This is a genomic window from Saccharopolyspora flava, from assembly GCF_900116135.1.
Taxonomy (GTDB): Bacteria; Actinomycetota; Actinomycetes; order Mycobacteriales; family Pseudonocardiaceae; genus Saccharopolyspora; species Saccharopolyspora flava.
The window spans coordinates 112,350-158,395 of record NZ_FOZX01000012.1 but is presented as its reverse complement, the minus strand read 5'-3'; the positions used below and the strand labels follow the sequence as shown (position 1 = coordinate 158,395).

Annotated in this window: 42 protein-coding genes and 2 rRNA genes; 21 read left to right on the top strand and 23 right to left on the bottom strand. The window is 70.1% G+C overall.

Annotated elements, in window-relative coordinates:
• Positions 1-87, top strand: a 23S ribosomal RNA gene (locus tag BM424_RS25840); the annotation flags it as partial.
• A gap of 127 nt (positions 88-214) precedes the next feature.
• A 5S ribosomal RNA gene (rrf, locus tag BM424_RS25835) occupies positions 215-331 on the top strand.
• 111 nt (positions 332-442) lie between these two features.
• Here rrf and BM424_RS25830 read toward each other — a convergent pair.
• A complete protein-coding gene (locus BM424_RS25830) occupies positions 443-1,204 on the bottom strand; it encodes a TrmH family RNA methyltransferase (protein WP_093423152.1) in 762 nt (253 codons plus the stop codon).
• 81 nt (positions 1,205-1,285) lie between these two features.
• Between BM424_RS25830 and BM424_RS25825 the strand changes: the two genes are divergently transcribed.
• Both BM424_RS25825 and BM424_RS25820 read left to right on the top strand, forming a co-directional pair.
• A complete protein-coding gene (locus BM424_RS25825; RefSeq protein WP_093423150.1) occupies positions 1,286-2,722 on the top strand; it encodes a WS/DGAT/MGAT family O-acyltransferase in 1,437 nt (478 codons plus the stop codon).
• Entirely contained in the window at positions 2,719-3,216 is a 498-nt protein-coding gene (locus BM424_RS25820) for a DUF6912 family protein (RefSeq protein ID WP_093423148.1), read from the top strand. The genes BM424_RS25825 and BM424_RS25820 overlap by 4 nt, the downstream gene beginning before the upstream one ends.
• A gap of 4 nt (positions 3,217-3,220) precedes the next feature.
• Here the strand turns inward: BM424_RS25820 and BM424_RS25815 are convergent, their stop codons facing one another.
• From BM424_RS25815 to aroA, 3 genes are all read right to left on the bottom strand, one after another.
• Positions 3,221-4,078 (bottom strand): SCO4651 family lipoprotein, encoded by an 858-nt coding sequence (locus tag BM424_RS25815; RefSeq protein WP_093423146.1) that lies wholly within the window; start codon positions 4,076-4,078, stop codon positions 3,221-3,223.
• Between the two features lie 123 nt (positions 4,079-4,201).
• On the bottom strand, positions 4,202-5,209 hold the full coding sequence (gene rsgA / locus BM424_RS25810) for a ribosome small subunit-dependent GTPase A (protein ID WP_093423143.1): 1,008 nt from the start codon (positions 5,207-5,209) through the stop codon (positions 4,202-4,204).
• A gap of 16 nt (positions 5,210-5,225) precedes the next feature.
• The gene (gene aroA, locus BM424_RS25805; protein WP_093423140.1) at positions 5,226-6,494 is read right to left on the bottom strand and encodes a 3-phosphoshikimate 1-carboxyvinyltransferase; all 1,269 of its coding nucleotides are present in this window, start codon (positions 6,492-6,494) and stop codon (positions 5,226-5,228) included.
• A 128-nt stretch (positions 6,495-6,622) separates the two neighbouring features.
• On the opposite strand from aroA, the gene BM424_RS25800 reads away from it, so the two are divergent.
• Genes BM424_RS25800 through BM424_RS25790 form a run of 3 tightly spaced genes read left to right on the top strand, consistent with a single transcriptional unit; the run spans position 6,623 to position 8,735 of the window.
• Positions 6,623-7,378 (top strand): SOS response-associated peptidase, encoded by a 756-nt coding sequence (locus BM424_RS25800; RefSeq protein WP_093423209.1) that lies wholly within the window; start codon positions 6,623-6,625, stop codon positions 7,376-7,378.
• A gap of 32 nt (positions 7,379-7,410) precedes the next feature.
• On the top strand, positions 7,411-8,127 hold the full coding sequence (locus BM424_RS25795) for an SOS response-associated peptidase (protein WP_093423137.1): 717 nt from the start codon (positions 7,411-7,413) through the stop codon (positions 8,125-8,127).
• On the top strand, positions 8,124-8,735 hold the full coding sequence (locus BM424_RS25790; protein WP_093423135.1) for an alpha/beta hydrolase family protein: 612 nt from the start codon (positions 8,124-8,126) through the stop codon (positions 8,733-8,735). The genes BM424_RS25795 and BM424_RS25790 overlap by 4 nt, the downstream gene beginning before the upstream one ends.
• Positions 8,736-9,018: 283 nt before the next feature.
• Here the strand turns inward: BM424_RS25790 and ybaK are convergent, their stop codons facing one another.
• Positions 9,019-9,495 carry a Cys-tRNA(Pro) deacylase gene (gene ybaK / locus BM424_RS25785; protein WP_093423132.1) on the bottom strand — a complete coding sequence of 159 codons (477 nt, stop codon included), beginning with the start codon at positions 9,493-9,495 and terminating at the stop codon, positions 9,019-9,021.
• Positions 9,496-9,834: 339 nt separating this feature from the next.
• On the opposite strand from ybaK, the gene BM424_RS25780 reads away from it, so the two are divergent.
• Complete coding sequence (locus BM424_RS25780; RefSeq protein WP_281248804.1) at positions 9,835-10,431, top strand: sigma-70 family RNA polymerase sigma factor; 597 nt, start codon at positions 9,835-9,837, stop codon at positions 10,429-10,431.
• Positions 10,428-10,760, top strand: a complete 333-nt coding sequence (rsrA, locus tag BM424_RS25775) for a mycothiol system anti-sigma-R factor (RefSeq protein WP_093423127.1) — start codon at positions 10,428-10,430, stop codon at positions 10,758-10,760. Before BM424_RS25780 ends, rsrA begins: the two co-directional genes overlap by 4 nt.
• On the opposite strand, the gene BM424_RS25770 is transcribed toward rsrA, so the two are convergent.
• The 3 genes from BM424_RS25770 to BM424_RS25760 all read right to left on the bottom strand — a co-directional run bounded on the left by BM424_RS25770 (position 10,761) and on the right by BM424_RS25760 (position 12,634).
• A complete protein-coding gene (locus BM424_RS25770) occupies positions 10,761-11,396 on the bottom strand; it encodes a response regulator (RefSeq protein WP_093423206.1) in 636 nt (211 codons plus the stop codon).
• 59 nt (positions 11,397-11,455) lie between these two features.
• On the bottom strand, positions 11,456-11,944 hold the full coding sequence (locus BM424_RS25765) for a DoxX family protein (protein WP_093423124.1): 489 nt from the start codon (positions 11,942-11,944) through the stop codon (positions 11,456-11,458).
• Between the two features lie 75 nt (positions 11,945-12,019).
• Complete coding sequence (locus BM424_RS25760; protein WP_093423122.1) at positions 12,020-12,634, bottom strand: macro domain-containing protein; 615 nt, start codon at positions 12,632-12,634, stop codon at positions 12,020-12,022.
• Positions 12,635-12,808: 174 nt separating this feature from the next.
• Here BM424_RS25760 and pheA point away from each other — a divergent pair, with 174 nt between their 5' ends.
• Together pheA and BM424_RS25750 are read left to right on the top strand one after the other, a co-directional pair.
• Positions 12,809-13,732, top strand: a complete 924-nt coding sequence (pheA, locus tag BM424_RS25755) for a prephenate dehydratase (RefSeq protein ID WP_093423119.1) — start codon at positions 12,809-12,811, stop codon at positions 13,730-13,732.
• On the top strand, positions 13,729-14,379 hold the full coding sequence (locus BM424_RS25750; RefSeq protein ID WP_245776127.1) for a histidine phosphatase family protein: 651 nt from the start codon (positions 13,729-13,731) through the stop codon (positions 14,377-14,379). Before pheA ends, BM424_RS25750 begins: the two co-directional genes overlap by 4 nt.
• A 15-nt stretch (positions 14,380-14,394) precedes the next feature.
• Here BM424_RS25750 and BM424_RS25745 read toward each other — a convergent pair whose 3' ends face one another.
• The gene (locus BM424_RS25745) at positions 14,395-14,745 is read right to left on the bottom strand and encodes a metallopeptidase family protein (RefSeq protein ID WP_093423117.1); all 351 of its coding nucleotides are present in this window, start codon (positions 14,743-14,745) and stop codon (positions 14,395-14,397) included.
• 1 nt (position 14,746) lies between these two features.
• Positions 14,747-15,748 carry a septum formation family protein gene (locus BM424_RS25740; RefSeq protein ID WP_093423114.1) on the bottom strand — a complete coding sequence of 334 codons (1,002 nt, stop codon included), beginning with the start codon at positions 15,746-15,748 and terminating at the stop codon, positions 14,747-14,749.
• Between the two features lie 145 nt (positions 15,749-15,893).
• Between BM424_RS25740 and BM424_RS25735 the strand changes: the two genes are divergently transcribed.
• The 3 genes from BM424_RS25735 to serS all read left to right on the top strand — a co-directional run bounded on the left by BM424_RS25735 (position 15,894) and on the right by serS (position 19,072).
• A complete protein-coding gene (locus tag BM424_RS25735) occupies positions 15,894-16,544 on the top strand; it encodes a hypothetical protein (RefSeq protein WP_245776126.1) in 651 nt (216 codons plus the stop codon).
• Positions 16,545-16,548: 4 nt separating this feature from the next.
• Positions 16,549-17,712 carry a glutathionylspermidine synthase family protein gene (locus BM424_RS25730; protein WP_093423109.1) on the top strand — a complete coding sequence of 388 codons (1,164 nt, stop codon included), beginning with the start codon at positions 16,549-16,551 and terminating at the stop codon, positions 17,710-17,712.
• A gap of 97 nt (positions 17,713-17,809) precedes the next feature.
• The gene (gene serS / locus BM424_RS25725) at positions 17,810-19,072 is read left to right on the top strand and encodes a serine--tRNA ligase (protein ID WP_093423106.1); all 1,263 of its coding nucleotides are present in this window, start codon (positions 17,810-17,812) and stop codon (positions 19,070-19,072) included.
• Between the two features lie 240 nt (positions 19,073-19,312).
• On the opposite strand, the gene BM424_RS25720 is transcribed toward serS, so the two are convergent.
• The gene (locus tag BM424_RS25720) at positions 19,313-19,942 is read right to left on the bottom strand and encodes an endonuclease (protein ID WP_093423200.1); all 630 of its coding nucleotides are present in this window, start codon (positions 19,940-19,942) and stop codon (positions 19,313-19,315) included.
• Positions 19,943-19,995: 53 nt separating this feature from the next.
• On the bottom strand, positions 19,996-20,868 hold the full coding sequence (locus BM424_RS25715; RefSeq protein ID WP_093423104.1) for an LLM class flavin-dependent oxidoreductase: 873 nt from the start codon (positions 20,866-20,868) through the stop codon (positions 19,996-19,998).
• A gap of 118 nt (positions 20,869-20,986) precedes the next feature.
• Between BM424_RS25715 and BM424_RS25710 the strand changes: the two genes are divergently transcribed.
• Complete coding sequence (locus BM424_RS25710) at positions 20,987-21,799, top strand: HAD family hydrolase (protein WP_093423197.1); 813 nt, start codon at positions 20,987-20,989, stop codon at positions 21,797-21,799.
• Between the two features lie 77 nt (positions 21,800-21,876).
• On the opposite strand, the gene BM424_RS25705 is transcribed toward BM424_RS25710, so the two are convergent.
• Positions 21,877-22,965 (bottom strand): peptidoglycan recognition protein family protein, encoded by a 1,089-nt coding sequence (locus BM424_RS25705; RefSeq protein ID WP_175548266.1) that lies wholly within the window; start codon positions 22,963-22,965, stop codon positions 21,877-21,879.
• Positions 22,966-23,098: 133 nt separating this feature from the next.
• Positions 23,099-24,340, bottom strand: a complete 1,242-nt coding sequence (locus tag BM424_RS25700; RefSeq protein WP_093423099.1) for a glycosyltransferase 87 family protein — start codon at positions 24,338-24,340, stop codon at positions 23,099-23,101.
• A gap of 309 nt (positions 24,341-24,649) precedes the next feature.
• Between BM424_RS25700 and glf the strand changes: the two genes are divergently transcribed.
• From glf to BM424_RS25675, 5 genes are all read left to right on the top strand, one after another.
• Positions 24,650-25,840 (top strand): UDP-galactopyranose mutase, encoded by a 1,191-nt coding sequence (glf, locus tag BM424_RS25695; RefSeq protein ID WP_093423096.1) that lies wholly within the window; start codon positions 24,650-24,652, stop codon positions 25,838-25,840.
• A 1-nt stretch (position 25,841) separates the two neighbouring features.
• Positions 25,842-27,797, top strand: a complete 1,956-nt coding sequence (locus BM424_RS25690; protein WP_093423093.1) for a glycosyltransferase — start codon at positions 25,842-25,844, stop codon at positions 27,795-27,797.
• Positions 27,798-27,819: 22 nt separating this feature from the next.
• The gene (locus tag BM424_RS25685) at positions 27,820-28,392 is read left to right on the top strand and encodes a phosphatase PAP2 family protein (RefSeq protein WP_425442069.1); all 573 of its coding nucleotides are present in this window, start codon (positions 27,820-27,822) and stop codon (positions 28,390-28,392) included.
• The gene (locus tag BM424_RS25680; RefSeq protein ID WP_093423091.1) at positions 28,385-29,464 is read left to right on the top strand and encodes a decaprenyl-phosphate phosphoribosyltransferase; all 1,080 of its coding nucleotides are present in this window, start codon (positions 28,385-28,387) and stop codon (positions 29,462-29,464) included. The genes BM424_RS25685 and BM424_RS25680 overlap by 8 nt, the downstream gene beginning before the upstream one ends.
• Before the next feature lie 145 nt (positions 29,465-29,609).
• The gene (locus tag BM424_RS25675; RefSeq protein ID WP_093423088.1) at positions 29,610-31,175 is read left to right on the top strand and encodes an alkaline phosphatase D family protein; all 1,566 of its coding nucleotides are present in this window, start codon (positions 29,610-29,612) and stop codon (positions 31,173-31,175) included.
• Positions 31,176-32,204: 1,029 nt separating this feature from the next.
• On the opposite strand, the gene BM424_RS25670 is transcribed toward BM424_RS25675, so the two are convergent.
• The 9 genes from BM424_RS25670 to BM424_RS25630 all read right to left on the bottom strand — a co-directional run bounded on the left by BM424_RS25670 (position 32,205) and on the right by BM424_RS25630 (position 45,031).
• Positions 32,205-33,482, bottom strand: a complete 1,278-nt coding sequence (locus BM424_RS25670; RefSeq protein WP_093423085.1) for an NAD(P)/FAD-dependent oxidoreductase — start codon at positions 33,480-33,482, stop codon at positions 32,205-32,207.
• On the bottom strand, positions 33,479-33,877 hold the full coding sequence (locus tag BM424_RS25665) for a GtrA family protein (protein ID WP_093423083.1): 399 nt from the start codon (positions 33,875-33,877) through the stop codon (positions 33,479-33,481). The genes BM424_RS25670 and BM424_RS25665 overlap by 4 nt, the downstream gene beginning before the upstream one ends.
• Entirely contained in the window at positions 33,864-34,874 is a 1,011-nt protein-coding gene (locus BM424_RS25660; protein WP_093423080.1) for a glycosyltransferase, read from the bottom strand. Before BM424_RS25660 ends, BM424_RS25665 begins: the two co-directional genes overlap by 14 nt.
• Positions 34,875-34,876: 2 nt before the next feature.
• Complete coding sequence (locus BM424_RS25655) at positions 34,877-37,957, bottom strand: arabinosyltransferase domain-containing protein (RefSeq protein ID WP_093423191.1); 3,081 nt, start codon at positions 37,955-37,957, stop codon at positions 34,877-34,879.
• Between the two features lie 105 nt (positions 37,958-38,062).
• Complete coding sequence (locus tag BM424_RS25650; protein WP_093423078.1) at positions 38,063-41,251, bottom strand: arabinosyltransferase domain-containing protein; 3,189 nt, start codon at positions 41,249-41,251, stop codon at positions 38,063-38,065.
• Positions 41,252-41,363: 112 nt separating this feature from the next.
• Positions 41,364-42,188: a class I SAM-dependent methyltransferase gene (locus BM424_RS25645; protein ID WP_093423075.1), complete on the bottom strand. Its 825-nt coding sequence runs from the start codon at positions 42,186-42,188 to the stop codon at positions 41,364-41,366.
• Positions 42,189-42,600: 412 nt separating this feature from the next.
• Positions 42,601-43,362: a decaprenylphospho-beta-D-erythro-pentofuranosid-2-ulose 2-reductase gene (gene dprE2 / locus BM424_RS25640; RefSeq protein ID WP_093423073.1), complete on the bottom strand. Its 762-nt coding sequence runs from the start codon at positions 43,360-43,362 to the stop codon at positions 42,601-42,603.
• Positions 43,359-44,711 (bottom strand): decaprenylphosphoryl-beta-D-ribose oxidase, encoded by a 1,353-nt coding sequence (gene dprE1 / locus BM424_RS25635; RefSeq protein ID WP_093423070.1) that lies wholly within the window; start codon positions 44,709-44,711, stop codon positions 43,359-43,361. Before dprE1 ends, dprE2 begins: the two co-directional genes overlap by 4 nt.
• An 8-nt stretch (positions 44,712-44,719) precedes the next feature.
• Positions 44,720-45,031 (bottom strand): hypothetical protein, encoded by a 312-nt coding sequence (locus tag BM424_RS25630; RefSeq protein ID WP_093423067.1) that lies wholly within the window; start codon positions 45,029-45,031, stop codon positions 44,720-44,722.
• Between the two features lie 181 nt (positions 45,032-45,212).
• Between BM424_RS25630 and BM424_RS25625 the strand changes: the two genes are divergently transcribed.
• Positions 45,213-45,638 (top strand): GtrA family protein, encoded by a 426-nt coding sequence (locus BM424_RS25625; protein ID WP_342742652.1) that lies wholly within the window; start codon positions 45,213-45,215, stop codon positions 45,636-45,638.
• Positions 45,639-46,046: the final 408 nt, after the last annotated feature.

Here is a 46,046-nt window from a genome sequence, read left to right as displayed (position 1 = left end):
CGGTAGATGACCGGGTTGACAGGCCGGATGTGGAAGCGCAGTAATGTGTGGAGCTGACCGGTGCTGATAGGCCGAGGACTTGCTCACGAAGGTGTTACGCACCCACTATACGATGTCTGAGACAACAACCTATGGGTTGTTGATTCCAGAATATTGTGTGTCAACGCAGTTGGCGCCCTTTGGTTTTTCCCGCGGGTTCGTGGGAACGAGGGTTGTCGGTGGCGATGGCGGGGAGGGTCCGCCCGGTCCCATTCCGAACCCGGTAGCTAAGCTCCCCAGCGCTGATGGTACTGCACTCGCTAGGGTGTGGGAGAGTAAGACACCGCCGACACATTCCTTGAGACGGGGCCGGTAGAAGGCAACTTCTACCGGCCCTGCTTTTTGCGTTTTCAGGGAGAAGAAAAGGCCCGGGCCGACGGAGGTCGACCCGGGCACGTCGGGATCAGGCCAGGCTGCGGCGGCGCAGTTCGAAGCAGAGCACGGCGGCGGCGCTGGCGACGTTGAGGGATTCGACGTCCCCGGCCATCGGGATCGACAGCGGCTGCGCGATGCGCTCCTCCACCTCGGTGGACAGGCCGGCGGTCTCGCTGCCGAGGACGAACACGGCGCGGTCCCCGAACTCGGTGTCGTAGAGGCTGTGCTCGGCGTCGGCGTCGAGGGCGTACAGCGGATACCCGGCCTCGGTGAGGAGTTCGGCGGCCTCGGCGGCGGTGCGGCTGCGCAGCACGGGTGCGTGGAAGGCGACTCCGGCGGAGGCCTTGATGACCAGCGGGTCCAGTCCGGCGACGCCGCGGTGCGGGACGACGATCCCGTCGATGCCCGCGGCGGTCGCGGTGCGCAGGATCATGCCGACGTTGGCGGGCGTGGTCAGCCCGTCGAGCAGCAGGACGGTGCGCGGGGCGGTGGCCGGGTCGGCGAGGGCGTCGACGAGCGGACGCATCCGGCGGGCGACGACGTCGGCGACGACTCCCTGGTCGTGCCTGCCGTTGCCGGCGAGGACCTTCACCCGGTGGGCGCTGGCGCGCTGCACCTTCACCGCGCGGTCGGCGGCCGCCTCCTCGATCTCCGAGATGGCCCCACCGCGGAGCCCTTCGGCGACGATCACCTTGTCGACCCGCAGGTCGTAGTCGGCCAACGCCTCCAGCACGGGCTTGCGGCCGTAGACGGTGACGAATCGGTCCTTCGGGGAAACTTCGCTGGTCACACCAGCAAGTGTCACATGCCCGGGTCAGGGCTCGGCGGGTGAACCCCTCGGGCCGGGCGTCATGTGTGCCAGGATCTCGGCATGCCCGATCGTCTCTCCGCCGTCGACGCCTCGTTCCTCTACGTGGAGGACTACACGACGCCGATGCACGTCGGTGGTGTCGCCGTGTTCCGGCGGCCGCGAAGCGATTTCGACTACGAGCACCTGCTGTCGATGATCGACCGCAGGCTCGGTCTGGTGCCGCGCTACCGGCAGCGGGTGATGGAGGTGCCGGGCAGCCTCGCGCGGCCGGTGTGGGTTGACGACCAGGACTTCGACCTCACTTACCACGTGCGCCGGTCGGCGCTGCCGAAACCGGGCAACGACGATCAGCTGCACGACCTGGTGGCGCGGCTGATGTCGCGCAAGCTCGACCACACCCGCCCGCTGTGGGAGCTGTACCTGGTGGAGGGCCTGTCGCGGAACCGGCTCGCGATCATCACCAAGACCCACCAGGCGATGATCGACGGGATCGGTGCGATCGACATCGGCCAGGTCATCTTCGACGTGCGGCGGAATCGCGAGATCGAGGACCCGGACGCGCTGTGGATGCCGCGGCCGGCTCCGACGGTCACGCAGCTGCTGGTGGAGGCCGCCACCGACGCGGTGCAGCGGCCCGGCGAGGTCGTGGAGAACGTGCGGGCGGCGATGGTCGACGCCTCGGCGACGGTGCAGAAGGTGAGCCGCGCGCTCGGGGGCGTGGCCTCCGCGGTGCGGGCGGCGGTGGTGCCCGCACCCAGCGGTCCGCTGAACGCGCCGACGTCGACGCAGCGCCGGTTCGCGGTGGCCAAGGCGAAGCTGGACGATCTCCGCGCGGTGCGGCGGGCGCACGGCAGCACCGTCAATGACGTGGTGCTCGCGGTGGTCGCGGGCGCGTTGCGGAACTGGTTGCTCTCGCGCGGCGAGGTGGTCACACCGTCGACGACGCTGCGGGCGATGGTGCCGGTGTCGGTGCGGTCCGACGACGCCGAGGCGGACGCGGCCTACCAGGACACGGCGAGCCTGCCGGTCGGTTCGGCGGGCAACAAGGTGTCGGCCTACCTGGTGGATCTGCCGGTCGGCGAGGGCAATCCGACGATGCGGTTGCACCAGGTCAGCCACGCCATGCGGGCGCACTCCGAGTCGGGGCAGTCGGTGGCGGCGGACGCCCTGGTGAAGGTCAGCGGTTTCGCGCCGCCGACGTTGCACGCGCTGGGTGCCCGGGTCGCCAACCAGTTCTCGGATCGGTTGTTCAACGTGCTGGTCACCAACGTGCCGGGCCCGCAGGTGCCGCTGTACGCGGCGGGGGCGAGGATGATGGAGATGTTCCCGGTGGTGCCGCTGGCCAAGAACCAGTCGCTGTCGGTCGGGGTGACCTCGTACAACGGCGCGCTGTACTTCGGCCTGAACGCGGATCGGGACGCGATGCCCGACGTCGGCGTGCTGGCGGCGATGATCGGTGAAGCAGTAGACGAGATGATCGGGACGGTCGACGCATGAGGATTTACCTGCCCGCCACGCTGCCGATGCTGCAGCAGCTGGTGGCGGACAAGCAGCTGCAGCCGCTCGGTGGGACGGCTTTCGCGTTGACTCCGGCGCTGCGCGAGTCCTACGCCACCGGCGACACCGAGGAGTTGGAGTACGCGGCGATGCGGGAGGCCGCTCGCGCGTCGCTGCGGCTCCTGGCCGCCGACGAGGACGGCAAGATCGAGCAGCGCCGCGTGGTGATCTCCGCGGACGTGGACGACGTGACGTTGCGGCCGGACCTGGACCACGCGGTGGTGAAGGTGTCCGGGCCGGTGAGCTGGAAGCAGCTCGCCGCGGTGCACGTGGACACCGGTGAGGCGGAGGACGCGGTGCGGGCGGCGGTCGAGGTCATCGACGCCGCCGACCTGGGCGACCCGGACGCGGAGTTCGCGCTCGGCGAGGCCGAGGACCACGAGCTCGCCTGGTACGCCCCGCAGGAGGTGCCGTTCCTGCTGGAGCTGATGTAGCAGCTCAGCGGGGCGGTTGCGCCATCGGCGGGAGACCGTCGAGGACGCCGACCTGCTCGGCCGGGGGCAGCGGGATGTCGACCGGGCTGCCCCAGTCGCGGTAGGTGGAGGTCAGCGAGACCTCGCCGGCCTGCGCGACCTTGGTGGTGGCGGCGAACTTGGCGGGCAGCCCCTGGTCGTCGAGCCAGAGCTGGAAGCCGAGTTCCCGCTCGCCGTCGTCGGCGGCCTGCTGGAAGCGCTCGCGCTGCTGCTCGTCGGGCGCGATCTCGGCGGCCTGGTCGGTGCGGATGCGCAGGTCGTAGCGGGTGGTGGGGCGGCCGTCGACGGTGTCGGGGGCGGTGCCCTGGATGCGGGTGGCCGCTTCGACGCCGCTGAACGTGGCGCGCGGGTCGACGGATTCGTGCAGCTGGTCCAGGGCCGGGCTGAGCAGCTTGGACCCGAAGTCCGAGCCGTCCTGGGAGATCTTCAGCCACCGCTTGTTCGCGTCCGGCCGGGCCAGCGGGGTGTTCAGGTAGCCGGTGCTGTTCACGATGGACACCGCGAGCTCGTCGGTGCGCGTGTTGCGGGTCTTGCCGTCGAGCGCGAGGTCGGCCTGCGGGCCGCGGTAGCGGACGACTCCGTCGGCGTGCAGCTGCCCGACGATGCCGAGGCTGCCGGTCATGGTGGCGTGCGCGCTACCGGTGCTGTTGATCTTGCCGATGGTGTCGGCGAGCAGCGGCTCGGCGGCCGGGCGCGGATCGGGGCGCGCGGCGGCGCGGGGCACGGCCGCGTGCGGCTGGGGCTCGCTGGTGCAGGCGCCGAGTGCGGCGGTCAGGGCGAGACCGGCGGACAACACCGCAGTCCTGGTGCGGGCTCGGGGCATCGGGACGCGCTCCTCCGGCGGGTGGCGGGACGGCTCGGATTTCGCTGGCCAACGCTAGCAACGAAGCGGGAAACCCACCGGGGACGCGCGTCCCCGTTCGGGGGAAGCGCCGAGATCACCGGATCAGGACTCGTCCAGGCCCGCGCGGGAGCGCAGGAGCCGGCGCAGCGAGGTGAGCTGCTCGGTGCTGCCGCCTTCGTCGGCCGCGTAGGTGTCGAGGTAGCAGTCCGGGTCGTCGGTTCCGCCGAGGTGTCCGCAGTTCGGCGGGCACTCCTCGGCGGCCTCGGCGAATCCCTCGAACGGGGCGATCACGTCGTCGGCGGTGACGTGGGCGAGCCCGAACGAGCGGATGCCGGGCGTGTCGACGACCCAGCCGCCGCCGGGCAGCGCGAGGGCGACGGCCGAGGTGGAGGTGTGCCGGCCCTTCCCGACGCCGCTGACCTCCCCGGTCGCGCGTTCGGCGTCCGGGACGAGCTGGTTGACCAGGGTGGACTTGCCGACGCCGGAGTGGCCGACGAGCGCGGAGACCCGGCCGGACAGCAGCTCCCGCAGCTCGTCGGGCTGCTCGCCGAGGCGGGTGATGGTGATCGGCATGTCCAGCGAGGAGTAGCTGGCGATCCACTCGCCGGGGTCGGCGAGGTCGGCCTTGGTCAGGCACAGCACCGGTGAGAGGCCGCCCGCGTAGGCGGCGACCAGGCAGCGGTCGATGAAGCCGGGGCGCGGTGGCGGGTCGGCGAGGGCGGTGACGATGATCAGCCGTTCGGCGTTGGCGACGACGACCCGCTCGTAGGGGTCGGTGTCGTCGGCGGTGCGGCGCAGCACGCTGGAGCGGTCGGCGACGCGGACGATGCGCGCGAGCGTGTCGGGCTTGCCGGAGATGTCGCCGACCACGCCCACCAGGTCGCCGACGACGACGGGAGTGCGGCCGAGCTCGCGGGCGCGCATGGCGGTGACGACGCGGTCCGGGTCGCCGTCGAGGGCGACGGTCCAGCGGCCGCGGTCGACGGCGATGACCATCGCCTCGGCGGCGTCGGCGTGCTTGGGGCGCTGCTTGCTGCGCGGCCTGCTGCCGCGTCCGGGCCGCACCCGCACGTCGGATTCGTCGAGGTTGCGCCACCCGCGCTTGCTCATCTGCCGGCTCCCGGGGTCACGCGGTCTCCTCCAGCATCGCGGCCCACATCCCGGGGAAGTCGGGGATGGTCTTGCCGGTGGTGGCGATGTCCTCGACGACGACGCCCGGGACCTTGAGGCCGAGGATGGCGCCCGCGGTGGCCATCCGGTGGTCGGCGTAGGAGTGCCACTCGGCGCCGGACATCGGCGCGGGGTCGATGATCAGGCCGTCCTCGGTCTGGCCGACCTGCGTGCCGAGCTTGTTGAGCTCGGTCTCCAGGGCGGCGAGCCGGTCGGTCTCGTGCCCGCGCAGGTGGGCGATGCCGCGCAGCCGCGACCGCCCGGAGGCCAGGGCGGCGAGGGCGGCGACGGTGGGGGTGAGTTCGCCGACGGCGCGCAGGTCGATGTCGACGGGTTCGAGCTCGTCGGGTCCGGTGACGGTCAGGCCGTCGTCGTCGAGGCGGACATCGGCGCCCATCCGGGCGAGGATGTCGCGGATCGCGTCGCCGGGCTGGGTGGTGCGGGCGGGCCAGCCGGGGACGGTGACCGTGCCGCCGGTGACCGCGGCCGCGGCCAGGAACGGGGTGGCGTTCGACAGGTCGGGTTCGACGTCGCAGTTCAGCGCGCGGATCGGGCCGGGTTCGACGCGCCAGGCGTTGCGCTGCGAGCGCTCGGCGGCGACGCCGGCGTCGCGCAGCATCTCGACGGTCATGTCGATGTGCGGCAGCGACGGCACGGGCGGTCCGGAGTGGCGGACGGTCACGCCCTGCTCGAAGCGCGGCGCGGACAGCAGCAGTCCGGAGACGAACTGGGAGGACGCCGAGGCGTCGATGGTGACGACGCCGCCGGTCAGCGCACCGGTGCCGTGGACCTCGAACGGCAGGGCGCTGCCGGTGATGTCGGCGCCGAGGTCGCGCAGCGCGTCGAGGACGGTGCCCAGCGGTCGCTTGCGGGCTTGCGGGTCGCCGTCGAAGGCGATCCGGCCGACGGCGAGCGCGGCCACCGGCGGCACGAAGCGCATCACGGTGCCGGCCAGCCCGCAGTCGACCTCGGCGGGTCCGCGCAGGTCAGCGGGGGTGACCTGCCAGGAACCGTCCGGTCCGTCGGTGATCGTGGCGCCCAGCGAGCGCAGTGCGGCGGCCATCAGCTCGGTGTCCCGGCTGCGCAGCGGGGCGCGAAGCGTCGACGGTCCGTCGGCGAGCGCGGCGAGCACCAGCGCCCGGTTGGTGATCGATTTCGAACCGGGCAGCGGGACCGTCGCGCGCACGGTGCCGGTGGCGACGGGAGCGGGCCAGAGCTGGGTCATGGGCCAATGATCCCGCACTCCACCCGGTGGTTTCAGCGCCGGGGCGGTCGGGACGCTCGCCCGGGGCGAAGCGGACTGCGAGGATGAAGTGGACTCGCACCTCGTCTCGCGGGAGGGTGGAGAAGCGGATGTGCGGCAGATACGCCTCCAGCAAGGATCCGGGCAAGCTCGCGGCGGAGTTCGCGGCCCTGGACGCCACCGGTGGTGCGGCGCCGGGCGCCGACTTCAACGTCGCCCCGACCAAGCGGGTGCTGACGGTGGTGCAGCGGCATCCGCAGGACGAGACGGGGCAGGCCGATCTGGAGCGCACCGAGCGCTCAATCCGGGTGATGCGCTGGGGGCTGGTGCCGTTCTGGGCGAAGGACAAGTCCATCGGCAGCCGGATGATCAACGCCAAGTCGGAGACGGTGACCGGCAAGCCCGCGTTCCGCAGCTCGATCAAGCGCTACCGCTGCCTGGTCCCGGCCGACGGCTGGTACGAGTGGAAGCGCGAGGGCGGGCGCAAGCAGCCGTTCTTCATGACGCCGCCGGACGGGTCGAGCCTGGCGATGGCCGGGATCTACTCGACGTGGCGGGAGAACGACGAGGCCGAGCCGCTGGTGACCTGCTCGGTGCTGACCGCGGCGGCGGTCGGGCAGCTGACCGAGGTGCACGACCGGATGCCGCTGCTGCTGGAGCCCTCGGCGTGGGAGCACTGGCTGGACCCGGATCAGCCGGACGTGTCGGACCTGCTGGCGCCGCCGTCGCTGGAGGTGGCCGAGTCGCTGGAGGTCAGGCCGGTGTCAACGGCGGTGAACAACGTCCGCAACAACGGTGCGGAACTGCTCGATCGCGTGTCTCTCGACGCCTCCGGGGAGGCGGTAGGTTTGGACCCTCGTACGTAGGCAGTGGTTCTCCGAGTCGAGGTGAGAGCGGGATGTGTGGTCGGTACGCCGTGCGGCAGGACCCGGCGGCGTTGGCCGAGGAGTTCGACGCGGTGGATCGCACCGGGGGTGCGACCGGTGCGGACTTCAACATCACGCCGACCAAGACCGTGCCGATCGTGGTGCAGCGGGGTGCCGAGCGCAGCGTCCGGCCGGTCCGCTGGGGTTTGGTGCCGACCTGGGCGAAGGAGGCCGACGGCGGCCCGCCGATGATCAACGCCCGGGCGGAGACGATCACCAGCAAGCCCGCCTACGCCGAGTCGGCGCGGCGTCGCCGCTGCCTGATGCCGGCGACCGGCTGGTACGAGTGGAAGCCCGGTGATCAGCGCCGCCAGCCGTACCTGTGCCGCCGCCGGGACGGCCGGAGCATGGCGATGGCCGCGGTGTTCTCCGCGTGGTGGGATCCGAATTCGGCGGCGGAACCGCTGGTGACGTGCGCTGTGGTGACCACCGACGCGGTCGGCGAGCTCGCCGACGTGCACCACCGGATGCCGCTGGTGCTGCCCGAGGACCGCTGGGCGGACTGGCTGGACCCGACGCGAAGCGAGATCGACGAGTTGCTGCGCCCCGAGCCGGGTGTGCTCGGTGAGCTGGCGCTCCACACGGTGTCGACCGAGGTGAACAGCATGCGCAACAACCATCCTGACCTGATGGAACCCGCCGAACCGGTGCCCGCGCCGGCCGAGCAAGTGGCGTTGTTCGAGTCATGACCAGCATCGAGGTCGAGACCCCGCACGGCCCGGCCCGGGCCGAGCTGCACTGCGCCGAGGAGGGCCGGGCCGCGCTGCTGCTCGGGCACGGCGCGGGCGGTGGCGTGCACGCGCCGGACCTGGTGGCGGCGACGCGCGCGGCGACCGATGCCGGGGTGCACGTGGCGCTGGTCGAGCAGCCGTACCGGGTGGCGGGCCGCAAGGCTCCCGCCCCCGCCAAGCAGCTGGACGCGGCGTGGCTGGCGGTGGTGGAGGATCTCGGCGAGCGCTGGTTCGCCGACCTGCCGCTGATCTTCGGCGGCCGGTCCTCCGGTGCGCGGGTGGCCTGCCGCACGGCCGAGGCGGGGGAGGCGGAGGCGGTGCTGTGCCTGGCGTTCCCGCTGCACCCGCCGGGCAAGCCGGAGAAGTCGCGCGCGGCCGAGATCGACGCGGTCGAGACCCCGGTGCTGGTGGTGCAGGGCGAGCGGGACGCGTTCGGGCGTCCGGAGCCGGCGCTCCACCGCGAGGTGGTGCTGGTGGCCGGTGATCACTCGCTCAAGGCGGATGTGGACGCCGTGCACCGGGCGACGTCGGAGTGGCTGGCGAAGGTGCTGCGGCTGCTCGACTGATCGCCCGCCCGGGTGGCGTCGCCGGGTGGGCGATCGTGCTTTCGACTGGTCGTCGCCGGGGCCGTGCGCCTCGATCACCATTTGAAATTCCGCGCATTGCCTCCGCGCTCCGCGAGCCAGCAGGATCTCCACGGCGTTGGGCCCCGAGCGGTCTTCACCCGGGCGGGACGATTCCCCCGATCCTGCCCGGCGCGGGGTGCGGCTGTTGCGCGGCAGCCTCACCGAGCGCCGAGGGGAGCGGCCTGCGGGTCGCTCCCCTCGGCTACATCACGGGCGCCGAGGTTCATCCGGCGATGTCGGCGAACGTCGCTCCCAGCAGGTCGGCGAGGTCCCGGGGCGCGAGTTCGATCTCCAGGCCCCTGCGGCCGGCGCTGCAGTAGATGGTGTCGAAGGTCCGGGCCGAGGCGTCGATGACGACCGGGAGGCGCTTCTTCTGGCCGAGCGGGGAGATGCCGCCCGCGACGTAGCCGGTGGCGCGCTCGGCGGCGGCGACCTCGGCCATCTTGGCCTTCTTGCCGCCCGCGGCGGCGGCCAGCGCCTTGAGGTCGAGCTGGCCGGTGACCGGAACCACACCCACGGTGAGTGAGCCGTCGACGTCCGCCACGAGCGTCTTGAACACTCGATCGGGTGAGGCGTCGAGCGCTTCGGCCGCTTCGAGGCCGAACGACTCGGCCCGCGGGTCGTGGTCGTAGGCGTGCACGCGGTGGGTGACGCCCTTCTTGCTCAACAGCGCGGTCGCTGGAGTTCCCTTGCCTGCCACGCACGTCACCTTAGAGCCCGGAATAGCGCCTCCGGAGCCCGTGTTGAACCCAGCGTGACGATGGATTCGACGAACACCTGCGTGCTGGACCGCCCACCGCGCACGCCGCTGTTGCCGACCGGTAATAGCAGGACAGCGCGGGTATCCTCGAACACGGACCATGCGAAGGAGTGCATGGGTTCGTCGTCTGCCGCCACCAAGCCCGGGCGGCGGGAAAGGAGCCTGGTGCCTGGCACCCCAAAGGACTCTGTGAACACCGCGGACTCCACCACCACCGCGAACCGCGACGTGACCCCGGAGCAGGGCGTCCCGGCGCAGGACGAGGCCGGTCAGGACGTCGTGGAGGAGACGGACGAGCAGCGCGCGGCCCGCTTCGAGCGGGACGCCATGCCGCTGCTGGACCAGCTCTACGGCGCCGCGCTGCGGATGACCCGCAACGCGCAGGACGCCGAGGACCTCGTGCAGGAGACCTATCTGAAGGCCTTCTCGGCGTTCAAGTCCTTCACCCAGGGCACGAACCTGAAGGCCTGGCTGTACCGGATCCTCACCAACACCTACATCAACGGCTACCGCAAGCGGCAGCGCCAGCCGCAGCAGCAGCCGACCGATGAGATCGCCGACTGGCAGCTCGCTCAGGCCGAGAACCACACCTCGACCGGGCTGCGCTCCGCCGAGGTCGAGGCGCTGGACCGGCTGCCCGACACCGACGTGAAGGCCGCGCTGCAGCTGCTGGCCGAGGAGTTCCGCATGGTCGTGTACCTCGCGGACGTCGAAGGTTTCGCATACAAGGAGATCGCCGAGATCATGGGCACCCCCATCGGCACCGTGATGTCGAGGCTGCACCGTGGTCGCAGGCAGCTGCGTGAGATGCTCACCGACGTCGCCCGTGATCGAGGCTTCTTGCGGGAGACCCAGCAGGAGGTGAGCACTTCATGAATTGCGGTGAGCCGGACGAGGCCTCCTGCCAGGACGCGCTCGCCGAGGTGTGGCTGTTCCTGGACAACGAGTGCGACCCCGCGCGGCGCGAAGCCGTGCAGAAGCACCTCGACGGTTGCGGGACGTGCCTGGAGCACTTCGGCATCGAGGAGCACCTGAAGGCGCTGCTGCAGCGCAAGTGCAGCGGCGAGCACGCGCCGACCGAGCTCAAGGATCGGCTGCGCTCCTCCATCCGCGAAGCGGTCCTGAGCAAGGCCGAGATCACCGTCGAACACGGCCCGGAAGGAACCTCAGTAGAGGTCCGCACCAAGAAGACGGCTGCGGAGTAGTCACTTCTCGCGGCGGGCGACCCAGGCCGCGGCTTGGGTCCGCCGCTCCATGCCGAGCTTGGCCAGCACCGAGGTCACGTAGTTCTTGACGGTCTTCTCGGCGAGGAACAGGCGCTCGGCGATCTGCCGGTTCGTCAGGCCCTCGCCGATCAGCTCGAGGACCTTGCGCTCGCGCTCGGTGAGCGCGGCCAGCTCGTCGGGTTCCGGGCTGCTGGACTGGCGCAGGTGCGCCAGCACGCGCCCGGTGGTGACCGGGTCCAGCAGCGACCGGCCGGCCGCGACCTCGCGGACCGCGTTGACCAGGTCCTGCCCCCGCACCTGCTTGAGCAGGTAGCCGGACGCGCCCGCGTTGATCGCGCCGACCAGGGCCTGCTCGTCGTCGAAGGCCGTCAGGACCAGGCAGTACGGCGCGTCGGGCAGGGCGCGCAGCTTGCGGCACAGCTCCAGGCCGTCGCCGTCGGGCAGGCGCATGTCGATGACCGCGACGTCCGGGGAGACGGCCTGCGCGCGCGCCAGCGCCTCGCCGACGCCGCCGGCCTCGGCGACGATCTCGACGTCGGATTCGGTGTCCAGCAGGTCGCGCAGACCGCGGCGGACCACCTCGTGGTCATCGACCAACAGCACTCTGACTGCCACGACGACCACGCTAGTGGTCGGCGCGGACACCGCGCGCAGCGGTGCCCGCCCGGGGTGACCTACTTCTTGCTCTTGTTCTTCTTGGCGGTCTTCTTCGCCTTGCGGGCGCTCTTGCGGGCCCGGTAGCCGACGCTGGGCTTGCCGCCGGTGTCGACCGAGGCGAGCAGCACGCCGCCGAGCAGGCCGAGGTTCTTCAGGAAGTGGATCTGCTGCTCACCGCGCTGCTGCGGGTCCTCGTGCTCCCAGAAGCGGTGCGCGGCCAGCGTCGTCGGCACGATGCTGCCCGCCAGCAGCAGCGACGCCAGCCGGGGGAACTTGCCCAGCGCCAGCATCGCGCCCGCGCCGATCTTCACGCCGGCGTCGATGCGCACCAGCGTCTCGGGATCGGTCGGCACCTGGTCGGGCAGGGCGCCCTGGACCGGTCCGGTGACCGCGTCCAGCACCGGAGCGGCGGCCTTGGCGTGGTTCGACGTGTCCCGGAGGGCGCCGATGCCGCCCCAGATGAAGATCGAAGCGAGCATCGGACGCGCCAAACGGCGAATCAGCATCGGGAGAACCTCCTGACGTGGGTAGTCCGTGCCCGACGGTACTGATTCGCACCTGCGCCCGCCTGGCAGCGGATCTCAGTGCAGATCGACCTGGGCGAAGACCTCGTCCCAGGCCGCGGCGACCTGGCGGGCGCACAGCTCCGGGGCGGCGCCGCCGATCCCGGTGCCGAGGCCGGGCATGGCGATGGAGTGCACGACGCGGTGGACCGGGGCGCCGTTGTCGAGGACCGCGCTGGCCCACAACCGCAGCACGGCGCGGGCGGCGAGGTAGGGGTGGACGGTGTCGGCGGGCAGCGACTCGCCGGGCTCGCGCATGGTGGGCGCGCTGATCAGCCAGATCGGGTTGGGCACGCCGGTGGGGACCAGCAGCGCTTCACCGACCGGCAGCTCGCCGCCGTGGTAGGCGAGGACGGCGCTGCGCACCTGCTCCTCGACGTCCGGGAAGGCGCGGGCGTACACCGCGTCGATGCCGCCGCGCATCCAGCCGTAGGAGTTGGCCGGGCTGACGACGGCGTCCACGCGCACGTCGAGCACCGAGCCTTGATGAACGGACATGCCGGGCCGGCTCTCCGCGATCTCCTCCCAGGCCGCGGCCAGCGGCTCGTCCAACGCGCACAGGACGAGCTGCAGCTCCGGCTCCGCTCCTTCTGCCGATGAGCGCCCCGAATCTGCGGTCACGCCACACAGCATCGCAGGAATGCACCGCGTAGTGGCATTGGGTAGGTCACATCTGCGGCGACGTGGCGTTTAGCCGGATCGCTGCTCGCGCGAACGGTCACGGAGCGTGGAAACCGCGGCGGGGTCGGTGAAAACCGTTCACGTGGCCCGGGGCGGCCGGGTTCACCCGGCCCGTAATCTGGGCGCGTGCCCGACATCGCCTATCTCGGCCCGCCCGGAACCTTCACCGAGCAGGCGACGCGCCTGCTGACCAACGACTTCGACGCCGCACTCGTGCCCTGCGACACCGTTCCGGTGGCCCTGGCCGCGGTGCGATCGGGGGAGGTGCTGGCGGCTGGCGTCCCGGTGGAGAACTCCGTGGAGGGCTCGGTGCCGGCGACCCTGGACGCGCTGACGGTCGACGAACCGCTGGTGGCGGTCCGGGAGGCCGTGATCCCGGTGCAGTTCGACGTGCTGGCCCGGCCGGGCGTGACGCTGGAGCGGGTCGAGACCGTGGCCAGCCACCCGCACGCGCTGGCGCAGGTGCGCGGCTGGATGGGCGAGCACCTGCCGAAGGCCGACGTCCGGGCGGTCAGCTCGACGGCCGCCGCTGCCGCCGCCGTGGCCGACGGCGATTTCGACGCGGCGATCTCGGCCCCGGTGGCCGGGGAGCACTACCCGTCGCTGGAGCGGCTGGCGACCGGCATCGCCGACGTCCGCGACGCGGTCACCCGGTTCCTGCTGGTCCGCAAGCCGGGCGCGCTGCCCGAGCCGACCGGCGCGGACCGGACGTCGATCTGCGCGGTGATCAGCCACGAGGTCGGCACGCTGGCGGACATGCTGGCGGAGCTGTCGTTGCGCGGGATCAACCTGAGCCGGATCGAGTCGCGGCCGGTCAAGGACAGCTTCGGGCACTACCGGTTCTTCCTGGACTTCGACGGGCACGTGGCCGACGCGCGGATCGGCGAGGCTCTGGCCGCGCTGCAGCGGCGCTGCGACTCGGTGCGGTTCCTGGGCTCGTACCCGAAGGCGGACCGGGCGGTCGCGCCGGTGCGGACGGGGTCGTCGGAGCAGGCGTTCCGGGAGTCCGCGGAGTGGTTGGCCGCGGTGCGCGAGGGGAGGTTGGCGTGAGCGAGCTGGCGTTGCCGGCGGCGCCCGGTGTGCGGTTGGTGCTGGCCCGGCACGGGCAGACCCCGGCGAACGTGGCCAAGCTGCTCGACACGGTGCCGCCCGGTCCGGGGCTGACCGAGCTGGGGCGGCAGCAGGCCGAGGAGCTGGCGGAGCGGCTGGCGGCCCGCGAGGAGAAGATCGTCGCGGTGCGGGCGAGCCACGCGCTGCGCGCGCAGCAGACCGCCGAGCCCGTCGGGCGGCGCCTGGGGCTCCCGGTGCGGCCGGTCGAGGGCACGCACGAGGTGTTCGTCGGTGAGCTGGAGGGCCTGGGCGGTCCGGAGGTCCTGGGGGTCTTCGACGACGTCTACGCCGCGTGGCACGCCGGTGACCTGGACGCGCGGATGCCGGGTGGTGGCGAGTCCGGGCGGGAGGCGATCGCCCGCTTCGTCGCCGGTGCCCGCACCGCCCTGGAGGGCGTGTCGGAGGGCGCGGTGGTGCTGGTCAGCCACGGCGCGATGCTGCGCCTGGTCGCCGGGGTGCTGGTCGAGGAGATCACCGGCGCGGAGGCCGACGCCCTGCACCTGCCCAACACGGGCCTGATCGTCATCGAGTCCGACCCGTCCACCCGCACCGGCTGGCGCTGCCTCACCTGGGACGGCCTGCTCTAGCGCGGGAAGTGCTGCTCAGCCCCAGCCGAGTTGGTGGAGCTTGTCGTCGTCGATGCCGAAGTGGTGGGCGATCTCGTGGACGACGGTGATCGCGACCTCCTCGACGACTTCCTCCTCGTCCTCGCACATGGCCAGCAGCGGGTCGCGGAAGATCGTGATCGTGTCCGGCAGGACGCCGCTGTAGGTGTGGTCGCGCTCGGTCAGGGCGATGCCCTCGTAGAGGCCCAGCAGCTCCGGGTCCTCCGGGTGGGCGTCCTCCACCAGCACGACGACGTTGTTCATCGCGCTCGCGAACTCGGGCGGCAACCGGTCCAGGGCGTCGCCGACCAGCTCGTCGAAGCGGGCGCGGGTCATCTCCACCGGCATGTCAGCGCGGCTGCTCGGTGGCCGGGGCGCCGGGGGCGGTCGGCGTCGTGTGGTGGCCCGCCGGGGCCTTGCCGACCTGCACCTGGCCCTTGACGCCGCCGGTGACCGGGGCGAGGCCGCTGCCGTCGGGCAGCTGGGCGCTGAGCTTGCAGTTGACCTGCCGGGATCCCGCCGCCCAGCTCTGCTCGGTGAGGGTGTCCCAGTAGACGATCAGGCCCTTCTGCTTGGCGACGTCCGGTCCGCCCGCGTAGGCCGCGGTCATCTCCTCGCACTTGGTGGCCAGGAAGCCGTCCTGGTCGTTCTCCGGCGGGTAGTCGCCCTGGAACTGGTCGGCGAGGTTGACGATGCCGCTGAGCTCCACCGAGTGCGGCCGGGAGCAGTCGACCGGGTCCCAGACCTGGGTGCCGCTGATGCCCAGGCAGCGGCCCGCCGGGTAGACGTTCGACTGGTCGACCTTCGAGATCTCGCCGGTGATCGGGAACAGCTTCCCGGACGGTCCCGGCTGCTGCAGGCCGCAGTGCAGGGTGCGGTCGCCGTCGGCCCAGCCGTCCTGGCTGGGGGTGAAGGCGCCGATGGTGAAGCGGCCCTCCTCGTCGTAGCGGCCGCCCAGGTACTGGTCGGAGACCTGGAGGCAGCGCTGCTGCTTGATCTCCTGCCACTTCTGGGTGCTCGGGAACGGCGCCGACGGGCCGAACTCGCGCAGGTCGTACGGGCCGGTGACCTCGAACAGGTGCGGCTCGTTGCAGGTCACCTTGCGGATGTCGGCCGCGTCCGGCTCGGTCCAGTTCAGGCACTCACCGGCGCGGGTCTCGAAGACGACCTCGGGCGCGGGTGCCTCGCCGACGCCGGCGGGCCCGCTGGTCTTGCCGGACTCCATCGGCCAGTTCAGCAGGACGCTGACCGTGAGGATCAGCAGCGCGCCGATCGCCGCCGCGACCATCACCAGCTTGGCGTTGGGCGGCTTCTTCCGACCGGTTCCGGGGGTGCGTTCGGGCTGGACCATCGAACACATGATGCCTGGTGCGCGGGTGCGCTGCGTGCAGTCCGCGCCGGAAGCGGAGAGGAAAGGAACCCATTCGTTGCCGTGCGCGTCGTTTCTTTGAGTAGTGTGGCGGCCGGGAGTTGGGGCGATGACGGAGAACAAGCCAGTGTCTGACAACGGAAGACCTCAGGGGGACGACTCGTCCTCCGACGAACCGACCCAGCAGGTCCCCGCGGACGCTCAGGGCAGCATCCGCTACCAGGACCCGCAGAGCACGACGCCGCGCGAGCCCACGCTGGCCGAGCAGAAGGCCCGGCAGATGGCCGAGCAGCGTCGGGCCGACGCCGAGCGCGCCGAGCAGGCCGCCGCCGCGGCGAAGACGGCCAAGCGCCGGAAGATGATGATCGGCGGCGGTGCCACCGTCGGCGTCGTCGCGCTGGTGGCCGCGATGTACACGGCGTCCGAGGTCAGCGCCTCGGCGAACGCGTCGCAGCAGTTCTGTGCGTCCGACCAGGGTGGTCAGGCGGTCGCCGCGGAGCCGGAGAAGTGCGACGAGAACTACGTCCACAACCACGGCGGCTACATCGACCACAGCTCGGGCTTCATCTTCATGCCGATGTTCCTGGGCGGTCCGCCGGTGCCGCAGTACCGCTACGCCTACACCCCGGCGGGCACGGCTCCGCCGAGCGTCGGTTCGACCGTGTCCGGCTCGTCGTTCAACAAGCCGTCCGGTACGACGATCAAGGACACCAAGGGCTCGACCATCCAGCGGGGTGGGTTCGGGATCTCCAGCAAGTCCGGTAGCAGCGGGAGCTGAACGAGTGAAGCGCAAGACCGGGGCCCGGCGCCCGGACTGGCAGTCGAAGGTCGAAGAGCTCGGGCTCGTGTTCGGGACCCCGGCGCGCGCCGCCGACGGCAGCAACCGGCCCTACTGGGACGAGGCCGTGCACTACGAGTTCAGCCTCGACGAGGTCCTCTCGCTGGAGGCCGATGTCGAGCTGCTGCACTCGATGTGCCTGGACGCCGTGGACCACGTGGTCACCACCGAGCGGTACAAGGACTTCGGCATCCCGGAGTGGGTGTGGCCGCACATCGCCGAGTCGTGGCGGCGGCACGACCCGCACCTCTACGGGCGCTTCGACCTGCGCTACGACGGGTCGGGCCCGGCGAAGCTGCTGGAGTACAACGCCGACACGCCGACCTCGCTGCTGGAGGCGGCGGTCGTGCAGTGGCACTGGCTCACCGAGGTCCACGAGGGCGACGACCAGTGGAACTCCATCCACGAGAAGCTGGTGGAGCGCTGGGGCGAGATCAAGCCGCAGCTGGCCACCAACGAGGTGCACTTCACCTGGTCCGGCCAGGAGCACACCGGTGAGGACAACATCACCGCCGCCTACCTGCAGGAGACCGCCGCCGAGGCCGGGCTGAACACGGTGGGGCTGGCGATCGAGGAGATCGGCTGGGACAGCCTGCTGGAGCGCTTCGTCGATCTCGAAGAGGCGCCGATGAACTCCGTCGCCAAGATCTACCCGTGGGAGTGGATGGTCGACGACGAGTTCGGCAAGCACGCGGTGAACACGCTGCCCGCGACGCAGTGGGTCGAGCCGCTGTGGAAGATGCTGCTGTCGAACAAGGCGCTGCTGGCGATCCTGTGGGAGATGCACCCCGGTCACCCGAACCTGCTGCCGACCTACCTGGACCAGCCCGGGCTGCTCACCGAGTACGTGCGCAAGCCGCGGCTCGGCCGGGAGGGCAACAACATCACCATCGCCGCGCCCGGCTGGGAGACCGAGACGGGTGGTTTCTACGGCGAGGAGGGCTACGTCTACCAGGCCTTCGACCCGCTGCCCGAGTTCGACGGGATGCGCCCGGCGCTGGGCGCGTGGGTCGTCGGTGACGAGTCGGCGGGCCTGGGGATCCGGGAGACGGCCGGTCTGATCACCGATGACGGTGCGGCGTTCGTCCCGCACCGGATCCCGCAGTGATCCGCTGAGCCCGCGCGTGCCTGGGGAAACGGCGTCGCGCGGCGTGCGGGCACCCTGGGCACGGCGCGTTCCCCCGAGGCGACTACGCTGACCAGCTGTGATCGACCTGAAGACGCTACGCGATGATCCGGAAGCGGTGCGCGCGTCGCAGCGCGCACGTGGTGAGGACGCGTCCTTGGTGGACGCGCTGCTGTCCGCCGACGAGCGTCGCAGGTCCGCGGTGTCCCGGGCGGACAACCTGCGCGCCGAGCAGAAGCAGTTCGGCAAGCAGGTCGGCAAGGCGCAGGGCGAGGAGCGCGAGGCGCTGCTGGCCCGGGCCAAGGAGCTGGCCGCGCAGGTCAAGGAGGCCGAGGCCGAGCAGGCCGAGACCGACGCCGAGCTGCTGCGCCTGCAGAAGTCCGTGTCCAACGTCGTCGAGCCGGACGTGCCGCCGGGCGGCGAGGACGACTTCGCTGTGCTCAAGCACGTGGGTGTCCCGCCGGAGTTCGACTTCGACGTCAAGGACCACCTGGAGATCGGCAACGCGCTGGGCGCGTTCGACATGGAGCGCGGGGCGAAGGTCTCCGGCGCCCGCTTCTACTTCCTCACCGGCGTCGGCGCGCAGCTGGAGCTGGCGCTGCTGAACATGGCGGCCGCGCAGGCGACCGCCGCCGGGTTCACGCTGGTCGTGCCGCCGGTGCTGGTGCGTCCGGAGATCATGGACGGCACCGGGTTCCTCGGCGCCCACGCCAGCGAGGTGTACCGGCTGGAGGAGGACGACGCCTACCTGGTGGGAACCTCGGAGGTCCCGCTGGCCGGGTACCACTCGGGCGAGATCCTGGACTTCGGCGACGGTCCGGCGCGCTACGCGGGCTGGTCGACGTGCTTCCGCCGCGAGGCCGGCTCCTACGGCAAGGACACCCGCGGCATCATCCGGGTGCACCAGTTCAACAAGCTGGAGATGTTCGTCTACTGCCGGGAAGAGGACGCCCGCGACGAGCACCAGCGGCTGCTGGCCTGGGAGGAGGAGATGCTGGCCAAGATCGAGGTGCCCTACCGGGTGATCGACACGGCGGCCGGTGATCTCGGTTCCAGCGCGGCCCGCAAGTTCGACTGCGAGGCGTGGGTTCCCAGCCAGCAGACCTACCGCGAGCTGACCTCGACGTCGAACTGCACGACGTTCCAGGCGCGGCGGCTCAACACCCGCTACCGGGACGCCGACGGCAAGACCCGCTTCGCGGCGACCCTCAACGGCACGCTGGCGACGACGCGCTGGATCGTGGCGATCCTGGAGAACCACCAGCAGGCCGACGGTTCGGTGCGGGTCCCGGAGGTCATGCGCCCGTTCCTCGGCGGCCGCGAGCTCCTCGAACCGAAGTGAGTCCCGGGCCCGGAGTGACTCCTTGACCCGGAGTGACTCCCGACCCGAAGTGAGTTCCCGACACGAGGTGAATTCCTGACCCCGGTGATCGGGGGACGGTGATCACGGGACTTCCGGTGGTCGTGGGTGGGGGAAGTTTTCATGAAAACTTCCCCCACCCACGACCACCCGCTCACGAAGAAGACCCCAGGTGACCTGGGGTCTTCTTTCGTAGGTCGAAGTTTTCATGAAAACTGCGCTTCACCCCACGGCCGAGACCAGACCGCGGTCGAGGGTGGTGCGGACCAGGGCGGCGGCGAACCGGGCGAGGTCGTGGCCCTCGACGAGGTCGGCGAGCGCGTCCGGATCGGTGGGCAGGCCGAGCTTCTTCGCGCCGCTGAGCGCCTTGGAGTCGAAGTAGGGGCGCAGCTCCGGCCAGACGAGCTGGGCTTCGCGGCAGAAGATGTCGGCGCCGACCGGGCCGAGGCGCGGGAGCTCCATGAGCAGCGTGCGGACCTGTTCGGGATCCCCGCCGGCCTTGGCGCGCAGTTTCCGCAGGTCGCCGTGGTACTTGTCGAGCAGCAGCTCGGCGCCGTCGCCGAGCGCGGTCGAGGTGCTCTCGTCGTAGCGCCGGTAGTGGGCGCGGCCGAGGGCGTCGACGCGCTGCTGCCAGGTGGCGTCGAACATCTTCTGCGGGCTGTTCCACGGCGCCAGCTCGCGGGCGGCGTCCACCGCGATCCGGGCCTTGATCCGCGTGGACAGCAGCACCGACAGCACCACGAGCCGGTACAGCGGTGAGGGCTTGTCGGCCGGTTTGATCCCGGCTTCGGCGGCGAAGCTCGTGCCGCCCTCGTCGAGCAGCGTCTGCACCTTGTTCCGCGTCGACGCCATCGTCACCACCTCCTCGTCGTGGACGAGATACCCACGACGAGCAGGCGCGACACCTACAACTCGGGCAGGACTTCGGAGGCGATCTCCTCGACTGTGGATTCGCTGCCCTGGTACGGGCTGTCGGGGCGCGGCCAGTGGGTGATGACGTCGGTGAAGCCGAGCTCGTCGGCGCGGCCGACCACGTCGCGGAAGTGCTCCACACTGGACAGCGAGAACGTCGGCGCCGCGTCGACCTGCAGGTACCGGTCGACCTTCTGCGGGTCGCGGCCCTGCTGGTGGCAGACGTCGGTGAAGCGCAGCGACAGCTCGGCGACCGCGCGCCACCAGCTCTCCATGTCGTCCCCGCCGCGGCCGGTGGTCACCCAGCCCTGGCCGTACTGGGCGGCCAGCTCCATCGAGCGGGTTCCGTTGGCGGCCACCACGAACGGCATCCGCGGCAGCTGCACGCAGCCGGGCGCGCGGCGGGCCTGCACCGCCGAGTAGTAGGTGCCGTCGTAGTCGGTGACGTCGAAGCGCAGCACGTGGTCGAGCAGGTCGACGAACTCGGCGAACCGGTCGGAGCGCTCGGCCGCGGTCAGCTCGGGCTGCCCGAGCACGGTCGCGTCGAAACCGGTGCCGCCGGCGCCGATGCCGAGGGTGATGCGGCCGTCGGCGATGTCGTCCAGGGCGGTCAGCTCGCGGGCGAAGTGCACCGGGTGCCGGAAGTTCGGGGAGGCGACCAGCGTGCCGAGCCGGATCGTCGAGGTGACGGTGGCGGCGGCGGTCAGCGTGGGCACGGCGTCGTACCAGGCCTTGTCCACGAGGGAGCGCCAGCCGAGGTGGTCGTAGGTCCAGGCGTGGGCGAAGCCGTACTCCTCGGCCATCCGCCAGAGCGGTTCGGCGGCCCACCACCGGTGTTCGGGCAAGATCACGATCCCAACGCGCACGGGTAGACGGTACTGGTACCGGCTCGCGCGTTTCGACCCGATCAGGTGATGAACATCCCGTCGCGAGCTCACCAGCGATGATGTCCGGATTCGCGGCGCGGCGGGCATGATGGACGGCGTGCGTGAACCTGGCCTGGTGGCATCGGACGTGGACGGAACCCTGCTCGACCCGAGGGAGGAGGTCTCCGGTCGCACCGCGGCGACGGCGGGCAGGGTGATCGCATCCGGAACGCCGTTCGTGCTGGTCACCGGCCGTCCGCCGAGGTGGATGCCGCGCATCGTCGCCGCGCTGGGGGTTTCCGGGATCGCGGTGTGCGCCAACGGCGCGGTCACCTACGACACCGCCGCCGACCGGGTGCTGCACAGCCACGACATCGATCCGGTGACGCTGCACGACGTGGTGCGCGAGCTGCGGCGGGAGCTGAGCGGCTGCGCGTTCGCGGTCGAGCGCGCGACCCGCAGCGCCCGCGACGACCTGCGCGAGCAGTTCCTCGCCGAGGCCGACTTCCACCGCAACTGGATGAACACCGACATCCGCGTCGCGCCGACCGACGAGCTGACCGGCAAGCCGGCGATGAAGCTGCTGGTGATGCACCCGGGTCTGACCAGCGGGGAGCTCGCGGCGGCGACGCAGGAGATCATCGGTGATCAGCTGCGGGCGACGTACTCGACGGATTCGGGCCTGATCGAGCTCTCGGCGCCGGGCGTGGACAAGGCCTCGGGCCTGGCCGCCGCAGCCGCCGAGCTCGGCATCGCGCGGTCGGAGGTGATCGCCTTCGGTGACATGCCCAACGACGTCCCGATGCTCACCTGGGCCGGGCACGGCGTGGCGATGCGCAACGCGCACCCGGACGCCCTCGCCGCGGCCGACGAGGTCACCGCCTCCAACTCCGAGGACGGCGTCGCGCAGGTCCTGGAGCGCTGGTGGTGACGGTTTTAGCCATAACTGCACCATGATCATGTCCGTTATGCCCGGACAATTATGGCTAAAACCGTCACCTGGCGACCTCAGGGGCGACCGGAGCGCTGGATGTCGCGGGCCTGGGTCCGGATCGCGCCGAGTTCGGCGTAGCCGCGCTCGCCGGGGCAGGCGGTGTAGGCGGCGTCGCGGTGGCCGAAGATCGTCGGCAGCGTGACCTCCGCGCCCGCCGGGTACTTCGAGCCCTGCGGGGCCTCGGAGACCAGCCGGGTGGTGCCGTCGGCGGGGATGCCCGCGGTGCCGAGCTTCCAGGCCGCCATGTTCGCCACCGAGCGCACGGTCTCCGGCGACGGGGTGACGCCGTCGTAGTTGCCCATCATCGAGATGCCGAAGGTGTCGCGGTTGAAGCCGCGCACGTGACCGCCGATCACGTTGCCGGTCAGACCGCCGACGCGGCCCTCGAAGACCGTGCCGCACTTGTCGACCAGCGCGTGGTAACCGATGTCGCCCCAGCCCAGCTCGACCGCGTGGTACTGGTAGATGCCGCGCACGAGCTCGGCGGACCGGTCGCAGCTGTAGTTGTTGGTGCCCGCGGTGTGGTGCACGACGGCGGCCTTCAGGCCGGTCGGTTCGGGCGTCCAGGTCATCTTCGACTCGTCGGCGCCCCACTGGGCGCGGGTGACCACCGGCGGGATGCCGGGGTTCGCGGCGGGCGCGGGCGCGGTGATCTGCGGCGGGGTGATCTGCGGGAGCGGGTCGATGCCGATGAACTGCAGCTGGTCGGTGATGTCGCGGCCCTGGCTGCTGGCGCGGACCTGGGCGTCGGTGCTGCGGCCGGTCCACAGGGGTTCGCTGCCGCCGTCCTCGGCTTCCAGCGGGGTCCACGCGCCCCAGCCGTCGGCGGTGCGCACCCGCACCTCGATGTGATCGGGGGCCTGGCCGCCCTTCCAGGTGAGGCCGATCAGGTCGAAGGGCTTGTCGCTGTGCACCTGGCGCACCGCGGAGCGGTCGCGGGCGCTGTCGCGCAGCGGGATGTGCACGGTCTGCGTACCCGAAGGGTGCGCGCCGGACGGTTCGGGGTTCGGTTCGGCGACGCCGGAAGGCCCGGAGATCGGCAGTACGGCCAGGGTCAGCAGCGCGGCGGCTGCCAGCCGCGGGCGTGTGGACCGAAAACGCATGGGCGATACCTCGCTTCGGCTGGAGGGCGAGTGTCCTTTCTCGACACTCGCTTCCTGACGACAAACGAGTATGGGCCCGGTTCCGATCATTCGCTGACTGGAATTCCCTTATGCCCGAATCGGCGGAGTGGAATCAGCGCCCCGGAATCAGAGGCCTGCTCGTGAATTCCGGGGAATTCACCGGACGCCGGCCGAAACGGACGTGAGCGATCGCGGCGCACACCAGGAATCCGATCCCGATCAGCGTGTAGGCGTTGCCCACGATCTGCTGCGAGAAAGTCCAGTCGAGTTCGCGATCCCCGGTGTTGGGCAGGTACCACTGCGGCCCGGCGAGAACGGTGATCGCCGAGATCACCACCGCGATCGTCATCCCGTACCAGCGGTTCCGCAGAGTCATCGCGAACAGCAGCGCCAGCGCCGGGCCCGCCCACACCCAGTGGTGCGACCAGGAGATCGGCGAGACCAGCAGCACCCACACGGCGTTGATGACCAGCGCCAACGGCACGTCGCGGACGCTCAGCGCGTAGCGGATGCCCATGATCGCCAGGACCAGCAGCAGCAGCGAACCGCCGATCCACAGCGAGTTCAGCGCGAAGCCGGTCAGCTCCTGCTTGGCGAGCAGGCTGCGCAGCGTCAGGTTCCCGGCGTAGACGGTGCCGAAGGAGTCGCCGGTGGACAGCATCTTGTCCAGCCACCAGTCCGCCGAGTCGCGCGGCGCGGCGAGGAAGCCGACGAACACCGTGGTGGCGAAGGTCAGGCCGGTCATCGACATCGCCCGGTAGTCCTTGCGCAGCAGGAACAGCAGCAGGAAGCCCAGCGGTGTCAGCTTGATCGCGGCGGCGAGGCCGACCAGCACCCCGCGCGGCCAGCGGGTGCGCGGCAGCAGGCAGTCGGCGGCGACCAGGCCCATCAGCACCAGGTTGATCTGCCCGTAGTTGAGGGTTTCCCGCGACGGTTCGATGATCGTCAGCCACGGCAGCAGCGCGGCGGTCGCCAGCGCGACCGTGCCGGAGTGCGGGGCGAGGTGGCGGGAGGAGCGGGCCAGCGAGTAGGCGGTCACCAGGATCGCCAGGTGCGAGCACAGCGCGACCACCACGACGGCGGCCGTTTCCGACATCCAGGTCAGCGGGATGAACAGCAGCGCGGCGAACGGCGGGTAGATGAACGGCAACGTCGCGGAGTCCGGCGTTTCCGGGGTCAGGTCGTCGCCGTAGACCTGGTAACCGTTGAGCCACGCGCGCGCACCAAGGCGGTAAATCTCGGTGTCCATGTACCCGCGGGTGTCGATCCAGTGCACGAACCAGACCGCCAGCACCTCGAGCACGATCGCCGCGATCAGCAAGTGACGCCCGTCACGGGCGCGTGTCGACCCCACAGCTCACCACCCAGCGTTGCGCGCCGTCGTCCTGCCTCGGACCTGCGTGAAGGGGTTTCACCGGCGCGTCGGTACGGCGTGATGGTAGCCGTCGCACGACTCGCCGAGAGGGTCGCCTAACGGGTAGTAACAACGACGAATAGTCGCCGCCGGTGTCCTCGCGCTCACACCGGGTGGGTGATGAAATGCCTGGACAACGAGGATTGGGCGGTGTTCGGCAGCCATATCGACACTCTTCGTGGTCATATGTAGCCAATAACGTCAACGCGGTTTCGGGGTGGCACCGCGCTCCAGCTACCCTCGACGACTGTGAGCTTCGCAGGCTATGACCTGATCGTTGTTGGTTCCGGATTCTTCGGCCTCACGATCGCAGAGCGCGCCGCCACCCAGCTGGACAAGCGGGTGCTGGTGCTGGACCGTCGTGACCACATCGGGGGCAACGCCTACTCGGAGGCGGAGCCCGAAACCGGTATCGAGGTGCATCGCTACGGCGCGCACCTTTTCCACACGTCGAACAAACGCGTGTGGGATTACGTAAACCAGTTCACCGAATTCACCAACTATCAGCACCGGGTGTTCACCAAGCACCAGGGGCAGATTTACTCGTTCCCGATGAACTTGGGTCTGCTTTCCCAGTTCTTCGGTCGTGCGTTCACCCCGGACGAGGCCAAGGCGCTGGTCGCCGAGCAGGCGGCCGAGATCAACACCGCGGACGCGCAGAACCTCGAGGAGAAGGCGATCTCGCTGATCGGCCGCCCGCTGTACGAGGCCTTCGTGCGCGGCTACACGGCCAAGCAGTGGCAGACCGACCCCAAGGAACTGCCCGCGGCGATCATCAGCCGGCTGCCGGTGCGCTACAACCTCAACAACCGGTACTTCAACGACGACTACGAGGGACTGCCCGTCGAGGGCTACACCGCGTGGTTGGAGAAGATGGCCGAGCACCCCAACATCGAGGTGCGCCTGTCGACCGACTTCTTCGACGTGCGCGGTGAGCTGCCCGGCGACGTCCCGGTCGTCTACACCGGCCCGCTCGACCAGTACTTCGAGTACGCCGAGGGCGAGCTGGGCTGGCGGACGCTGGACTTCGAGACCGAGGTCGTCAACACCGGCGACTTCCAGGGCACGTCGGTGATGAACTACGCCGACGAAGAGGTCCCCTACACCCGGATCCACGAGTTCCGGCACTTCCACCCCGAGCGGGACTACTACCCGACGGACAAGACGGTGGTCGTGCGCGAGTACTCGCGGTCGGCGGAGAGCGGCGACGAGCCGTACTACCCGATCAACACCCCGGAGGACCGGCGCAAGCTGGAGGCCTACCGCGAACTGGCCAAGAAGGAGGCCAAGGAGCGCAAGGTCATCTTCGGCGGTCGTCTGGGCACCTACAAGTACCTGGACATGCACATGGCCATCGGTTCGGCGCTGAGCATGTTCGACAACAAGATCGCTCCTTACTTCACCGAGGGTCGTTCGCTGGACGGCTCGCTGGAGGATTGACGTGACCGACCGGACCCCCCGAGAGCCCAACGCCGCTGGTGAGAGCAAGCTCAGCGACGTCACTTCGGTGCGCGCCGGGACCTCGGACGTGGCGCCCGAGCAGGTGCTGCAGCGGATCGTGTTCCCGCGCGGCGAGGACCCGCTGGACGTGCGTCCGCTCTACATCGACGAGCCCGAGGCGCTGGCCAGCACCGTGACCGTGGTGTCCCGCCGGCACCTGCGCGTTCCCGCGCACAGCAAGATCTCGCTCGCGTCCTACTTCAACGCCTTCCCGGCCAGCTACTGGAAGCGTTGGACGAAGATCGAGGAGACGGTGCTGCGGCTGCGGGTCAGGGGGGCCGGTCGGCTCGACGTCTACCGCTCGAAGGCCAACGGCGACAGCGTCCACCTGCAGGGAACCCCGGTCTCCAGCGAGGACTGGAGCTCGCTGGAGTTCAAGGTGTCGCTGCAGCCGTTCGAGGACGGCGGCTGGATCTGGTTCGACCTGTTCACCAACGACGCCGAGCTGGAGATCAGCGACGGCGCCTGGACCACCGACCAGCCGATGCCGCAGCAGCAGGTCGTGGTCGGCACCACCACCATCCGGCCCTCGGAGTGCATCGAGGCGCTGAAGACCCTCGGGGAGGACCCGCAGGTCATGGCGGTGGTCGAGCGCGTGATCGTCGCCGACCAGGGGCCGCAGAAGATCCACGAGGTGGAGGGCTTCGACGAGGCCGCCAAGGCCATCGGCGACAAGCTGCACGTCATCGAGCAGGACAACCTCGGCGGCTCCGGCGGGTTCGGCCGGGTCATGTACGAGGGCATCCACAACTCCGACGCCGCCCAGGTGATGGTCATCGACGATGACATCGCCCTGGAGCCGGACGGCGTGCTGCGGGCCAACGCCTTCGCCCGCGCCGCCACGCAGCCGGTCATCGTCGGCGGTCAGATGCTCAACCTGCAGGCGCGCTCGCGGCTGCACACGATGGGCGAGGTCGTCGACCTCGGCCAGGGCATCTGGCGGGCCGCGCCGGGCGCGGTCACCGACCACGACTTCGCCAAGAAGCCGCTGCGCAAGACCAAGAAGCTGCACCAGCGCATCCACTCCACCTACAACGGCTGGTGGATGTGCCTGTTCCCGCGCGAGATCATCGAGAGCACCGGGTTGCCGCTGCCGCTGTTCATCAAGCACGACGACTCGGAGTACTCGCTGCGCGCGGGCGGCCACGGCTACCCGACGGTGACGCTGCCGGGTGCCGCCATCTGGCACATGCCGTGGACCGACAAGAACGACGCCACGGACTGGACCGCCTACTTCCACACCCGCAACCGGCTGATCCTGGCCGCGCTGCACAGCCCGGAAGAGGTCAAGAACAACATCGTCAAGCAGGGCCTCAAGCTCACGCTGCGGCACCTGCTGTCGATGGAGTACTCCACGGTCGCCGTGCAGCAGAAGGCCATCGAGGACTTCCTCAAGGGCCCGTCGGGCCTGTTCGACAGCCTGCGCTCGGCGCTGCCCGAGGTCCGCGAGCTGCGCAAGGACTACGACGACGCCAAGACGCTGCCCTCGGCGCGGGAGTTCCCGCCGCCGAGCGCGGACCCGATCATGGCCGAGGGCCTGCTCAACCCGCCGGTGAACCCGGCGGTGATCGCGGCCCGCGCCTCGAAGGCGCTGCTGCACAACCTCAAGGAGCCCGCGCACGACGCGTCGGACCGGCCGCAGCTCAACGTTCCGGCCGCCGCCGCCCGCTGGTTCCTGCTGGGCAACCTCGACAGCGCCACGGTGTCCAACGCCGACGGCAGCGGGGTGGCGTTCCGGCGCCGCGACCCGGAGACCTTCCGCAGGCTGGGCCTGGAGGCGCTGGCCAACTACAAGCGGCTGGGCCAGGAGTGGGCGCGACTGCGCGAGGAGTACCGGGCGGCGCTGCCCGAGCTGACCAGCGCGGAGTCCTGGAAGCAAGTCTTTGATCCCCGATGACGCCGACCTTCCCGGAGACGAAGTGGCAGAGCTGACTACGTTGATCGGCCCCGACGACGTGACCGACCTCAAGCAGGACGAGCAGGTCACGGCCGAGACCGTCGCGCTGCGCAAGGTGCAGGGCGCGCTGGCCAAGCCCGCGGTCGTCAAGACGGCGCACGCGATGTCGCTGTTCGGCGAGCACGCGGCCGGCTGGCTGGCCATCGGCGCCGTCGGTGCGCTGGCCGATCGCAAGCGCCGCGGCGAGTGGGTCACCGCCGCCGCCGGGGTCGCCGCCGCGCACGCGGCGTCGATCGCGGTCAAGCGGGTGGTCCGCCGCCCGCGCCCGAAAGACCCCGAGATCCAGGTGCTGGTCGGTACGCCGAGCCAGCTGAGCTTCCCGTCCTCGCACGCGACGTCCACGACGGCCGCCGCGGTGCTCTACGGCGGGTTGACCGGCAAGAAGCTGACCCCGGCCCTCGTGCCGCCGATGATGGTCAGCCGTCTTGTCCTGGGGGTTCATTACCCGAGCGATGTGGTCGCCGGTTCGGTGCTCGGCGGTGCCGTGGCACTGGTCACCCGGCGATTCATGAGACGGCGGAGGAACCGTGCCTGACAACAAGCAAGCTTCGGCCGACGTGGCCGAGACGCCTGATGCCGCTGACCCCAAGAAGGCGGAGGTCGAGGCGGACGCGGAGGGCACCATCGGCGCCGAGTTCGGCGACGAGGTGCTGGAGGCCGAGCCGGCCAAGACCGACGACGAGAAGGACAAGTCGTCGGACGCCTACCACGCGAAGGTGACCGCCAAGGCGGGCACGCCCGCGGGTCTGGTGACCGGTCTGATCAAGGAGCTTCGCCCGAAGCAGTGGGTGAAGAACGTCCTGGTGCTGGCCGTGCCGTTCGCGGCGGGCGAGATCCTGGACCCGGCCATCCTGCTCGACGCGGTGATCGCGTTCGTGGTGTTCTCGATGGCCGCTTCGGGCATCTACTTCGTCAACGACGCGATCGACGTCGAGGCGGACCGGCAGCACCCGACCAAGCGGAACCGGCCGATCGCCGCCGGGCTGATCCCGGTGCCGATCGCCTACGTGGTGTGCGTGCTGCTGCTGGGCGGCTCGCTGGTGATCTCGGGTCTGACGAGCATGCCGCTGCTGGCGGTCATGGCGGTCTACATCGCGGTGCAGCTGGGCTACTGCTTCGGCCTCAAGCACCAGCCGGTGATCGACCTGTGCATCGTGGCCTCCGGGTTCCTGCTGCGCGCCATCGCCGGTGGTGCGGCGGCGAACCTGGTGATCACCCAGTGGTTCTACCTGATCGTGGCGTTCGGTTCGCTGTTCATGGTGGCGGGCAAGCGCTACGCCGAGGTGAAGCTGGCGGCCGAGACGGGCGCCAAGATCCGCAAGTCGCTGAAGGCGTACTCGCCGTCGTACCTGCGGTTCGTGTGGGCGATCGCGGCCGCGATCACGATCATGACCTACTCGCTGTGGGCCTACGACATCCGCGAGTTCGAGATGTCGCGCTGGGGCCTGATCTCCATCGTGCCGATGGTGATCGCGATCCTGCGGTACGCGGTGGACATCGACAAGGGCGTCGCCGGTGAGCCGGAGGAAGTGGTCCTCAAGGACAAGGTCCTGATGGTGCTCGGCGCGATCCTCGCCGGCTGCCTGTTCCTGGCGTTCTACCTGTAGAGCAACGCTTTTCGGCGAAGCCCCCGGTCCTGAGTGGCCGGGGGCTTCGTCGTTCTGCACGGTCTGTTCATCGACGATCACCGGTGCGTTCACCCGGTGCGGTGAGAGTGGTCGGCGTTCCCGAATCGATGGAGGACTTGCTGCCATGGACGTTTCGAAGCTCTCGCGCCGGCACGTGCTGCTGGGCGGTGCCGCCGGTGCCGCCGCCCTGACGGTGGGGGCGCCGGCGGCGTGGTCGCTGCCGGGTGCCGGTGCTGCCCGGCGCGCCGGGGTGTTCAGCCTGGGCGTGGCCTCGGGCGACCCGCTGCCGGACGGGTTCGTGCTGTGGACGCGGCTGGCCGCCGATCCGCTGGCCGACGACGGCATGGGCGGTATGCCGGGCAAGACGCTCCCGGTGCAGTGGGAGGTCGCCGAGGACGAGAACTTCACCCGCGTCGTCCGCCGCGGCGAGGCCCAGGCGGCACCGGAGCTGGGGCACAGCGTGCACGTGGAGCTGGAGGGCCTGCGGCCGGGCCGCGACTACTTCTACCGGTTCCGCGCGCAGGGCGAGCTCTCCCCGGCCGGCCGCACCCGCACCGCACCGATGCCGGGCGCGATGGGCGAGCTGCACATGGCCTTCGCCTCCTGCGCCCAGTACGAGCACGGCTACTTCACCGCCTACCGGCACCTGGGCGACGAGCGCCCGGACCTGGTCCTGCACCTGGGTGACTACCAGTACGAGTACCAGGCGGGCGACTACGAGATCCCGGGCGGCAACGTCCGCGACCACGTCGGTCCGGAGACCGAGACGCTGGCGAACTACCGGCAGCGGCACGCCCAGTACAAGACCGACGCCGACCTGCAGCACGCGCACGCCGCGGCCCCGTGGGTGGTCGTGTGGGACGACCACGAGGTCGACAACAACTGGGCGGACGAGGTCTACGAGCACCCCGAGGAGCCGCAGCCGAACTTCCTGGAGCGGCGCAAGGCGGCCTTCCAGGCCTACTACGAGAACATGCCGCTGCGCCGCGCCCAGGTCCCGCAGGGCATCGACCTGCGGCTGTTCCGGCGCGTCGAGTGGGGGTCGCTGGCGACGTTCCACATGCTCGACACCCGCCAGTACCGGGACGACCAGGTGGGCGACGACGAGTTCCCGACGCAGGACCCGGCGCGCCTGGACCCGAAGCGCAGTCTCACGGGCGCGGAGCAGGAGCGCTGGCTGCTGCAGGGCCTGCGCTCGTCGCGGGCCAGGTGGGACGTGCTGGGCCAGCAGGTCATGTTCGCCGAGATCGACTACCTCAACGGCGAGGAGAAGGCCTACAACCCGGACGCCTGGGACGGCTACGTCGGTTCCCGGAAGCGGGTCATCGAGGGCTGGAAGCAGGCGGGCACCCGCAACCCGGTGGTGCTGACCGGTGATGTGCACACCCACTGGGCCAACGAGATCCACGACGGCGAGAACGTGGTCGCTACGGAGCTGACGGCCACCTCGATCACCAGCGGCGGAGACGGCTCAGCAGACCTCACGGACGAGGAGAAGGCCTACCTCGCCGAGAACCCCCACGTGAAGCTCTACAACAACCAACGCGGCTACATCTCCACCAAGATCACGGAAGACAACCTGGAAGCCACCTACAAGGTCCTCCCACACGTCTCCAAACCAAACGCCGAAGCCCAAACCCTCGCCACCTTCACCATCCAAGACGGCACCCCGGGCCTCAACAGGGCCTGAACCCCTCGCCCCCAACCCGTCCCGAAAGGAACGCGACCAAGGCGACCCAAGATTGGGTAGAGGCGACCGACTACGGATACGTTTCGCAAGGAACGCAACCAAGGCGACCCAAGCTTTGGTAGAGGCGACCCACTACGAAGACGTTTCGAAAGGAACGCGACTAAGGCGACCCAAGCTTGGGTAGAGGCGACCCATTACGAATGCGTTTCGCAACGAACGCGACCAAGATGACCCAAGCTTTGGTAAACGCGACCCACTACGGATACGTTTCGAAAGGCAGGGGAAATTTCGTTTGAAATTGGCGAACCGCGTGACGTAAGAAAACTACGAAACGCAGCCAATTTCGGACGAAATTGCCCCTCCGTACGCACCCAAAGCACCCCGCGGAGCGTTCCCAAGACGACCCCGTGGGGGTCGGGACAGTTTTCATGAAAACTGTCCCTCCACCCACACGACGGGACCCCAAAACCCCAGCTCAGCCACCTCGAGGGTTGGGGGCGTCTCCGCAGAGAGACCCCGTGGGACGTGACAGTTTTCATGAAAACTGTCACCACCCCACGGGGTTCTTCGGGAGCGCTTCGCGGGGTCGGGTTGCTTGTGTGCGGAGTGGCAATTTCTCCAGAAATTGGCTTCGTCTTGGGGTTTTCTCGCGTTGTGGGGGCTGCCAATTTCAGAAGAAATTTCCACTGCCTATCGAAACGTACCCGTAGTGGGTCGCCTCTACCAAAGCTTGGGTCGCCTTGGTCGCGTTCGTTGCGAAACGTACCCGTAGTGGGTCGCGTCTACCAAGTCTTGGGTTGCTTTAGTTGCGTTCCTTTTGAAACGTATTCGCAGTGGGTCGCGTCTACCAAGTCTTGGGTCGCCTTGGTTGCGCTTCTTTTGAAACGCACCCGTAGTGGGTCGCCTCTACCAAGGCTTGGGTCGCCTTGGTCGCGTACGTTTCGAAACGTACCCGTAGTGGGTCGCCTCTACCAAAGCTTGGGTCGCCTTGGTCGCGTTCGTTGCGAAACGTCTTCGTGGTGGGTTGCCTTACTGCTGTTCGGGTTGCCTCAGGCCCAGGTGCTCCGTCACCTCGTGGGCCATTTGGATTGCGTAGGACTGGCCTCTGTCTTGGGGGTAGATCTGGGACATCGTTGCGAGGGTGACTCCTGGTAGGTGGGTGGTGTGCGGGGGGATGAGGGAGCGGTACGTGGGGGTGACGATGGGTTGGGCGAAGCCGGCCTTGGAGAAGTGCCAGTTCTGGATCCAGGACTCGTCGAAGTCGGGGTTGAGGCGCTGCAGCCACGGGATGAAGCTGCGCAGCAGCTCGGCCGGGTCGGTGGTGAAGCGCCAGTCCTCTCGGGGGACGTAGTTGCCGACGTAGACGACGTGGTTCCCGCCGTACTCCTGCCGGTCCACCATGTTCGTGTGCTCCACGACCGCCAGGAACGGGAACTCCGGGTCGTTGATGTTGAGCCAGTAGTAGGGGATGACGCTGCGGTCGAGCTCGAGGATGAAGCAGGTCGCGCCCAGGTACTGGTTGCGCCAGAGCACGTCGTCGGACTCGATGTCGGCGGCCTTGGCGAACGCGGGCTGCGGAACCGTGACGATGAGCCGGTCGAACTCGTAGCTGCTGCCGTCCGCGGCGCCCACGATGACCTGCTCGGCGGGCTGGGTGATCGACGAGACCGGCTTGTTGAACTCGATCTTCCCGCCGCGCTCGGTCACCGCGTCGGTCAGCGCGCGGTAGACCTGGTCGAAACCGCCGTGCAGGTACCCGAGCTCGAAGGTGCGGCAGTGGATCCGCGCCCACAGCCACGCCATCGAGATGTCCTCGGCGTGCTCGCCGAACTTGCCCTGCAGCAGCGGTTCCCAGATCGTCGAGGTGACCTTCGGCCCGGCCCAGCGGCGCATCCAGTCCAGCGCGCGCACCTCGTTGAACCGGGCGCCGTTGCGGATCACCTTCAGCAGCGCCGAGGACGCGCCGAACCGGAACCGGTCGAGCATCGAGAACTCGGGGAACTTCAGCATCTCCACCGGGGTGCCGAAGTCGTGCAGCTTCCCGTCGAAGTACACGCCGGTGGTGGGCTTGTGGAAGCGCAGCTGGTCGCCGAGCCCGAGCTCCTGGATGAGCTCGATCATCGCGGTGTCGCTGGCGAAGCTGTGGTGGTAGAAGCGCTCCAGCGGGGTGCCGCCGACCTCGATGGAGGCCGCGAGACCGCCGAGCTCGGCGGAGGCTTCCAGCACCGTCACGTCGTGTCCGGCGCGCACCGCGTCGAACGCCGCGGTCAGCCCGGTGGCGCCGGCGCCGACGATCCCCACTCTCATCCGAAACTCCACCTCTTGTTGATCGTGTACTGGAACAGCAGGACGACGGGCAGGCTGGCGAGCTTGACGAGGTTGGCGTCGATGCCGAGCCAGGTCGAGAACACCGCGAGCAGCAGGAACGTGAGCACGATCCCGGCGACGCCCACCGCGTAGAAGCGCAGGAACCGCACCAGGATCCGGTCGGTCTTGCGGAAGTTGAACAGCGAGTTGAGCACGAAGTTGTTGGTGATCCCGGCCGTGGTGCTCAGGACGTTGGCGACCTGGTGGTGCACGCCGAAGTAGTTGAACAGCACCAGGAACAGCAGGTAGTCGAGCAGCACGCCGCTGCCGCCGATCACCGCGTAGAGCAGCAGTTCCCGGCTGATCAGCCGGGGGCGCGGCTCAAGCTTCGTCATGCCGGATCACATCCCGGACGATGTAGAGCGGTCGTTGCTGGACTTCGTTGTAGATGCGGCCGATGTAGCTGCCGATGACCCCCAGCGACAGCATCTGCAGCCCGCCCAGGAACAGCATCACGACCATCAGCATCGTCCACCCGGACACGGTGATCTCGGGGAAGAACAGCCGCAGCGTTACCGAGTAGATGATCCCGGCCAGCGCCAGCGCGAGGCTCGCGAAGCCCATGCGGGTGATGAGCTTGAGCGGAACGGTGGAGAACCCGGTGACGCCGTCGGCGGCCAGCCGCAGCATCTTGCGCATCGGGTACTTGGTCTCGCCCGCGACCCGCTCGTCCCGGTCGAAGAGCAGTTCCCGCTGCTGGAAGCCCATCGAGGCGACCATGCCGCGGATGAACCGGCTGCGTTCCCGGAACCCGCGCAGCTCCTCGGCGGCGCGCTTGTCGAGCAGCCGGAAATCACCGGTGTCGACGGGGATGTCGACCTCGGCGCAGCTGCGCAGCAGCCGGTAGTAGGTGTGCGCGGTGAACCGCTTGAACGGGGTGTCGCGGCGGGTCCGCCGCCGCGCCTGCACGACCTCGGCCCCGTCGAGCCACGCGTCGATCATCTCCAGGCTGACCTTCGGCGGGTCTTGCAGGTCGGTGTCCATGACGATCACCGCGTCGCCCGCGGCGAGGTCGAGCCCGGCGGTGATGGCGATCTGGTGGCCGAAGTTGCGGGCGAAGTCGATGACCCGGACGCGGGTGTCGTTCTTGGCGATGTCGCGCAGGATCCGCAGCGAGCCGTCGGCGGACCCGTCGTTGACGTAGACGAACTCGTAGTCGAATTCGGGCCGCTGGGCGACGGTTCCGGTGAGTTCGGCGTGGAAGTGCTTGATGCCCTCGGCCTCGTTGTAGACGGGCAGCACGTAGGAGATCAGCTGCCCGGTCTCGGCTTCGGACCTGCGCTGCTGCTGCGGTACCGGTACACCCACCTCGTGGCGAATCGCGTCGGACATGGTCACTCCCCTCGCCAACCCCACCGCGGCTCGTCAACGCGCTGGACGTCGAATCGGTTGCCCGGGTAGGGGTATTGCACCTCGATCAGGTGTCCCCACTCGGAATATTCGGGTGTTTTCTCATCACCTTTGAGCCTTGTCGGGATCTCGTTTTGGACACCGACGTCGCGGACTCCGGCGAACGACCCGCCGATGCCGCGTTCGAACGCGGCGGTGCCGCCGAAGCCCATCGAGTTCGGCGGGGTCAGCAGGAAGGCGGGCGGTTCGACGAGACCGTCCTGGACCTTCGGCAGGTCGCGCAGGCACGGCACGGCCCAGGTCATGGACCAGTCGACGTAGGTCGGGGCCTTGTCGCGCAGGTACTCCGGCAGCGGGATGACCTGCCGGATCCGGGGGCCGCTGACCGCGACCCAGCCGGCCGGGTCGGTGGTGCCGTCGAGGGCGGTGATGCGGACGCGGTCGGCGCCGGGCGGGATCTGCGCGGGGGACAGGTGCAGGTCGCGCCAGCCGGGGTGGTCCTGCGGCTCGTCCTCGACGACGTGGTCGGTCGGGTAGGTCTCGCGCTCGTCGGCGTCCCGCCACGTGTCGTCGAGGACGACCTCGCGGGTGCCGCCGGGGCCGGAGAACTCTAGGGCGACGCGGTTGCCGTCGCCGCTGCGCCCGGCGACGCCGACGGCCAGCTCCTGGTCGGCGGCCAGCGGCGGCAGCGGGAACCAGCCGGTGGTCAGCGTGCCGGTGTTGATCTGCCCGCCGGTGAGGCTGCCCCAGACCGGGACGTTCGCGGGCGGGGTGAAACCGGGCGCGAAACCGACGCCCTCGGTGAACCCGGCCATCTCGGCGCCGTCGCCGCCGCGCAGCGGGGCGAGGTCCGGGGTGACGACGATCTTGTCGGCGATGCCGCAGCTGCCGCCGCGCACCGCGTCGAGGCCCTGGCCGCCGATCGAGTAGGCGTCGGGGCCCTGCCGGATCGGCGCCACCGCGAACGAGCCGAGCACGATCGTCACCGCCACCCCCATCGCCGTGACGCAGACCAGGGCGGGCGTGCGGATCAGCGCCCGGCGCACCCGGTCGTCACCTCGCCGGATCAGCGCGGACCCGGCCATCAGCAGCCCGGCGATCAGCAGCCACACCAGCGGGTTGTTCAGCGGCCGGACCGGGCCTTCGCCCCAGGGCACCCCGTACTGGGAGTGCAGGAACCAGTTGTTCTTGCCGGAGAAGACCAGTGCCGCCGCGCCCCCGGCGAGCACGGTGCCCACCAGCGCGGCGACGAGCACCGCCCGGTCCCGGCTCGCGGTGATCGCGGCGACTCCGATCACCACCGCTCCAGCGGTCAGCGTAGCGGCTCCCACCCCCGCGAGCGCGCCGAAGTAGTGCGTCCACTTCGACGGCGTCACGGTCATCAAACCCACGCTCACCAGCAAAGACGCAGCCGGGACGTGCACCATCCACAACCCGTCACCCGATCGAAAACCCCGGTTTTCATCGCGACGAAAACCGGGGTTTTCGATCGGGTGACGGGGATGGGTGGCCTGGGTGCGGAGGAGGGTGAGGAGGGTGAGGGCGGCGAGGAGGAGGGTGAGGAGGACCGCCGCGCGGCGGGCGACGTCGCCTTGGAGGTCGAAGCCGAGGAGGTACTGGTAGCGGGTGATCTCCTGGAACCAGGGCACGTCGGGGCCGTAGTAGCCGTGCAGCTCGGTGGCTTTGGACGTGGTGAACAGCGACTGGTCGGCGAACATCGCGACCAGGCCGGCCGAGGCGATGCCCGCCAGCAGCGCGAGCACCGCCGGACCCGCCATCCGCCACAGGCGCGGGGCCAGGACCAGGAACGGGGCGACGGCGGTGATGCCCATCGGGTTGATCGCGAGCGACAGGCCCGCGCACAGGGCGGCCACGCCGAGCCAGAGCCGTCGTTCGGTGCGGGCCGCCTGCAGGACGGCGGCGAGGACCGCCGTGAGCCCCAAGGCCTCGAAGGCCTCCGGGCGGACGCCCATCCCGAACGGCAGCCACCAGCCCAGGAACGCGATCACCGCGACCGCGCGCACCAGCGGACGCCGGTGCCGGCCCGGCAGGACGGCGCCGAGCACGCCCCGGCTGAGGATCAGCCAGGTCAGCAGCGCCGCGAGGATGCTGGGAAGCCGCATCGCCAGCGGGTTCCGGTTCCACTCGGCGACCGGCAGCAGCAGCTGCTGGACCAGCGTGAACGGGGCTTCGGAGGCGTTCTCCCAGCGGTAGTAGTTGCTGACGTCGCCGGTGGTGAGCCCGTTCTGCACGGTCACCGCCGCGAACGAGTCGTCCGGCGAGTTCGGCCCCAGCAGCCACCACCCGGCGAGCACCGCGAGCACCACCAGGTCGAAGCCGTAGCCGATCAGCCGGTGCAGCGGGCGCGAGACCGGCCGGTCCACGTCGCGGCGGCGCCCGCGGTCCAGCACCGCCAGGAGCGCGAACCCGGCGGCCACCAGCAGCAGCTGGACCCCGATGAGCAGCAGCTTCCCACTGGTCGGGGAGGTCGCGAACCAGTTCGCGGTGACCATCTCGACCCGCGTCCCGCTCGCCTCGGCGGGGGAGAGGTCGGTGGCGAAGGCGACGACGTCGCGGACCCCGTGCTGCACCGACGCCGTCCGGTCGCCGATGCGGACCTCCGCGCCGGACGGTCCGCCGTCGACGGCCACGTCGCAGGCCGCCGCGATCGGCGCGCGCAGCGCCTCGACCCCGCCGACCAGCACGATCACGTGGTCCTGCGCGGTGGTGACCGCGAAGCCCTCGGTGGGCTGGCCGGGCGGTCGCGACGACACCAGCGTCGTCGGCGCAGCCCGGTCCGCCCCGGCCCGGACCACCGGGCACGGAACCCGGACGTGCACCTGGTCCGGGTGGTACGGGACGACGAACGCCAGGGTCGATTCCGCCGGTCGACCGGCCTGCGGCCAGGTGACGGTGACCCGCTCGCCGATGACCGGCGCGAACGGCACCGCCAGCGCGGCCAGCACCGCCAGGACCCCGACGAGCAGGCCGAGGGCGTGCGCGAGGCGGCGGCGAGGTGCGGGTGCCGGAGGTGCGGGCGGTGAGGGGTCCGCGGTTCGCTCCATCCCGTCCAGCACCGTTCCCCCAGCTCAGCGACGTTCAGCGGGTGGGCCTGACACCGGCCCCGGGAAGGTCAGTTTCAGGCATCGAGCCGCGTCCCGCACCCACGATCACCCCTGATCGAACGGGTAGTCGCCGTCGCCGTCGGCGCCGCCGACGCGTTCCCGCTGCCGGGTCGTGGTGTAGGCGTCGTGCTCGCGGTCGTAGCGGACCGCGAGCAGGTGACCCCAGCTGTAGCCCGGCGCGCCGCGCAGCCGGGTGGGCAGCTCCATCCGCTGCGAGAGCATCGGGACACCGGCGAACACGCCGCCGAGCTCGCTGTCGTAGGCCATCGAGTACTCGCCCTCCGGCGGGGTGATCAGCATCCGCGGGCTGGCCGCGACGCCGTGGCCCACCTCCGGGTAGTCGCTGCGGCACGGGAACACGAAGGTCATCGGCCAGTCGATGAGCACCGGTCCCTGCGCGTCCAGCGCCTGCCGCAGCCCCACCACGTCGCGCACGACCGGGCCGCTGATGCTCAGCCAGCCCTGCCGGTCGGTGCTGCGGTCGGTGGCCAGCACGCGAACCCGGTCCGCGCCGGCCGGGACGTCGCCGGGTTCGACGGTCAGCGAGCGCCAGGCGGTGAAGTCGCGCCAGTCGTCCTCCCGGCCGTGCCGCGGGTCCTTGAACGGCAGCTCCGTCGGCGGCGGGTCGCGCAGCACCCGGCGTCCCAGCGGGCGCTGCCCGGCGGCGAACTCCAGCACCAGCGAGTTGCCCTGCTCCGGGCGGCCGGACACCCACAGCGACAGGGTCTGCCGGGCGTCGAGGCGGGGCAGCCCGAACCACGGGGTGATCAGCGTGCCGGTGTTCTGCGGCCCGCCGGTCTGGCTGGTCCAGGCGAAGTCGCTGGCGCTGCGGGCGGTGGGCTCGTCGGCGCGCGGGTCGTCCGGATCGGCCGGTTCCGGCCGCCGCAGCGGCTCGCCGGGCCGCTCCAGGCGCAGGTCGAGTTCCTGCGGCGGGGCGCCGCCGGCGGTGAAGCCGTCGAGCTCGCCGGTGGCGGCGGGGTTGAGCGGGCGGAGGGATTCGGCGATCGGCAGCGCCTGCACCTCGTCCTCCAGGCCGCACGTGGCCGCCTCGTGGCTGAGCCGGTTCATCCGGGCCACCGAGAACCGGTCGCCCATCGTCTCCGGCACCGACAGGAACGAGCCCAGCAGCACCAGCGCCATCGCCAGCGCCGACCCGGTCAGCACCGACGCCGGCGCGACCGTCCACATGAGACCGCCCAGCGGGCGCGACCGCAGCCGCATCCGGATCAGCAGCGCGACCAGCGTCAGCAGACCCGCCACGAAGCCGACGAGCATCCAGAACACCGGGCTGTCCAGCGGGAGGTCCGGCCGCACCGGGGTGTCCGACCACGGCATCGCCAGGTCCGACTGCCACGGCCACGCGTTCGGCCCCATGAACGCCAGACCCGCCGCGACCGAGGCCGCGATCGTCCCGAACACGCCGAGCAGGCGGGCTTCCCGCTGCGCCTCGGGCAGGCGGCCGACGCGCACCAGCAGCACCGCGGTCACCGCGACCAGCGCCGGGCCGACGCCGACCAGCGCGCCGAAGTGGTGCGTCCACTTCGACGGGGTCAGCCACAGCGCCGCCAGGACCGCGACCACCGAGCCCAGCAGCACCGGCAGGTCCGGCAGGTCGAGCGCCCGGTGCAGCCGCCGCATCGCGCAGGCCGCGCCGATCAGCACCGCGGTGATCACCAGGAACACCACCAGCCGCTTGCTCGCGCTGCCCCACATCGTGGTGCCGAGCAGCTTCGCGTAGCGGTCGAACTCCTGGTACCAGCCCAGGCTCGGGCCGAACTCGTCGTGCACCCGGGTCGCGCCCAGCACGCCGTTGAGCGACGAGTCGGCGAACATCGCCACCAGCCCCACCGACCCCAGGCTTGCCAGCAGCGCGACCCGGGTGGGCACCAGAACCCAGCGCGGCAGCGCCCCCGGCCGCATCAGCAGCGCACCGATCCGCGGGACGAAGACCAGGACCATCAGCAGCGCGCTCACCCCGGTCGGCGTGATCGACACCGTCAACCCGCAGGTCAGCGCGGCCACGCCCAGCCAGCCGAACGGCGCGGAGCTCCGCGAGGCCAGCAGCAGCGACGCCACCAGGATCGAGGTGCCCAGCGCCAGGAACGGCTCCGGGCGGATGCCCAGGCCGTAGGGCAGCCAGCAGGCCAGGAAGAACACCGCCGAGACCAGGTGCACCGGCAGCCTGCGGCTGTTCCGGCACAGCGGGGCGACGATGCCGCGGCTGACCACCAGCCAGGTCAGCATCCCGGCGATCGCGCTGGGCATCCGCAGCCAGAACGGGTCCAGCCCGTCCTCCGACCACCAGCGCATGAAGTGCTGCACCAGCGTGAAGGGGGCTTCGGAGGCGTTGAACCAGCGGTAGTAGTTGCCGATGTCGCCGGACTCGCCGTAGTTGCGGACCGTCATCATCGCGAAGCCGTCGTCGTCGGTGAGCGGACCGATGAACAGCCACGTCCAGATCACCGCCGCCACCCCGGCGTCCACCGGCCACAGCAGCGGGCGCAGCCGGAACCGGCCCAGCACCGGCGGGGTGTGGGCGAACAGCAGCAGCAACGAGCACACCGCCAGCAGCAGCGACGTCTCGATCAGGGTCCGCTTGGTCTCGGTGGGCGCGGTGTCGGCCCACGAGTAGGTGCGCGCGGTGACCGAGAACCCCCGCAGCTGCTCGCCTTCCAGCGCCGTGGCGAGGGTGAACACCTCGGGCGCGGGCACTCCCGGCAGCGCGATCGGCGCGTGCCCGGCCGGTTCGACGACGGAGCCCGTCCCGTCGCCGCGCACCGCCAGCCCGCAGGTCCCGGCGGGCAGCCGCACCTCCCGCTCGCCCAGCAGCAGGCGCGGCGCACCGTCCTGAGTGGACAGCACCAGGCCTTCGCGGTCGCTGCCCGGCGGCAGCGTGCTCAGCACCGTGGTCGGCTCCGGGCGGGCCAGCGCGGCCCGCATCGTCGCGCACGGCACCTGCGCGCGGAACTCCGCGGGCCGGTAGGGGTTCAGGAACGCCGTCGTCGTGGGGTTCTCGCCGGTCCGGGACGCCGTCTCGGCGGGCCAGTGCACCTCGGTTCGGTCCAGCAGCACCGGTGCCAGCGGCAGCGCCAGCGCGCAGCACAGGCCCGCGACCCCCAGGCACAGTGCGACGACGTGCGCCAGCCACCGGCCCGGGAGGGAGCGTCGGGGAGCGTCGTCGTGGCGCGGCTCGGCGGCGGGCTCGGCGCTCTCCGCGCTGGTCAGGAACTTCACGCTGGGGATCTCCCGGGGTACCGGAGGAAGAACTGCGTTGATTCTCTTGCAGTTTCACGACCGGCGCCGCACACCGGGTTGCCCGACACGCCGGAACGGCCGCGAAGAGACGTCAGTGGGACCTGCGCGCGACCGCCATGAGATGCGGGCTCGCGCCCAGCAGCTCGGGCACCGACTCGACGCGGCGGATCGCCCGCAGCACCGCGCCCCGGTGCTCCGGATCGGCGAGCCTGCGGGTGTCGGTCGCCCACGCCGCCGCGCTCTCCACCGCCACCAGCTCGATCGCCCGGAACCCCGCGTCGGCGACCTCGTCGCGCAGGTCGGAGGGCCGGTGGAAGTAGGTCAGGGTGAACCAGCGCGGGTGCTCGCCCGGATCGGTGTTGCGGTGCAGGCCGTCGTCGAGCACGCCTTCGACGAGCTGCTCGAAGTCCTCGTCGGCGATGTCGCCCACCGCCACCCCGTCGAACGTCGAGGCGTACCGGGACACCGCCGCCGCCAGCAGGACCCCGCCGGGCTTGAGCACCCGGTGCGCCTCGCGCAAGGCCTGCAACCGGTCGGCGCGCTCCAGCAGGTGGTACAGCGGGCCGAGCAGCAGCACCGCGTCCGCCGTGCCGTCGTCGAAGGGCAGGTCCCGCGCATCGCCGACGGTGCAGCTCGCCAGCGGTGCCGCCGGCTGGGCGGCGGAGGCCTCCGCGGCGGCCGTCACGTGCGGCTCCCACGCGTCGACCAGGTGCACCGCGTAGCCGTCGCGGGCCAGCGGCAGCGCGTAGGCGCCCTCGGCGCCGCCGATGTCGTAGACGACACCGGGCGCGGGCGGCAGATGCCTGCCCAGCAGATCCGCGGTGCGCAGCGCCTCCAGATAGCCCCAGGTGCTCAGGCGATCCCGCTCCGGACCGAGCCGGTAGTACTCGGCGATGGCCGTCTCGAAGTCGTCCACGAGGGATGAGGCTACTGCCGGTGTCCAGCCGCCCACGCGCGGTCCCGGCGGAGGCGCCCGCGATGGGCCGAACGGGCGAAAAACGCGATGTTCCCGGACAGCTCGCGAAACCCGGGAACGGATTCGCGCGTCTCACGGACGTTCCGTGGGTCCCCCGGAAAGTGAGGGCAGGCGGAGGACCCACGGACGCGGATGCCTGGGGAACCCCACTTCTCCGGGCATTCGCGCTTCCTGACGGAAGCCTGGCGGGCGTCGCGATGCCCGCACAAGGACAGATCGCTGCGCGGGGCCGAAACGTTGCCCGCCCGAGGACACCAACCTATCCCAAAACGGGAACGAGCCGGTGGCGGTCGGGGGAGAAGCGGAACGGGGCCGCCGGGAAGCACCCGACGGCCCCGCTGAGCTCAACCGATCAGAACGGCAGCTTCTTGAAGATGAAGCGCGGCACGTGCTTGAGCACGAACATCACCCAGCGCATCTGGCCGGGCGCGTAGACCTCTTCCTTGCCCTTGCGGACGCCGTCGATGATCGCCGCGGCGACCTGGTCGGGGGTCTGCGACATGGGCGGCGGCTTCATGCCCGCGGTCAGCTTCGTGTGCACGAAGTTGGGGCGGATCACGGTGACCTTCACACCGTGCTCCTCCAGCGCGTAGGTGAGACCGGTGTAGAAGATGTCCAGGCCGCCCTTGGACGAGCCGTAGACGAAGTTCGAGCGGCGAGCGCGCTCACCGGCCGGGGACGCCATCACCGCGATGCTGCCGTGGCCCTGCTTCTTGAGCTTGTTGGCCAGCAGCACGCCGAGGCCCACCGGGGCCACGTAGTTGATGTCGGCGACCGCGCGGGCGGCCTCGAAGTCCGTCCAGCCCTTCTCGTTGTCGCCCTGGATGCCGAAGGCGATCAGGGTGACGTCGACGTCGCCGTCGGCGAAGGCCTTGTCGATGACCTCGGCGTGCGTCTCCGGCTTGCGGGCGTCGAAGTGCAGGATCGACACCGTGCTGCCCGTCTTGCGCAGCTCCTCGGCCGCGGCGTTGAGGCGCTCCGACTCCTCCGGGCGGTCGGCCAGCACGATCCGCAGCGGCTGCGCCTGCGCGTACTGCTTCGCGGTGGTCAGCGCGATGTCCGAGGTGCCGCCCAGCACCAGCAGCGATTGGGGATTGCCAACAGCGTCGATCACAGCTCAAGCCTCCGGCTCATGTCTGAGGCGAATTTGCCTTCGGGGTCAATGGTCTTGCGGATCTTGGAGAACTCTTCCGCCCGCGGGTACATCTTGTGGAAGTTCTCGGCCGTCGTGCGCGAGTCCTTCGCGGTGTACAGCCGGCCGCCGAGGCCCATGATCTCCTCGTCCAGCTCCTGGCAGAAGCGGCCCAGGCCGTCCACGATCGGGAAGTCCAGGCACACCAGCCAGCCCGGGTGCGGGTAGGACAGCGGGGCGCGGTTGCCCTCGCCCATCTTCTTGATGACGTTCAGGAACGACACGTGGCCCGAGTGCGCGACCTTGCGGATGATCCGCTTCAGGTCCTCGTCCTTGCCGTACGGCAGCGAGAACTGGTACTGCAGGAAGCCCTGCGAACCGTACGCGCGGCTCCACTCGCCGATCAGGTCCAGCGGGTGGTAGAAGGCCGTCAGGTTCTGGATCAGGTCCCGGCCGCGCTTCGGCGTCTTCATGTAGTACAGCTCACCGATCGTGCCGAACGTGAGCTTGTTCGCCAGCCGCGGCGGGAAGATGTCCGGCAGCGTCAGCAGCTGCGGCGCGTCGAACTTCAGCGGGTCGGCCCGCAGCTTCGGCGGCAGCTGGTCCAGCGTGGCCAGCGAACCGCGGCCGAACGCGCCCCGGCCCAGCTTCGAGCCCGTCGACATCGAGTCGAACCACGCCGACGAGTAGGTGTACTTGTCGTCCGAGCCGTCGTTGAACAGCGCGATCGTCTCGTCGAGGTTCGCCGTGCGGTCGGCGTCGGCGATGAAGTACGCGGTCTCGGTCCGGGTCATCCGGATCGAGGCGCGCAGGATGATGCCGGTCAGGCCGATGCCGGCCACCGTCGCCCAGAACAGGTCGGCGTCCGGGCCGTTCGGCGTGATCGTGCGGATCTCGCCGTCGGCGGTCAGCAGGTCCATCGCCACCACGTGGTTGCCGAAGCTGCCCGCCGAGTGGTGGTTCTTGCCGTGGATGTCGTTGGCGATCGCGCCACCCACCGTGACCTGCCGAGTGCCCGGCAGAACCGGGACCCACAGGCCGTACGGCAGCGCCGCCTTCATCAGCTCTTCCAGGCTCACGCCCGCGTCGACGTCGACGATGGCGGTGTCCGGGTTGATGTCGTGAACGCGGTTCAGCGCGGTCATGTCGACGACCACGCCACCGGCGTTCTGCGCGACGTCGCCGTAGCTGCGGCCCAAGCCGCGGGCGATGACGCCACGCTCGTCGGCGGTGCGCACCGCCTCGGCGATGGCGTCGACGTCGGTCGTGCTGAGCACGCGCGCCCGAGACGGCGCGGTCCGTGCCCAACCGGTCAGCGTGCGGTACTCCATTGCTGCGGTCACAGGCCCAGCCTTCGCGAAAGGTCGAGTGGATTCATCTGCACGTGTGCGACGTGCTCGAACTTGGTGATCTCCAGGAGGCCGTCAGGCGATTCCAGCCGGCCGACGGTCGTCCCGGACAGCTCCGAGGGTGCACTCCCGAGCGTGCGGACGCGGACCTCACCGTCCGCTACGAGCAGACCCGGCGACCGGAGCGGACCGCCGAAGCCTCCCTGCCAGTGGTGGTCGGCGGACGCGCCGACAACAGCCCTGGCCGGCGCCGTGCGCGCCCGGCCTCCCGGCGTCAGCGAGTCGTCCTTTACCGATCCCACCCAGCCGAGTCTATCCGCGCATCGGGTCGTTCTACCGCCGGGTACGAGCGGTCCCCGGCGGTGCGCGAAGCGTCATCGCTACACTCGCGGGGGACGTGTCTACCGCTGTCCGGGCATTCTGGACGCGGACGGGCCCGGGCGTCCGGTCCAGCCGTCGTTGCTTGAAGGTGAACCTGTGACAGTGGCCGAAACCGCAACCGAACCCAAGAAGCTGGGCGTGCTCGCCCAGCTGACCCGCTTCATCGTCATCGGCGGTGGCTGCGCGGTGATCGACTTCGGCACGTACTCGCTGTTGCTGGGCGTGCTCGGGTGGCCGGTGTGGCTGTCGAAGTCCATCTCGTTCATCCTCGGCACCACGGCGTCCTACATCATCAACCGGAAGTTCACCTTCCAGGGCGCGGGCCAGGGCAACACCACGGCGAAGGCCGGCGCGTTCGCCGTGCTCTACACCACGACGTTCTTCGTGAACATGGGCTCCAACCAGGTGCTGTGCGTGCTGTTCAACGCGCACGAGGCGTGGCAGTTCACGTTGTTCTGGGTCATCGCCCAGGGGCTGGGAACGATGATTAACTTCATCATGCTGAAGCTGCTGATCTTCCGGGACTGAGGTCTTTCGGGGTTTTCGGGGCGCTCGACCTGTGTGGGGTCGGGCGTCCTTCTTTTTGGGTTTTGGGGTTCTTGGGGTGCTTTGCGTGGGTGCGGAGTGCAGTTTTAGCCGAAATTGGCCTTCGTTTTGTTGTTTTCTTGCGTTGTGCTGAGCAGCCAATTTCAGCTAAAACTGCACTGCCTCTCGAAACGTACCCGTAGTGGGTCACGTTTACCAAAGCTCGGTGTGCTTGGTCGTGTACGTTTCGAAACGTAGCGCACTTGAGCAACCCAAGCTTTGGTGGAGGCGACCCACTACGGGTACGTTTCGCAAGGCCGTGCAGTTTTAGCTGAAATTGGCACCCTCGAAAAAAGAAGCAGAAGTGCACAACGACGCCAATTTCGGCTAAAACTGCACTCCGCCCCCACC

Coding starts and splice junctions, on each gene's coding strand:
- BM424_RS25825 (WP_093423150.1), top strand. CDS start 1,286: ATGCCCGATCGTCTCTCCGCCGTCGACGCCTCGTTCCTCTACGTGGAG.
- BM424_RS25820 (WP_093423148.1), top strand. CDS start 2,719: ATGAGGATTTACCTGCCCGCCACGCTGCCGATGCTGCAGCAGCTGGTG.
- BM424_RS25815 (WP_093423146.1), bottom strand. CDS start 4,078: ATGCCCCGAGCCCGCACCAGGACTGCGGTGTTGTCCGCCGGTCTCGCC.
- rsgA (WP_093423143.1), bottom strand. CDS start 5,209: ATGAGCAAGCGCGGGTGGCGCAACCTCGACGAATCCGACGTGCGGGTG.
- aroA (WP_093423140.1), bottom strand. CDS start 6,494: ATGACCCAGCTCTGGCCCGCTCCCGTCGCCACCGGCACCGTGCGCGCG.
- BM424_RS25800 (WP_093423209.1), top strand. CDS start 6,623: ATGTGCGGCAGATACGCCTCCAGCAAGGATCCGGGCAAGCTCGCGGCG.
- BM424_RS25795 (WP_093423137.1), top strand. CDS start 7,411: ATGTGTGGTCGGTACGCCGTGCGGCAGGACCCGGCGGCGTTGGCCGAG.
- BM424_RS25790 (WP_093423135.1), top strand. CDS start 8,124: ATGACCAGCATCGAGGTCGAGACCCCGCACGGCCCGGCCCGGGCCGAG.
- rsrA (WP_093423127.1), top strand. CDS start 10,428: ATGAATTGCGGTGAGCCGGACGAGGCCTCCTGCCAGGACGCGCTCGCC.
- BM424_RS25765 (WP_093423124.1), bottom strand. CDS start 11,944: ATGCTGATTCGCCGTTTGGCGCGTCCGATGCTCGCTTCGATCTTCATC.
- BM424_RS25760 (WP_093423122.1), bottom strand. CDS start 12,634: ATGCTGTGTGGCGTGACCGCAGATTCGGGGCGCTCATCGGCAGAAGGA.
- BM424_RS25745 (WP_093423117.1), bottom strand. CDS start 14,745: ATGCCGGTGGAGATGACCCGCGCCCGCTTCGACGAGCTGGTCGGCGAC.
- BM424_RS25740 (WP_093423114.1), bottom strand. CDS start 15,748: ATGGTCCAGCCCGAACGCACCCCCGGAACCGGTCGGAAGAAGCCGCCC.
- BM424_RS25720 (WP_093423200.1), bottom strand. CDS start 19,942: ATGGCGTCGACGCGGAACAAGGTGCAGACGCTGCTCGACGAGGGCGGC.
- BM424_RS25705 (WP_175548266.1), bottom strand. CDS start 22,965: ATGCGTTTTCGGTCCACACGCCCGCGGCTGGCAGCCGCCGCGCTGCTG.
- BM424_RS25675 (WP_093423088.1), top strand. CDS start 29,610: ATGGACGTTTCGAAGCTCTCGCGCCGGCACGTGCTGCTGGGCGGTGCC.
- BM424_RS25670 (WP_093423085.1), bottom strand. CDS start 33,482: ATGAGAGTGGGGATCGTCGGCGCCGGCGCCACCGGGCTGACCGCGGCG.
- BM424_RS25665 (WP_093423083.1), bottom strand. CDS start 33,877: ATGACGAAGCTTGAGCCGCGCCCCCGGCTGATCAGCCGGGAACTGCTG.
- BM424_RS25660 (WP_093423080.1), bottom strand. CDS start 34,874: ATGTCCGACGCGATTCGCCACGAGGTGGGTGTACCGGTACCGCAGCAG.
- BM424_RS25655 (WP_093423191.1), bottom strand. CDS start 37,957: ATGGAGCGAACCGCGGACCCCTCACCGCCCGCACCTCCGGCACCCGCA.
- dprE1 (WP_093423070.1), bottom strand. CDS start 44,711: ATGGAGTACCGCACGCTGACCGGTTGGGCACGGACCGCGCCGTCTCGG.